A 54,871-nucleotide genomic window follows, 5' to 3' on the forward strand; every position below is an offset into this window, starting at 1 on the left:
GTCCCTCTTCTGAACCCCGGAGACGAACCCCATGAAGACCGCGACTGCCGTCCTCGCCGCCCTCGCCCTCCTCGCCCTGGCGGGCACCGCCCCGGCCCACGAGGATCATCATCACGACGACGGGCACGACCACGCCCACGGCACGCCGGGCCACGCCCACCCGGCAAAGCCGGCCGGCGCGGTTAAGGCCGGGGCCAAGGCCGGGACTGGGGTCTCGCCCTCCACCAAGGCGTTCCAGGACGCCGCCATGCGGATGCACGGCGACATGGAGATCCGCTATTCCGGCGACGTCGACCGCGACTTCGCCGCCGGCATGATTCCGCATCATGCCGGCGCCATCGCCATGGCCCGGGTCGCCCTGCAATACTCCAAGGATCCGGAAGTGCGCGCGCTGGCCGAGAGCATCGTCAAGGCCCAGGACACCGAGATCGCGCAGATGCAGGCGATCCTGAAGCGCAAGGAGACCGAGAGCAAAGACGCTCAGGGGAAACCGGCCGAGGGGGCGGCCCCGCGCTGACAGCGCCTCCCTTGACCACGCCCCCCTTAACCACGCCCCCTTGACCACGCCCGCCTGACCACACCCCCTGGTCGGGAACCCCGGCGGTTCTATCTGGATCGGTTCCAGACAGGCCACGGCGGAGACAGCCCGGCATGAGCTTTCCCATCACGCTGACCGTGAACGGCACGGCCCGCAGCATCGTCCTGGAGGATGCGCGGGTCACCCTCCTCGATCTGCTGCGCGAGCGCCTCGACCTCACCGGGGCCAAGAAGGGCTGCGACCGGGGCCAGTGCGGGGCCTGCACCATCCTGATCGACGGGGTGCGGGTGAATTCCTGCCTGGCGCTGGCCGTCAGCCACGACGGCGCGGCGATCACCACCATCGAGGGATTGGCGCAGAACGAGGCCCTGCATCCCGTCCAGGCCGCCTTCCTGGAGCATGACGGCTTCCAGTGCGGCTTCTGCACGCCGGGCCAGATCCTCAGCGCGGTCGGCCTGATCCAGGAGGGCCAGACCGGGGGCGACCCCGAGCGGGTGCGCGAGGGCATGAGCGGGAATCTCTGCCGCTGCGGCGCCTATGCGGGCATCACGCAAGCCGTGCTGACGGCCCACGCGCAGATGACCGGGCCGGACGTCCTGCCCGGCCGCCAGATCGCGGAGGATGCGGCGTGAAGGCCTTCGACTATCTCCGCCCGTCCAGCGTCGCCGAGGCGGTCGCGGCCGCCGGCCGGCCCGGTGCCGCCTACCTCGCCGCCGGCACCAACCTCGTCGACCTGATGAAGGGCGGCGTCACCCGCCCCGACACCCTCGTGGACATCACCCGGCTGCCCGGCCTCGACCGGATCGAGCGCCGCGCCGACGGCACGACACGGATCGGCGCCCTGGTGCGCAACGCCACCCTGGCGCACGATCCGGTCATCGCCCGGCGCTACCCGGCGCTCACCGAAGCCCTGCTCTCGGGGGCCTCGGGCCAGCTCCGCAACGCCGCCACCACCGCCGGCAACGTGCTGCAGCGGACCCGCTGCGCGTATTTCACCGACACCGCCAGCGCCTGCAACAAGCGCGACCCCGGCACCGGCTGCGACGCGCAGGGCGGCGTCACCCGTGCCCACGCGGTGCTCGGCTGGAGCCAGCACTGCATCGCCACCCACCCGTCGGATTTCTGCGTGCCGCTGGCCGCCCTCGACGCCGTCGTGGAGATCGAGGGGCCGGCCGGTCCCCGCAGCGTGCCCCTGGACGCGTTCCACCGCCTGCCGGGCGACCACCCGGAGCGCGAGACGGTGCTGGAGCCCGGCGACCTCGTCGTCGCCGTCACCCTGCCGGCAGAGGCCGAAACCTTCGCCGGCCACAGCCGCTACCTCAAGGTCCGCGAGCGCACCTCCTATGCCTTCGCGGTGGTATCGGCGGCCGTCGGCCTGCGCCTCGACGGGGACCGGATCGCGGAAGGCCGCATCGCCCTCGGCAGCGTCGCCCTGAAGCCCTGGCGCGCCCGCGAGGCGGAACACCTGCTCGCCGGCGCGGCGCCCACGCCCGAGATTTTCGCCAGGGCGGCCGAGGCCGCTCTGGCCGACGCCAAACCCTCGGGCGACAACGCCTACAAGATCGAGCTTGCCCGCCGCATCGTCGTGCGCGCCCTCACCCTGGCCGTTGCCGGCACCCCGGACCGCGTGCCCGCGCTCCCGGCCAGTCCCTTCGCCACCCCTTCGGCCGGAGTCTCCGCCCATGCCTGAGCGTCAGCGCCACGGCGCCTCCATCGGCCAGCCGCTCACCCGGCGCGACGGCCCCGACAAGGTCACGGGTGCGGCCCGCTACAGCGCGGATTTCAAGCCCGAGGGCTTGGCCCACGCGGTGATGGCGGTGAGTTCGATCGCGCGCGGGCGGGTCACGCATCGCGACATCGCGGCGGCGCAGGCCCATCCCGGCGTGATCGCCGTGATGACGCCGGAGAACGCGCCGGCGCTCGCCAAGTCGCCGGACCAGAAGGACAATCCGTTCACCTTCCGCCTCGACCTGCTGCAGAACGACGGCGTGCGCTACGCCAACCAGCCCATCGCGGTGGTGATCGCCGAGACGCTGGAAGCGGCCACCGAGGGTGCCGCCCTGCTGGCGCCCCGCTACGAGGCGGAGCCGGTCAGCGTCGCCCTCGGAGCCGGCGAGATCTTCAGCCCCGACACCATCGGGGCCGGCTCGGCCACCGACGAGGGGTCCGGCGATCTGGCCGCCGGCCTGGCGGCGGCGGAGACGCGGATCGCGGCCACCTACGACACGGCGGCGCAGTATCACAACGCCCTCGAACCCCATTCCTGCGTGGCGGAATGGGACGGCGACCGCCTGACCCTCCACACCCCGACCCAGGCCCTCTGGATCGCCAAGGGCCGGATCGCCGACCTGTTCGGCATCCCGCCGGAGAACATCCACGTGGTCTGCCACTATCTCGGCGGCGGCTTCGGCTCGAAGGGCTTCATCGCCGCGCCGCAGATCCTCGGGATCATGGCGGCCAAGATGGTGGGACGCCCGGTCAAGCTGGTGACGCGGCGCGAGCAGATGTTCGGCCCGGTCGGCCACCGCGCCGCCACCCGCCAGACCCTGAGGCTCGGCGCATCGCGGGACGGGACGCTCACGGCCCTCGACCACCACACCCTGACCCTGACGAGCCGGCACGACGACTTCGTCGAGCCCTCCGGCATCCTCTCGCGCCACCTCTACGCGGCGGGCGCGATCGCGACCACGCACGCGGTCTCCCGGGCCGATATCGGCACCCCAATCTTCATGCGGGCTCCCGGCGAAGCCTCGGGCAGCGTCGCGGTGGAGAGCGCGCTGGACGAGCTGGCGCTCGAACTCGACCTCGATCCCCTGGAAATCCGCCTGCGCAACTACGCCGAGGTCGAGCCGATCACCCATCGGCCGTTCTCCTCGAAGGCGCTGCGCGAATGCTACGCCCAAGGCGCGGCACGCTTCGGCTGGGCCGCCCGCCCGCGCCAGCCGCGCCAGATGCGCGACGCCGACGGGCTGCTGGTGGGCTGGGGGCTCGGCACCGCCACCTACCCGGCCGGGATGATGCAGGGCGAGGCCCGGGCCACGATCCGGGCCGACGGCACGGCCCTGATCGAGACCGCCGCCCAGGACATGGGCCAGGGCGCCTGGACGGTGCTGGCGCAGATCGGCGCCGACGGTCTCGGACTGCCCATCGCCCAGGTCGAGCTGCGCATCGGCGACTCGAACCTGCCGAACGGCGGGCTGGCGGGCGGCTCCACCGGCACCGCCACCGGCGGCACGGCGGTCCACAACGCCGCGCAGGCGGCGATCGCCGAACTCGCGGACCTGGCCGTCAACGACCCGGCCTCGCCCCTCTACGGCGCCGGCAATGCCGGCGTCACCACCCGCGACGGACGCCTCGCCCGCAACGACGACCCCGCCCGCTCGGAAGCCTTCTCCGAAATCCTGGGCCGAGCCGGCAAGGCCTCGGTCGAGGCCAAGGGCGCGGGCGCGGGCGACCCCGCCTCACGAAAAGCCTACGCGATGCACGCGCACGGGGCGGTCTACGCGGAGGTGAAGGTCGATCCGGACTTGGGCCAGATCCGGGTGACGCGCCTCGTCGGCGCCTTCGCGGCCGGGCGCATCGTCAACCCGCACCTCGTACGCAGCCAGTATTACGGCGGCATGATCTGGGGCGTGTCCCTGGCCCTGCACGAGCACGCGGTGCTCGATCCGCGCTCGGGCCGGGTGATGAACGGGAACCTGGCCGAGTACCACATCCCGGTGAATGCCGACGTGCCTGCGATGGAGGCGATCCTGGTGGAGGAACACGATCCGCACGTGAACCCGCTGGGCATCAAGGGGGTCGGCGAGATCGGCATCACCGGCACCGCCGGCGCCATCGCCAACGCGGTCTGGCACGCCACCGGCGTGCGGGTGCGCGACATCCCGATCACCCTGGACAAGCTGCTGGGGTGAGGCCGGGCGACCGGTCCCTCCGGGTCGCCGGCGCCGCCTCGCGAATCAGGCCTATTCGCGAATCAGCTTGCCCGAATACACCACCGGCCCGGTCGGGAGGCCGGTGGGGGAGCCCCCCTCCGGCTCGACCGAGACCGCGAAGGTGCCGCCCGCCAGGGCGTCGGCCTTGGCCGGCAGAATCAGGCCCTTCGCGTCCGATCCGACGAGCCCGAGGGTCTTCGGCGGTTCTCCCGCGCCGACATACCAGAGTTCGAGGCTGTGCCCCGCGGGCGCCTGCGCGCCGACCGGGCGTACGCGGGCGGTCCCGGCCCGGGTGTCGATGCTGACGAGGAGCGCGGGGGCCTCGCCGCCGCTGTTGACCACGGCGATGTAGCGCCCGTCCCCATCGCCCGGGCGCGGCTCGCCCACGGCGATGAACAGGGCCAGCCCGGCCGCCAGGGCGGCCGCCGTGCCGGCGGCGAGGCGCCAGCGCCACACCGCGCCCTGCAGGGCGCCGATGCGGTCGTCGTTTGCGGCGGCGGCGCGGTGTCCCGGCCCATCGCCGGCCACGGCCCGGGCGATCGCCGGCCACACCTCCGGCCCCGGCGGAACCTCGGGCGCCGCGAGGGCGAGGGGCGCCAGGCGACGCTCCCAAGCCTCCCGCGCCGCCCGGGCGGTCGGGTCGACCGCGAGTTCGAGGTCCACCGCGGCCCGTTCGGCCGGCGGCAGGGTGCCGAGCACGTACTCGGCGAGGCGCAGGTCGCGCTCGTCCGGATCGGGGGTCATGCGACACCGTCCAGGCAGCCGCGCAGGGTCGCGAGACCGCGATGCAGCCAAGTCTTGATGGTGCTCACGGGCCGGTCGTAGCGCAGGGCGAGGTCCTCGCGGGACTGGCCCTCGCAATAGGCCAGCACGATGCAGTCGCGGTGCATCGCCTCGAGCCGGCCGAGACAGGCCCGCAGGGCATCGCGTCCCAGGATCGTGCCCTCGCTGTCGTGGGGATCGACCAGACGCTCCACCCAATCCTCCCCGTCCTCGGTGACCGGCCCCTGGACCTCCTGGCGCCGCCGCACCCCGTCGATGGCGCGGTTGCGCGCGATGGAGCACAGCCAGGCCAGGGGTCGCCCGGCCGCCGGGCTGTAGGAGGCGGCCTTCTGCCAGACCCGCAGATACACCTCCTGCAGCACGTCCTCGGCCATGCCGCGATCGGTCTGGATACGCAGGATCACCCCCAAAAGTTTCGGCGCCGTCCGATCATAGAGGGTCCGCAGGGCGGTTGCGTCGCGCCGGGCGATATCGGCGATCAGGTCCGCGAGGGCGACGTCGGTGCGCGAGGGATCGTCCGCGACGGCACCATCACGCAGGGGGCTGGCACGCAACGGCTGGGCATCCTCTTCCCGGGCGCGGGTTGTCCCCTGCACGACGGCGCGGCCTCGGATCGATTCGGTGCGATCCGCACAATCGCGCCCGCATCAGTTAATCGAGGTCGGCGCCGCGCGCCACCGGACGCCGTCGCCGACCGCGCGATCGATGGGGATATTCGGTCCGGCCGGGTGAAACGGCCTCGCCGTCAGCGGCGCTCGTAGAGCAGACGCGCCCGGATCGTGCCGTCGAGCGCCCGGATCTCCTCCAGCAGGCTCTCTGCGTCGGCATCGGTCACGTCGGTCTCCACCACCACGTAACCGACCTCGCCGTCGGTCTGGTAGAACTGCGCCGCGATGTTGACCCCGCGCCGGGCGAAGGTGTCGTTGAGGCGCCCCAGCATGCCCGGGATGTTGCGCTGGACGTGGATCAGGCGCGTGCCGGTGGGGCGGGCGGGCAGCTGCACCTGCGGGAAGTTCACGGTGCCCACCGTCGAGCCGATATCGGAATAATCGACGAGCTTGCGCGCGACTTCCGAGCCGATGCGCTCCTGCGCCTCCTCCGTCGAGCCGCCGATATGCGGCGTCAGGATCACGTTGGGCAGGCCCTGGAGCGGGCTGACGAAGCGCTCCTGGTTGGAGCCCGGCTCCACCGGGAACACGTCGACGGCGGCCCCCCGCAGGTGGCCGTCGCGCAGGGCACCGGCCAGGGCGTCGAGATCCACCACGGTGCCGCGGGCGTTGTTGATCAGGAAGGCGCCGGGCTTCATCGCCCGGATCTCGGCCTCGCCGATCATGTTGTGGGTCTCGGGCGTCTCCGGCACGTGGAGGGAGACCACGTCGCTCTGGGCCAGCAGGGTCTCCAGGCTGTCGGTGGGCTCGGTGTTGCCGTGGCGCAGCTTGTCGGTCTGGTCGTAGAACACCACCCGCATGCCCATCGCCTCGGCCAGGGTCGAGAGCTGCGAGCCGATATTGCCGTAGCCGACGATGCCCAGCGTCTTGCCGCGCACCTCCTGCGAGCCCGTGGCCGACTTGTCCCACGCGCCCGCATGGGCGCCCACCGAGCGCGGCACGATCCGGCGCAGCAGCATCACGATCTCGCCGATGACGAGCTCGGCCACCGAGCGGGTGTTGGAGTAGGGCGCGTTGAAGACCGGGATGCCGCGGTGGCGCGCGGCCTCGAGATCGACCTGGTTGGTGCCCACCGAGAAGCAGCCCACCGCCAGCAGGCGCTCGCCATGGGCCAGGGCCGCCGCGTCGAGCTGCGTGCGCGAGCGGATGCCGAGGATGTGGGTGCCCTTCAGGGCCTCGTGCAGGGCCTCGCGGTCCAGGGCCTTGGCCACCCGCACGACGTTGGTGTAGCCGGCGGCGGCGAAGAGCTCGGCGGCGCTGTCGTTGATGCCTTCGAGCAGCAGGACGCGGATCTTGTCCTTCGGGAAGGAGAGTCGTTCGGCCATGGTCGTGTTCTTCTCGGATCTCGCGCCCGTGTCGGGCGGATGGGACGCCGGACCCGTCGGGCCGCGCGACGCGGTCGGGCCCGTGGCGCCAGCGCCCGAATGGGCCGTGTGAGAGGCCAGTTCGCCGGGACGGTCAAGGCCCGGCCTTGAGCATCGGCGGCGATTGTCAGGCCGCCCCCTTGACCCGGGCCGCCGCCGTCGGGATGCCGGGGCGACCCGTTTTCGCAGATGCGGCCCGGGCCCCCGCAGGAGGAGGCCGCCGAGGAGCCCGCCGAGGAGCCTGCTGATGAGCCCGACCACCCTGCCCGCCGATCTCCTCGGCCGGCTGGATTCCTGCCTCGGCCGGGGCGGTCTGCTCACCGCCGCGGACGATCTCGCGCCCTACGCGGTCGATTGGCGGGGCCTGTTCCCGGGCCGGCCGGCGGCGGTGGCGCGCCCCGCCACCACCGCCGAGGTCTCGGCCGTGATGGCGGCCTGCCACGCGGCCGGCGTCGCGGTGGTGCCCCAGGGGGGACATACCGGCCTTGCGGGCGGCGCAACCCCGGACGCCTCCGGCGGCCAGGTGGTGCTCTCGCTCGCCCGCATGAGCGCGATCCGCCGGGTCGATCCCCTCGGCCTCACCCTGGAGGCGGAGGCCGGCTGCATCCTCAAGGTGGCGCAGGACGCGGCGGAGGCGCAGGGCCGGCTCCTGCCCGTCAGCCTCGCGGCGGAGGGCTCGGCCATGCTGGGCGGCATCATCGCCACCAATGCGGGCGGCATCAACGTCGTGCGCTACGGCATGACCCGCAACCTCGTCCTCGGGCTCGAGGTGGTGCTGGCCGACGGGACCGTGGTCGACGGACTGCGCGCCCTGCGCAAGGACAATGCGGGCTACGACTGGAAGCAGCTCTTCATCGGCAGCGAGGGCACGCTGGGCATCGTCACGGCCGCGATCCTGCGCCTCGTGCCGCGCCCGCGCCACACCGCCACGGCGCTCCTGGCGGTGCCGGACCCGGCCGCCGCCCTGCGCCTCCTGCGCGCGGCCCAGGACGCGCTGGGCGACACCATCCAGGCCTTCGAGCTGATCGCGGGCGAGTCCCTGGCGCTGGTGGCCGAGCATGCCGGCCTGGCGAGCCCCATCGCCGCCGCGGACTGGACCGTGCTGATGGAAGCGGGTTCGAGCCTGCCCGGCCTGCGCGAGGCGGTGGAGACGCTGCTGGGCGAGGCCCTGGAGCGGGGCGACGCCACCGACGGCGTGCTGGCCGAATCCGGCCCGCAGGCAGCCGGCCTCTGGGCCCTGCGCGAGCACATCACCGAGGCCGAGGCCCGGGCCGGCAAGAGCGTCAAGCACGACGTCTCGGTGCCGATCCCGGCGATCCCGGACTTCCTGGCGGCGGCGGGCGCGGCGCTGCGTGCGGGCGCGCCCGGCACCCGGCCGAACATCTTCGGCCACATGGGCGACGGCAACATCCACTACAACGTGCTCATCGGCCCCGAGCACGGCCCGGAGGCCATCAACCGCATCGTCCACGACGCGGTTGCGCGATTCGGGGGCAGCATCTCCGCCGAGCACGGCATCGGGCAGTACCGGGTCGACGAACTCGTCCGCCACCGGCGCCCGGAGGAGATGGCGCTGGCCCGCCGGATCAAGCAGGCCCTCGACCCGCAGGGGCTGCTGAATCCCGGAAAGGTGCTGCGCGCCGCGCATTGAGCGGTTGCAACGTCGCTCCAGACTGTCGAAATTCGAGCCGGCGACCTATCTCCGGTCTCATCGACACGACACGACGGCAGGAAAGACGCTCCCATGGCCTCGCCCGGAGACTGGAAGATTCCCGCATCCGCCCAGCCCAAGGCCGCCGATTACGGCTACGACCTCGAGCAGGCGCTCACCGCCATCGTGGCGCTCTCGACGCGGGTGCCGCCGGAGGCCTTCACCGCCGAGACCCTCGGCACCGAGCGAGCCGGCAACGGCGTCGTCATCGGCGAGGACGGCCTCGTCCTCACCATCGGGTACCTGGTGACGGAGGCCGAGTCCGTCTGGCTCACCACCCATGACGGGCGCTCCGTGCCCGGCCACGTGGTCGGCTTCGACGCGGTGACCGGCTTCGGCCTCGTCCAGGCGCTGGGGGACCTCAGGATCAAGCCGCTGAAGCTCGGGCGCTCCGCACCCGTCAAGATCGGCGACCGAGCGGTGATGGCCGGGGTCGGCGGACGCGCGCGCAGCCTCGCGGTCGAGGTCGTCGCCCGCCAGGAATTCGCCGGCTACTGGGAATACGTCCTCGACGAGGCCCTGTTCACCGCGCCCTCGCACCCGCACTGGGGCGGCGCCGCGCTGATCGGGCCGGACGGGTCCCTCCTCGGCATCGGCTCGCTGCAATTGCAGCAGGGCAGCACGGCCGGGCCGAAGACCATCAACATGATCGTGCCGATCGACCTGCTGCCGCCGATCCTCGACGACCTCACCACCCGCGGGCGGGTCGACCGGCCGGTGCGCCCCTGGCTCGGCCTCTACGCCAGCGACGGCGAGGAGGCCGTGGTGGTGATGGGGCTCGCCGACGATGGCCCGGCCGAGGCGGCGGACCTGCGCCCGGGCGACGTCATCGTGGCGGTGGCGGGCGAGCCGGTGGCCGACCTCGCGGGCTTCTTCCGTCAGGTCTGGGCGCTCGGCGAGGCCGGGGTGCGGGTGCCCCTGACGATCCAGCGCGACGGCAAGCCGCTCAAGCTCTCGGTGACCTCCTCCGACCGCGAGCGCTTTTTGGCCTCCCCCCAGCTCCATTGATCCGAGGGTCGGGCGGGTCTATCCCGTGGCGATGACGGACAGCGCGGACTCCTTGCCCATCCATATCGTCGGCGGCGGCCTCGCCGGATCGGAGGCCGCCTGGCAGATCGCCGAGAGCGGCCACGACGTGGTGCTCCACGAGATGCGCCCGGTGCGGGGGACCGAGGCCCATCACGGCTCCGACTTCGCCGAACTGGTGTGCTCGAACTCGTTCCGCTCGGACGATGCCAACGGCAACGCGGTCGGGCTCCTGCACCAGGAGATGCGGACCCTCGGTTCGCTGATCCTGCGCGCGGCCGACGCGCATCAGGTCCCGGCCGGCGGGGCGCTCGCCGTCGACCGCGAGGGGTTCGCCAGGGCCGTCACCGCCGCGATCGAGGCGCATCCGCGCATCACCATCGTGCGCGAGGAGGTCGAGGGCCTGCCGCCCGAATCCTGGGGCCGCACCATCATCGCCACCGGTCCCCTCACCGCCCCGTCGCTGGCGCAGGGCATCCGCGAACTGACCGGCGCCGAGTCGCTGGCCTTCTTCGACGCGATCGCCCCCATCGTGCACCGCGACTCGATCGACATGGGCAAGGCCTGGTTCCAGTCGCGCTACGACAAGGTCGGGCCCGGCGGCACCGGCGCCGACTACATCAACTGCCCGATGAACCGCGAGCAGTACGACCGGTTCATCCAGGCGCTCGTCGAGGGTGAAAAAATCGGGTTCAAGGAGTGGGAGGCCTCGACCCCCTACTTCGACGGCTGCCTGCCGATCGAGGTCATGGCCGAGCGCGGCTCCGAGACCCTGCGCCACGGCCCGATGAAGCCGGTCGGCCTCACCAACCCGCACGACCCCACCGTGAAGGCCTGCGCCATCGTCCAGCTGCGCCAGGACAACGCGCTCGGCACGCTCTACAACATGGTCGGCTTCCAGACGAAGCTGACCTATTCCGAGCAGGTCCGGGTGTTCCGCACGATTCCCGGCCTCGAGAACGCCGAGTTCGCGCGGCTCGGCGGCCTCCACCGCAACACCTATCTCGACAGCCCCCGCCTCCTCGACGCGACCCTGCGGCTGAGAGCGCGGCCGAGCTTGCGCTTCGCCGGCCAGATCACCGGCTGCGAGGGCTATGTCGAGAGCGCCGCCATCGGGCTGATGGCCGGCCGCTTCGCGGTCGCCGAGGCGCAGGGCCACACCCTCGAACCGCTGCCCGCCACCACGGCACTCGGCGCCCTGATCGGCCACATCACCGGCGGCCACATCGCGGCCGAGGACGTCGGCACCCCGCGCTCGTTCCAGCCGATGAACGTGAATTTCGGCCTGTTCCCACCCCTCGATCACGCCCCGAAGGGCGAAGGCGGCAAGCGCCTGAAGGGGCCGGAGAAGGCGGTGGCCAAGAAGAAGGCGCTGACCGACCGGGCCCGCGCCGACCTGGCGGCCTGGATGGGACAGGGCGCGGCGCGGATCGCGGCCGAGTAGGGTCCCGCTGCGGCGTCCCGAACACGCCGGCCGCATTGAAACCTTTGGAAACCCTTGTGACCCCGCCGGCCCTAGCGCTCGCGAAAAAACATGCCCACCCTGGGATGAACGGCCCAGGGCCGGGCGTATCAGGCAAGGACCTCCGATGGCGAGCCATCCGGATCACGACCAGGGCGGCTCCCGGGCCTCTACCGTCCTGCGGGTGACGAGCGGCAACTTCCTGGAGATGTTCGACTTCTTCGCCTTCGGGTTCTACGCCACCTACATCGCCAAGGCGTTCTTCCCGAGCGAGAGCGACGTCGCCGCGCTGATGCTGACCTTCATGACCTTCGGGGCCGGCTTCCTCATGCGGCCCCTCGGAGCCGTGCTGCTCGGGGCCTATGTCGACCGGGTCGGCCGCCGCAAGGGCCTGATCGTCACCCTGTCGATCATGGCCGCGGGCACCATTCTGATCGCCCTGGTGCCCGATTACGCCAGCATCGGCCTCGCGGCGCCGGTCCTGGTGCTGATCGGCCGCCTGCTCCAGGGCTTCTCCGCCGGTGTCGAACTCGGCGGCGTCTCGGTCTACCTCGCCGAACTGGCGCCGCCCGGCCGCCAGGGCTTCTACGTCGCCTGGCAATCGGGCAGCCAGCAGGTGGCGATCATGGCGGCGGCCACCATCGGCTACGCCCTCAACCGCCTGTTGATGCCGGCCGAGATGGGCGCCTGGGGCTGGCGCATCCCTTTCCTGATCGGCTGCCTCCTGGTGCCGTTCCTGTTCTACATCCGGCGCTCGCTGCAGGAGACCTCCGCCTTCCGCGCCCGCAAGGTCCACCCGCCGGTGGGCGCGGTGCTGCGGACCCTGGCCCGCAACTGGCGGATCGTCGGGCTCGGGATGCTGATGGTGGCCATGACCACGATCGCGTTCTACGCGATCACGGTCTACACGCCGACTTTCGGCAAGAACGTCCTCCGGCTCTCCGACACCGACAGCCTGATCGTCACCTTCTGCGTCGCGGTCTCGAACCTGTTCTGGCTCCCCGTGATGGGGGCGCTCTCCGACCGGATCGGGCGGCGTCCGATCCTGCTGCTGTTCTCGGGGCTGACCCTCGTCACCGCCTACCCGGCGCTGGCCTGGCTCGTGGCGCATCCGAGCTTCGAGACCATGCTGGCGGTGCTGCTGTGGCTGTCCTTCCTCTATGGCGGCTACAACGGCGCCATGGTGGTGGCGCTCACCGAAATCGTGCCGCCGGAGGTGCGCACGGCCGGGTTCTCCCTGGCCTATTCCCTGGCGACCGCGCTGTTCGGCGGGATGACGCCGCTGATCGCCACCTGGCTCATCGCGGAGACGGGCAACAAGGCGGCGCCCGGCCTGTGGCTCGCCCTCGGCGGCGCCTGCGGACTCCTCGCCACGCTCATCATCTATCGCCGGAGGGCGTCGGATCTGCCGGCCCCGGTCACGTCCGCTCCGTTCGTTTCCGCCCCCGTCACGCCGGCGCGAACGTGAAGATCCGGCGTCCGGGCAATTCGCCCGCATCGCCGGTGTCGCGGAATCCGACCTTGCGCAGGAGACCGGCCGAGGCCGCGTTTTCGGGACGGCACTGGGCGATGATGAAGCGATGGGGGAAGCGCTCCCGCAGCAGGCCCACGGCGGCGGTGACCGCCTCGGTGCCGAGCCCCTGCCCCCGGGCCGCGCCGCCGACCCAGTAGCCGACCTCGGCGGCATGGTCGCCGCGCAGGTGCAGGCCGATCACCGCCGCGAGGGCGCCGTCCGACCGCAGCCGTGCCCCGAGGAAGCAATCCTTGGTCACCTTGGCCGGGCCGATCAGCCGGCGCGCGTCCTGGAGGGTGAAGGGCGTCGGCAGGAAATCGACCACGCCGGTGATGGCCGGGTCGTCGGTCAGCGCCCGCACTGCCTCGGCATCGGACGGCACCAGCGGCGCGAGCCGCAGCCGGGCCGTCTCGACGGGCTTGAGGTTCGCGAGGCTGTAGCGCGAGGCGAGCTTGCGGAAGAACATGCCCCGGATTTGCGCCCGCGCGGCCCGGGACACAAGCGGCATCGCGCGCCGCCGGGTACCCTCACCGAAAAACCTGCCCCGGATCGCCTCCGGGGCAGGCACCGGCATGGAAAAAACCCGCCCGGACATTTCCGGGGCGGGCACCGGCATGAAAAAAACCCGCCCCGGACATTTCCGGGGCGGGCTCTGTCGTCAGGGTGTCGGGCGGGTGACGCCTAGGGGTGGATCACCATCGCGCTGAAGGGATGCACGTAGGCCTGCAGCATCACCAGGCAGCCGACGAGGCAGGCCAGCACGATCGAGTGCCAGAACACGAAGCGCAGGATCTTGCCCTCCTGGCCGAAATAGCCGGTGGCGGTGGAGGCGACGACGATCGACTGGGCGTCGATCATCTTGCCCATCACGCCGCCCGACGAGTTCGCCGAGGCCATGAGGATGCCCGACAGGCCGAGCTGCTCCGAGGTGATCTTCTGCAGGCCGCCGAAGAGCACGTTCGAGGCCGTGTCCGAACCGGTCAGGGCGACGCCGAGCCAGCCGAGCAGCGTGCCGAAGAACGGGTAGAGGATGCCGGTGCCCGCGAAGGCGAGACCCAGGGTGGCGTCGACGCCGGCGTAGCGGGTGAGCACGCCGAGGGCCAGCATCGCCGCGATGGTGATGAGCGAGTAGCGCAGGACCCAGATCGTCTCGAGGTAGGCCGTCACCAGGCGCCAGGGCGAGAAGCGCATGATCAGGCCGGAGATGATCGCGGCGAAGAGCACGCCGGTGCCGGTGTAGGACATGTAGGTGAAGGAGAAGACGGCCGCTTCCGGGTGCGCCTTGGCCACCACCGGCGGCACCTTCATGATGACGTTGTGCAGGCCCGGGACCTCGTACTTCCAGGTGAAGAGCGGGTTGACGATGCCCTTGAACCAGCCGGTGCCCCAGATCGCCACGATCACCGAGAGGATGATCCACGGAACCCAGGCCATCATGATCTCGCGGGAGGTCGCGGTGCGGCCGCCCAGATCGACCTTCGGCAGGTCGCCGGGCACGGCGGCGCCGAGGGAGACCGGACGGCCCCCGTTGACGTAGCCGATCGACGGGTCGTTGCCGCGCAGCGCCGGGGAGGTCCAGATCTCCTTCGGCTGCCAGACCTTGAGGAAGGCCACCAGGGCGGCCATCGAGATGAGGGAGGCGCCGATGTCGACGATCCAGGGGTTCACGTAGTTCGAGATCAGGAACTGGGCCGCCGCGAACGAACCGCCGCAGACCAGGATCGGCGGCCAGATCTTGATCATGCCGCGGAAGCCCGCGAACACCCAGATCAGCCAGAACGGCACGATGATCGAGAAGAACGGCAGCTGCCGGCCGATCATGGCGCCGAGGATGTAGGGATCGTAGCCCGTCACCGAGGCGAGGCCCTGGATGGGCGCGCCGAGGGCGCCGTAGGCCACCGGCGCCGTGTTGGCGATGAGCGAGAGGCCCGACGCCGCCAGCGGCGAGAAGCCGAGGCCGATCAGGATCGCGCCCGTCACCGCCACCGGGGTGCCGAAGCCGCCCGCGCCCTCGAAGAAGGCGCCGAAGGCGAAGGCCACCAGCAGGAGCTGGATGCGCCGGTCCGTGGTGATGCCCGCCACCGATTGCTGCAGGGTCGCGAACCAGCCCTTCTCCACCGTCAGGCGATAGAGGAAGATGACGTTCAGGATGATCCAGCCGATGGGGAACAGGCCGAGCGCCACGCCGTAGGCGGAGGCGCGGGTGGCCAGATCCGCCGGCATGCCGAACAGGAAGACGGCGACACAGAAGGCCAGCACGAGGGAGAGCACGGCGGCGATATGTGCCTGCACCTTGCCGCTCGCGATCATGCCGAGGAGGGCGATGACCGGCAGCGAGGCCGCCAGGGTCGAGAGCCAGGGACTTCCGAACGGATCGTAGACCTGATTCCAGGTGGTCACTGTGTTCACGGGCGCCGTACTCCTCCAGGGCAGCCCGATCTCCCGCCGGGCCTTGCTTCGTTGCTAGCAGAGCAGTTCGGCGGGCTCAACGCGGTTAATCATGTATTCAGAGGGTGTTGCATGCGGATATCAGCGCGCGGCGCGACGGGGCTGACAAATGTTGCCCCGATTTAGGACACCGAGCCGCACATCATCGTGGTGCCCGAGGGGAACATGCCCCTCCGACGACCCGTTCCCGGTCGAGACCCCGAGCGACCGGAACCGGAGATTTAATCTATGTTTATGCGCGTCGACAAGCTACAGGCCGAGCTTCCCGCCCCGAAGCGGAAAGATCCCAACGCGGCTGCGGCCCTACAGGAACTCCTCGGCGGCAAGTATGGTGAGATGTCGACTCTGGGAAATTACATGTTCCAGAGTTTCAATTTCCGCAGCAAATCCAAGCTACGCCCGTTTTATAGCTTGGTTGCCGCCATCACGGCCGAAGAACTCGGCCACGTGGAGCTCGTCAGCAACGGCGTGGCGATGCTCAACAACGGCCCCGACAACGACGGCGACGCCAAGGACGGCGGCGACATCTCGAAGGCGCCCTTCGAAGACATGAAGGATATCCGGCTCGCGGCCGCCTTCCTGTCGAACGGCGGCGGCGTGACCCCGGTCAACAGCAACGGCGCCTCCTGGAACAACGACTTCATCACCACCACGGGCAACGTCGTGGTCGACCTGCTGCACAACTTCCATCTCGAATGCGGCGCCCGCCTGCACAAGCTGCGGGTCTACGAGACCCTGAAGGACCCGACGGGCCGCGAAGTGTGCGGCTACCTTCTGGTGCGCGGCTCGGTCCACGCCCATGCCTACGCCCTGGCGCTGAAGAAGATCACCGGCGTCGAGATCGAGAAGTTCCTGCCGACCCCGAACATCAACCTCGACAAGATCCCCGAGTGCCAGAAGTACCTGCAGGAGGGGTCGCATCGCCGGCTCTACACCTTCAGCCCCGGCGACTACACCGAGATGGCCGGCATCTGGGGCAATGGCGAGATGGCGCTCCCGGGTGATCCGCCGGGCGAGCTCAGCGTCGTCGAGGGCATGCCCGAAGGCGGCAAGATCCACCAGCTCACCGGCGTCCCCTCAGCCTTCACCCCGGACTACGCGCCCGAGGAGATGTTCGAGATCGCCGAGAAGCTGACGAAGAAGGCCCGCTGACGCGGACCTTTCTTCGAAGCCATCCTGGGGCGGTCCCTTCGGGGGCCGCCCTTTGTCATGCGCCGGCCGGACAGGAGCCGGCCGGGGCTCAGCCGCGCCGGGAGGCGCGCCAGAGCGCCCACAGGCGGCGCCAGCGCGGGATCTCGATCACGGTGTTGAGGGGATCGTAGCCCGGCCGCTCCATGGCGGCGAGATAGGGCTCGACCAGGGCCACCGGCAGGAAGGCGGGACGCGCCGCCGGCGCGATGGTGGCGCGGGCCGCCTCGTAGGCCTTGAGATGGCTGCGCGCCAGGGCCCGCAGGTCGGCGGCGGCGCGCAGGAGCCCGGGGCCGCCGCGTCCGGTGACGATGTCCTCGCGGGTGACGCCGTAGGTCTTGAGGATGTCGGCCGGCAGGTAGACCTGGCCGGAGCGGGCGTGCCACGGCAGGGCCCGCAGCAGGCCGGTGACCCCGTAGGCCACGCCGGCATGACCGGCGGCGGCGGCCCCGCCGGGCTCGACCCCGTCGCACAGGACGAGGGCGCCGAGCCGGATCAGGGATGAGACGGTCTCGCCGCAATAGCCCTCGAGATCGTTCACCCGGGGCATCGGGTCCTCGTAGAGGTCGAAGACCCGGGCATCGATCAGATCGACGAAGGGCTGGCGCCCGAGCTTGCGCCGCACGATCGCATCGTCGAGGGCCGCGGCGACCGGGTTGGCCTTCACGTCGCCACGCGCCTCGCCCTGGAGGGCATCGCGCCACCATTGCAGGCGGATCTCGCCGGCCATCGGGTTGGAGGCGGCCTCGCGGACCCGCGCGACGGTGAGGCTGAAGGCGATGAGGGCGAAGAGATGGGGCCGGGCGCTCGCCGGCGCGAAGAGGGTGGCGAAGTAGCGGTCGGGGTCGCCCTCCCGCACCAGGGCCTCGCAATGCTGGAACGCGAAGGCGAGGTTGCCCTCCGCCGTGGCGGCGCGGGTGTCGGACTCGGTCATGTCCCGGCCCCCCTCACGCGACCGCGATCAGGGCGGCGGCGACCTTGCGGTTCTCCGCCATGAGGATGTTGTAGGTGCGCGCCGCCGCGCCGGTCTGCATCACGTCGAGTCCGATGCCACCCTCCTTGAGCCAGCGCCGGAGCGCATCAGGGAAAGGCGCGATGTCGAGCCCGGTTCCGACGAGGAGCAGGTCCACCGCTCCCGCCTCGGCGAGAATCGGCCGCAGGGCATTGCGGTCGATGCCGCGGGGCTCGGTCACGTCCCAGGCCCGAATGCCCGAGGGCGTGACCAGGATCGAGCCGCGATGCGACATCTCGGCGAAGCGGAAGCCGCCATTGCCGTAGGCGTCGATCAGGTGGCGCCCGGGAACGAAGCCGTCGTGCAGGCTGCCGGAGGACGCCATGGCCGCTCCCTACTCCGCCGCCTGGGGCAGGCGCCCGCCGGTGGGGCCGTTCCCGCCGGTCGGACGGGCCTGCGCCTTCACGCCCGAGAGCATCAGGCCGAGATAGATCAGCACCGGCGTCGAGACGAAGATCGCCGAGTAGGTGCAGATCACCACGCCCGCCAGCATCACGATGGCGAAGCCCTTGATCGCCTCGCCGCCGAACAGCACCAGGGCCAGCAGCGACAGGAAGGCCGAGGTCGCGGTCATCACCGTGCGGGACATGGTGGAGTTGATCGAGAGGTTGAGGAGTTCCACCGTCGGAATGGTCTTGTAGCGCCGCATCAGCTCGCGGGTCCGGTCGAACACCACCACGGTCTCGTTGAGCGAGTAGCCCACGATGGTGAGGATCGCGGCGATCGAGGTCATGTTGAACTCGATGCGGGTGATGACGAAGACGCCGAGCGTCAGCACGATGTCGTGCAGCGTGCCCACGATGGCGCCCAGAGCCAGCTCCCGCTCGAAACGGAACCAGAGGTAGAACAGCACGGCCAGCACCGAGAGCACGACGCCGATGGTGCCGGACTGCACGAGCTCGCCCGAGACGCGCGGCCCCACGGTCTCGGTGCGGCGGAACTCGTAATCGGCGTCGAAGGCGGCATGCGCCTTCTGCATCACGGCGGTCTGGCCCTGCTCGCCCGGCTGGAGCGGGAAGCGCACCAGCACCGTGCCCTCGCCGCCGAGTTCCTGCACCTCGGTCTCGCCGAAGCCGAAGCCGTTCGCCGTATGGCGGACGGTGCCGACATCGGCCGTCTTCGACTTCGCCTGCAGCTCCACCAGGGTGCCGCCCTTGAAGTCGATGCCGAAATTCAGCCCCACCGTCAGGAACAGCACCACCGTCGCCACCGACATGAAGGCCGAGAGCGGGAAGGTGAAGCGCCGGAAGCGCATGAAGTCGACGTGCGACTCGTCGGGCCAGAGGCGGAGCAGGCGCATGATCGGTCTTTCGGCGATGAGGTCGAACGGAGGCCCGATGATCGCACACGCTGCCCCGGGCTCGGCGTCATTCCGGGGCGCCGAAGGCGAACCCGGAATCCAGAACCACGGATGGCGCCGGTCCTGCCGCGTCGGTGCGTCTGGATCCCGGACTCCGCTTCGCGGCTCCAGGATGACGCGGTGACGTGACGACCGTGCGGATCACGCGAAAACCGGATCGACCTCCCTTTGCAAGCAGTGAACGGACGGACAGCGAAGTTCAGAACGGCCAGACTTTTAGAACGGCAGAGCCTTTGGAACGGCAGGGCGTCTAGAACGAAAGAACCTCTAGAACGGAAGGGCTTTGGGCCGGGCCATGTTGTACCACAGGGCGATCATCATGCGGGTCAGGGTCACGGCGGTGATGACCGTGGTGAGGATGCCGAGGATGAACACCACGGCGAAGCCCTTCACCGGGCCGGAGCCGAGGAAGAACAGGATCAGGGCGGCGATCGCCATGGTCGAGTTCGAATCGATGATGGTGGCGAAGGCCTTGTCGAAGCCGGCCTGGAGCGCCGACACGATGGAGCGCCCGGCCCGCACCTCCTCGCGCACGCGCTCGTAGATCAGCACGTTGGAATCCACCGCCGTGCCGATGGTGAGCACGATGCCGGCGATGCCCGGCAGGGTCATGGTCGCCTCCAGCACCGACATCAGGCCGAGGATGAGGCCCACATGGACGATGAGGGCGATGTTGGCGAAGAAGCCGAACACCCCGTAGGTGGCGAACATGAAGACGACCACGAGGGCGCCCGCCACCAGGGTCGCCAGCTTGCCGGCCTGGATCGAGTCGCGGCCGAGGCCGGGGCCGACCACGCGGCGCTCGACCACGGTGAACTTGGCCGGCAGGGCGCCGGCCCGCAGCAGCACCGACAGGTCGTTGGCCTGCTGCACCGTGAAGTTTCCGGTGATCTGGCCGGAGCCGCCGGTGATCGGCGTGTTGATGCGGGGGGCCGAGACCACCTCGTTGTCGAGCACGATCGCCATGCGGCGGCCGACATTCTCGGAGGTCGCCTGGCCGAAGCGCTGGGCGCCTTTCAGGTTGAACTTGAAGCTGACCATCGGCTCCTGGGTCTGATGGTCGAAGGCCGGCTGCGCGTCGATGAGGTCGCCGCCATCGGCCATGATCCGGCGCTCGACCGGGACCCGGGCCCCCTTCTCGTCGCGGGATGGCAGCAGATCGACGTCACCCGAGGGCGAATCGGCCAGCATGCGGAATTCGAGCTTGGCGGTGGAGCCGAGGAGCTTCTCCAGGCGCTCCGGGTTCTGCTCGCCCGGCACCTGGATCAGGATGCGGTCGGCCCCCTGCTGCTGGATCGACGGCTCGGTGGTGCCGGTGGAATCGAGGCGGCGGCGGATGACCTCGATGCCCTGGCTCACGGCGCGGCGGGTGCGCTCGGTGATGCCGGCCTCGGTGAGGGTCATGCGGATCAGGCCATCGGGCTGCTCGGCGATGTCGAGGGTGCGCCCGGCGCCCTGGCCCACGAGGGGGTTGGCGATCGGCTGGGCGAGTTCGCGCAGCTTGGGCAGCAGCTTGGCGCGGGCGGCCGCGTCGGTGACGCGAACCTGGACGCCGCGCGGCAGGAGCTGGATGCCGCCCTCGGCCCGCACGCTCTCCTGCTGGAGGATGCGGCGGACATCGTCGCGCAGGGCCTTGGCCTGCGAGGCGACGAGTTCGTTCTGGTCGACCTCCAGCAGCAGCTGCGAGCCGCCCTGGAGGTCGAGGCCCAGCACGATGGCGCGCTGGGGCACGATCCAGCTCGGGAACCAGCCCGGCAGCGAGGCCATGAAGCCCTTGCGCTGCTCGGGCGAGAAGAAGCTCGGCACGGCGAGGCTGAGGCCGATCAGGATGACGGCCAGCGTCGTGACGATCTTGGTTCTCGAGAAGCGCAGCATCCGCCGGTACCGTCCTGTGTCCGTGGGTTCAGTGGCGATGCGGGCCGAGGGCGGCGCGCATCGCGGGTCTTGAGCCGTCAGGCGGCCTTGACCGGCGCGCCCTTGACGCGGACTTCGGAGATCATCGCGCGCACGACCTTGACGCGGACGTTGGGGGCGATCTCGACCTCGATCTCCGAGGCCTCGTCGGCGACCTTGGTGACGCGGCCGACGATGCCGCCGGTGGTCACAACGGTGTCGTCGCGGCGCACGTTCTTAACCATGTTCTGATGCTCCTTCACGCGGCGCTGCTGCGGGCGGAGGATCAGGAAGTACATGATGACGAAGATGAGGACGAACGGCACCACCTGCAAGGCGATGTCCGCTCCGCCAGCGGCCGAAACGGCCCCTTGCGCGAAGGCGGGGGTGATCAAGCGGGTGACTCCTCAAGGATAGGGCCGGGTCCGCCAGACCCTCGTCGAGGGGGCGTCCGGGCTTGTCAAAAAGCGCGCGGACTATAGCCAGGGACTAAGTGAAAGCAACGCCGCCCGGGTGAGGCGAATGGGTCGAGCCCCCGAAAGGGGCCGTCCGCCGCGCGATTTATCGGGTTCATGCCGATGGCCCGGCGCCGTAAAGGACCGGATCTTCCGCGATCTCCGCCCGCTTCCAGCCCGTTCGAGGAGCCCCCCATGACCGCCACACCTCCCGCCGCCACGCCTCCCGCCGATGCCGCGACCCTCGCCGCGGTCCTGCCCGTCCTCGAGCGGATCGCCGCCGCTCTGGAGCGCGCCGCCCCCGTTCCCCCTGCCCCCGTCGACCTGACGGCGGCGGATGCCTTCCTGTGGGGGCCCGAGCGCCGGCTGATCCCGGTGCCGCGGGTCAACCGGGTGGCGATCGGACTCCTGACCGGCATCGACCGGGCCCGCGACACCCTGGTGGAGAACACGAGGCTGTTCGCCGCCGGCCTGCCGGCCAACAACGCGCTGCTGTGGGGGGCGCGCGGCATGGGCAAGTCGTCGCTGGTCAAGGCGGCGCATGCGGCCATCAACGCGGCCCGCGCCGACGGCGCCCTGCCCCTGAAGCTCGTCGAGATCCACCGCGAGGACATCGAGGCGCTGCCCGACCTGATGGCGACGCTCCGGGCCGACGCCCATCGCTGGATCGTCTTCTGCGACGACCTCTCCTTCGACGGCGACGACACCTCGTACAAGTCCCTGAAGACGGCGCTGGACGGCGGTATCGAGGGACGCCCCGAGAACGTGCTGTTCTACGCCACTTCGAACCGGCGCCACCTGCTGGCCCGGGACATGGTGGAGAACGAGCGCTCCACGGCGATCAACCCCGGCGAGGCGGTGGAGGAGAAGGTCTCGCTGTCCGACCGCTTCGGCCTCTGGCTCGGCTTCCACAAGTGCAGCCAGGACGAGTACCTGGCGATGATCCGCGCCTACGTGGCGCGCCACGGCCTCAAGGCCGAGCCCGACCGGGTGCGGGCCGAGGCCCTCGAATGGGCCACCACCCGCGGCTCGCGCTCGGGCCGCACCGCGTTCCAGTTCATCCAGGATCTCGCCGGGCGCCTGGGGCAGCGGCTGGAGGGGTGAGGCCCAGTCTCATCGTCACGCTCGCGCTGCGCCCGCTCAGAGACCGGATCATCGCGCCGCGCGGCCGCAAGTCAGGGCGATTGCAGAGGCTGATCGGCTCATCGGAAACCCACGCGTAGCACCGCGTCATCCCGGGGCCGCGCAGCGGAGTCCGGGATCCAGAAACACTGGTTTTGCAAGGTCTTGCACTGTCGGCGGCTCTGGCTTGCACGCCGCTGGCGCGCGCCTTCAGCTCCGGACTCACCTGCGGCGCTCCAGAATGCCGGCGCGCCACTGGGCGCAGGCTCCGTCCGGTCTGCCGCGGATCGCAGATCGAACCTCCGACCGAGCCACACCGTCTTTATCAAGCCGCGTCCATCACGCAGCCATCCGTCCCGTCACGGCACGCGGTGACACAAAAAAGGGGCAGGGAACGCTGTCCCCTGCCCCCTGGGGCGCGGCCCCCATTTCAGGCCGCGCCGAACGTCGGATAACCAATCAATCCTTGAGGTCGGCCGGCACCTTGCCGCCGTTCTCTTCCAGCTTCTTGATGACCTGCTTGTGCAGCCAGACGTTCATCGTGGCCGAGTCTTCCTTGTCGCCGGTGTAGTGCAGCTCGTCGGCGAGCTGCTTGCGGGCGGTGAGGCTCGAATCGAGGTCGAGGAGCTTCATCAGGTCGACGATCGAGGTGCGCCAGTTCAGGCTCTGCGAATTCTTCGCCGCCATGCCGTTGAGCACCTGCTCGACGTCGACGGGGCCGCCGGCCGGGGCGCCGGTGCTGGTCGGGGTCGAGGCGGGGGCATCCGAGCCGCCGGCGGAGGGCTGCGCGTTCGCTTCCGACGGCTTGGCCTGGGCATCTCCGCCGCCGAAGGGATGGAGGATCTTGCTGACGATGCTGCCGAGGAGGCTCATAACAGGTGTTCCCTCAATCTCACGTCGGCGGCCGGTGCCGCGACGGGGTGACAACGGGGTGAGTCCGGACGCGTTCCCGTAACGGCACAGATCACCGGGCGACGCGGGCGAATCCCAGGGGCTGCCGACCTTGCCGGGCAGCCCGCTTCCCTTCGATGGTGGGAGATTCATCTTCTCTCCCGGGTATTCCACGGAGATGAAAACGCTAAACATCCGGGCTGGAACGTCGAGACCGGAGCGGATTCTTGCGCTGCGGCCCCGTGCATGCCACTGCGCGGCATCCTCCTTGCCGGCCCCACGCCGCCGCACGCCGTCCCGCCGCGTGCGCGCCCGGGTTCGGCCCGTCCCCGACCGGAACCCCCCGATGCGCCCCACCCGCCGTACCGTGACCCTCGCCGCGACTTTTGCCGCGTCCCTCGCCGCCGGAGCGGGCCTGCTCGCCGCCGGCCCGGCGGCGGCGCAGACCGCCACGCCCGTGCCGGTCCGCATCGGCGTCATCCCGGTGATCGGCGCGGCGCCGGTCTTCGTGGCCAACGGCGAGGGCTGGCTCAAGGAGGCGGGCCTCGCCCCCACCTTCACCACCTTCGAATCCGGCCCGAACATGATCCAGGCCCTGGCCTCCGGCACCATCGACGTCTACGTCGCCGGCGTGGCGCCGCTGGCCGTCGCCCGCACCAAGGGCATCGACGTGCGGGTGGTGGCCGCCACCGCCATCGAGGAGATGGTGTTCGTGGCCGGCCCGAAGCTCGCCCCCTACTTCGCGAATGGCGCCGACAAGGCCGAGGCCTTCGCGCAGTTCCGGGCCAAGGAGGGCAAACCCGCCCGCCTCGCCACGCAGCCGCCGGGCTCGGTGCCCAACACCACCCTGCAGCACTGGCTCTGGCAGGTGGCGAAGGCCGACAAGGCCAATGCCGAGGTGGTGCCGATGGGCATCGACGCGACCCAGCAGGCCATGCTGGCCGGGGCCGTCGACGGCGCCTCGATCCGCGAGCCGGCGCTGACCATCGTGCAGATGCGCAACCCCGCCATCAAGCTGATCGCCACCGGCGGCGAGATGTTCCCGGACCAGCCGGGCACGGTGGTGGGCGTGTTCGGCGCCTTCGCCGACAAGAACCCGGCCGCGGTGGAGGGCCTGGTGAAGGCCGTGATGCGCGCCACCGAACTCCTGACGCGCGATCCGGCCCGCGCGGCCAAGCCGGTGGAAGCGGCGCTCGGCAAGGGCATCACCGACATCGCTACCATCACCAAGGCGCTGACCTCGCCGGCCGCGAAGTTCACCGCCGACCCGCGCCAGATCATCGCCGCGACCAAGGCGATGCAGGCCTACCAGGTCTCGATCGGCACCCTCGACAAGGACGTGCCCCTCGAGGGCCTGTTCGAGCCGAAATACTACGAGGCCGCCACAAAGCGCTGACGCATCCCGTCAGCCCCGGTCCCGGGCGCGCTGCGCCTGGGTGAGCCCGCCATAGCCCCAGGCTTCCGCCGGCACCGCGTCGACCACCACGTAGGTGGCGAGGGGCAGGCCCGCCCCGAGAGTCCCGGCGAGCAGCCGATGCGCCGCCGCGATGAAATCCGCGATCGGCGCCGGGCCGTTGCTGCCGGCCGTGATCGTGGCCACGAGATGGGCCGCGACGGCCACGGGCACGGCCCCGACGCTCCAGGCGCCCGGCGCCGTGCCCTCCACCACGACCGCCGTGAGGTCGGCGCGCTTGCCCAGAACCTCGGCCATCAGGGTCGTGACGCCGGCTTGGAGCGCGGCCACGGCCTCGTCGCGTGGAGGTGGGCCGGCCAGGGTGATGCGGACGAACGGCATGGAAGTCTCCCGGGGCTGTCGCTGCACGGCGGGTCCGTGTTGACGCCCGCAGGCTTAGGCGCGCAGAACACGCGCGAAAATCGCGAAGATCCGAACGGATCGTTTGGGAAACCCGAATGGTCGCGCCGACCGCCCTCGACCTCGATGCCCTGCGCAGCTTCGTCACCGGGATCGATCTCGGCAGCTTCGCCAAGGCCGCCGACCGCCTCGCCCGCTCGCCCTCGGCGGTCAGCCTGCAGCTCCGCAAGCTGGAGACTCAGGTCGGCCGGCCGCTGACCCGGAAATCCGGCCGGGGCCTCGCCCTGACCGAGGCCGGCGAAGCCCTCCTGGGTCCGGCCCGGCATCTCCTCGCCCTCAACGACGAGACCCTGGCCCGGCTGCGCGAACCGGCGCTGGCCGGCAGCGTCCGCCTCGGCCTGCCGCAGGATTTCGCCGAGACCTGGCTGCCGGACCTCCTCGGTCCGTTCGCGCGCCAGCATCCTGCGGTGCGGGTCGACGTGCTGGTGGACGGCAACACCGCCCTGCTGGCGGGATTCCAGGCCGGGCGTCTCGACCTTCTGCTGGCCTGGGACGCCGTCGCCGCGGATTCCGGGGCTTCGACGGCGGCGCTCTGGCCGGGTCCGGCCCCCCTCGCCCGGCGCGATCTGCCGATGGCCTGGATCGGCCCGCGCGACGGCTTCGTGCGCGATCCCGGCACGCCCCTGCCCCTGGTCGCCTTCGCGGCGCCGTGCCTGTTTCGCCAGGCGGGTCTGCGGGCCCTCGACGGGGCCGCGATCCCGTGGCGGGTCGCCTTCACCTCGCCGAGCCTGAGCGGCCTCTGGGCCGCGGTGGGGGCCGGTCTCGGCATCGCCCTGCGGGTGCCGCACGGCCTGCCGCCGGGATTGCGGGCCCTGGAACCGGACGCGGCGAACCTGCCGGCGCTGCCCCGGATCGGTCTCGCCCTGCGGGTCTCGACCGCGCGCCGCTCCCCGGCGCTGGACCGCTTGGCAGAGCTGCTGCGCGCCGCGATGGTTCCAAACCTGTTCGGCTAAGCGTCTGTTCGGCCGAGAGGCTGGTCGCCCGAGGGCCTATTCGGCGGCGAACAGGCCCGGCAGGCCGGATTCCTCGGCCGGCGGCGATGCGGCCGGGGCGCCGAATTTGGTCTCGACCGGGGCCTTCGGGTCGCCCGGCGCGGTCTCGCAGGCCAGGGCCGGCAGGGCGACGATGCGGTTGCCGCGGTAATCCATGCGGCACACGATGGTGCCGCGGGTCTCCACATAGGCGAGCAGGCGCCGGGCCCGGCCGGGCGAACGGCTGCCGATCGCCCGGGCCAGGGCCTCGTCGCCGGGGCAGGGCTCGCCGGCCAGCGCCGCGCGGGCCAGCAACAGGAACAGGCCCTGGACCTCGTCCGGCAGGGCGGCCGCGGCGGCCTGCGCCTCCTCCCAGCGCGCGTCCACCGCGCCCGGGGCGTCGTCGTCCGCATCGAACCCAGCGCGGGCGACGCCGAGGCGGCGGCGGAAGGCGGCCAGGCTCATGGCCTCGCCGTCGAGGCCGCGCATACGGCAGCGCACGAGGAAATCCTGGTAGATGACCGCCACCGGCTGGCCGCCGGCATCCGGGTCGGCGGCGATGCCGCGCAGGACCGCGTCGAGCCCGGCGCGGATCTCCTCCTCGCTCATCGGCGCGGGCGCCTCTACCGGCTCCGGGCGGTAGGCGCTGAGTTCGCGCATCAGGTCGGCCGGCGTGGCGCGGGGGGTCGGCGGCGTGCGCGGGGCCGGCGCCCAGCCCTGCGCCGGCTCGTCGGGCGAACGGGTGAGGATCAGGGCGCGCAGGTCCGCATCGGCCGGGGCGGGCAGCGGCACCAGCTTGGGCGAGCCGGAGCGCGCCGAGGTCGTCACCGGACCGATGCGTAGCGCCAGGGGCCGCCGGCTCAGGGCCGGCCCCAGAGCCACGAACTCGCCGCGGGACAGATCGCGAAACCGCTCGGCGCCGCGCCGGTCGAGGCCGAGGAGGTCGGCGGCGCGGGCCATGTCGATGTCGAGGAAGGTGCGGCCCATCAGGAAGTTGGTGGCCTCGGCCGCCACGTTCTTGGCGAGCTTGGCGAGGCGCTGGGTCGCGATGATGCCGGCCAAGCCCCGCTTGCGGCCCCGGCACATCAGGTTGGTCATGGCGCCGAGCGACGCCTTGCGGGCCTCGTCCGAGACGTCGCCGGCCGCGGCGGGCGCGAAGATCTGGGCTTCGTCGACCACGATCAGGGCGGGGTGCCAGTGGGTGCGCTCGGCCTCGAACAACCCGCCCAGGAAGGCGGCCGCCGCGCGCATCTGCGCCTCCATGTCGAGGCTCTCGAGGGTGAGCACCACCGAGACCCGGTGCGCCCGCACCCGCGCGGCGATGGCCTGGAGGTCGGCCTCCCCGTGGGCGCCGTCCACCACCACGTGGCCGTAGGCCTCCGCCAGGGTGACGAAGTCGCCCTCGGGATCGATCACCACCTGCTGCACCGCGCCGGCGCTCTGCTCCAGCAGGCGCCGCAGCAGGTGCGACTTGCCCGAGCCGGAATTGCCCTGGACCAGGAGACGCGTCGCCAGGAGTTCCTCGAGGTCGAGGCGCGCGGGCTCTGCCCCCGGCCCCATGCTCAGACCCATCTCGATGCCGACCGTCATGCCTGCTCCGGCTCCCGCGCGGGGGCTGTTCCGCCGCGCCTCCTGGCTCTTGCACGAAGGTCTTAACACGCGGGCCGGCCGGCCGGTCCGTCACGCGAGGCCGGCATCCACAGGCCAGGGGCCGCACCCCGGGCGGGGGCTGAGCCGGCGAATCTTTTCTTGTTCCGTTTTCGTTCCAAAGGCACCGAAAAGGTATTATCTTTAATCCTAGGATATAGAACCTGTGCTCTTTGTCCTAGGTATCTTGACCTATATCACCTGCGCGAGGGCGTCGATGGCATTCCGTATGGAACAAACATGGAACGATCGCCGGCACGGAGACCTGCCGTCACGGAGACCTGCCGGGAGGGAGACCTGCCGGCACGACGATCGACAATCGTCACAAGTTCGGCAGGCTTGAGGAAGAGTCGCAGGCCTTCAAAGCCACCCGCGGCAAAGGCAGCCCTTGCCGCTCCGCCGGCCTGTTCCAGTTAATCCCGTCATGAACCCAGTCCTCGTCGTCGCCCTCGTCTGCGCCTCCACCGTCCAGGCCCCGGATTGCTCGCGGGAAACGGCGCTCGACATCATCACGGGCCCCGCCCACACGCTGCAGGAATGCCTGATGCAGGGACCCGTGCTCGCCGCCAATGCGGGGCACGGCAACGACCAGGGCACCTACGTGAAGACGCGGTGCGAACCGCGGCGCTGACGCCGTGCGGAAGGGCGGGACACGCCAGGAATACCGGACACGCCAGGAATACCGGACACGCCAGGGATACCGGACACAGCATGGATGACATCGATCCCGAACGCGCGGTGATGATCCGCCTGCGCGCCCGCCTCGCGGTGGTGGAGCGCGCGGCCTGGTTCGGCCTGGTCCAGGCGATGCGGACGCAGCCCGCGGAGACCGAAGCCTATCTCACGGCCGAGCGGGCCAAGTGCGCCGAAGGCTTCGGTCAGCGCGGCTGGGCCGCCGACCTGACGGAGGCCGAGCGCCGCATGCTCGGCGCCGAGGTCGATGCCGGCCTCGCCGGCCTCATCGCGGATGCCAAGGCCGAACTCGGCCAAACCTGATGCCCAAGGCCGAACTCGGCCCCACCTGATGCCCAAGGCGGGGCTCGGCCAGACCTGGTGCCCAAGGCCGGATTCGGCCCGATCCAATGCCAAGACCGGGTCTGAACCGGTCACCCCCCGAACCGGTCGCGCCAGGCCGGCGGTCCGGCGAATCCCGGCGGGGTCGTGGCGCGATGGACGCCGATCGCCACGGCGCGCGCCAAGGTCCGGGCGGCCGCGTCGCCGATGCGGGCGAGGTCGATGACGGGGTCGGCGAGCGCCACCCGCCCGGTGGAGACCGCGAAGACGACGTCGCCGTCGAGCGGCGTGTGGATGGGGCGGATCGCCCGGGCGAGACCGTCCTGGGCCATCACGGCGAGGCGGCGGGCCTGGGCCTTGGTGAGGGTCGCGTCGGTGGCCACCACCGCGAGCGTCGTGCTGGCCCCGGCCGACCCCTTGCGCGGGGGCCAGGTGAACGCATCGGCCGGCATCGCGGCGGGACACCCGAGGCCCCCGAACTCGGCGCCGATCTCGTCGGCGCCGGCCCAGAAATGCGGCCCCTCCCCCAGCGTCACCCGGCCGAAGGCGTTCACCGCCACCAGCGCCCCGACCCGGACGGGCCAATCAGCAGGATCGAGGCCCGTGGGATCGAGGCCGGCGACCTCGGCCGAGGCGGAGCCGATCCCGCCCTTCAGGTTGGCGGTGGCCGCCCCGGTCCCGGCCCCGACCGAACCGAGGGCGAAATCCCGCGTCGCCGCTACCGCCGCCGCATGGCCGAGATCGCGATAGGGCGCGTACCGGCCCCAGGCCTTGTCGCCGCCATTGAGGAGATCGAACAGGATCGCGGCCGGCACGATCGGCACCCGGGCCGGGCCGATCGCGAAGCCCCGCCCGGTCTCGGCGAGGTGGGCGACGACGCCGGCCGCCGCGTCGAGGCCGAAGGCCGAGCCGCCGGACAGCACCAGGGCGTCGATGCGCGCCACGGTGCGCTCGGGATCGAGAAGGTCGGTCTCGCGGGTGCCGGGACCGCCGCCGCGCACGTCGATTCCGGCCACCACGGGCGCGTCGAACAGGAGCGCGGTGACGCCGCTGGCGAGCCGCAGATCGGTGGCGTGGCCGACCCGGAGGCCGGCGATGTCGGTGATGCGGTTGGTCAGCATGGCGCCTCCCCGCGGGTCGCTCGGCGCGGGCTCCGATCGGAGAGCCCGCAGGATTCAGGACCGCGCGTCGCCGGGCTCTACCTGGGCCGACGCCGCCGGTGCGGACCTGAGATAGGCGAACATGTGCGGCACGTAATCGGCCTTGCCGATTGCGATCCCGTGGTTCCGCAGGATGGCGTAAGCCGTGATGACGTGGAAGTAGAATTGCGGCAGCGCCCAGTCGCGCGCGTAGGTTTCGCCCGTCATGTCGAAGGTCGGGCCGCCCGGAAGCTCGATCGCGATCGGCGCCGTTGCCCCCGCGTCGAGCGCGTCGTCGGCCAGATCGTCCAGATGGGACAAGGCCTCGCCGATCCGGCCCCGCGCCTGGGCGAAGGATCCGGGAACGTCGCCGGCCTGACGCCCCTCGGCCGCCACCGCATCGAGCGACGAAGGAATGGGCTGCCCGCGCAGGCGGAAGGTCGCTTCCTGCGCCAGGAAGGCGGCGAATCGCAACTGGGCCGCCAGCGGCAGCATATCGGTGGCGAGGCGCGCCGACAGCAGGCTTTCGGCCCGGGTCGGCGCCTGCCGTTCGACCGTGTCCAGCAGCCCGGCGAGGGTCGCCAGCATGTTTCGATAGGTCGGCACGAGAAGCGCGGTCAGCGACATGGCGGTCTCCGGAATCGGCCGTGCGTCAATCCTATGCGAAACCACAGGGCGGATCGAGCGGTGACACGACGGCGTCCGGGGTCCGCTCACCCGGACGGTCCTCAGGCGCTCCGCGCCTGCCGGGCGGCACGGGTGGCATCGGCCGCGTAGATCGCCAGCGCCAGCCAGATCAGCCCGAACAGCACCATGCGGTGCGGCTCCAGCCGCTCGCCGTACACGAGGGTGCTGAGGACGAGGAGGCAGGAGGGGGCGAGGTACTGCATCAGCCCGAGGGTCGCCAGGGTGAGCCGCTCGGCGGCGGCCGCGAACCAGATCAGCGGCAGGGCCGTGGTGGCTCCCGTGAGCAGGATGAGCCCGGCCCGCACGGGGTCGCCCTGGATCACCGGCGGCGCGAAGACCGCGAGATAGACCAGCGCCACCGGCAGGAGCAGCAGCGTCTCGGCGGCGAAGCCCACCATGGGGTCGACGCCGACGACCTTGCGGGCGAGCCCGTAGAGCGAGAAGCTGCCGGCCAGCGCCAGGGAGACCCAGGGCAGGCTGCCCGCCAGGACGACGGCCAGCAGCACGGCGCCGGCGGCCAGCGCCACGGCCGCGGCCTGGACCGGGCGCAGGCGCTCGCCGAGCACCACGGCGCCCAGAGCCACGCTCACCAGCGGGTTGATGAAGTAGCCGAGGCTGGCATCGAGCATGTGCCCGGATTGCACGGCCCGGAGATAGAGGAGCCAGTTCACGCCGATCAGCCCGGCCGACAGGACCAGGAGCCCGTGCCGGCGCACCAGGGGGAAGGGAGAGCGGATGCGGCGGCGGAGCGCCACCAGCAGGCCGGCGACGAGGAGGCTCGACCAGACGATGCGGTGGGCCAGGATGCTCGGGGCCGGCACGGCGTCGAGCAGGCGGAAATGCACCGGGACCACCAGGCCCCAGCTCAGATAGGCGCCGAGCGCGTAGATCAGACCCAAAGGCCGCCTCCCCTCGCGGGCCCGTCGGCCCGCCACGGCCCGGAAGGGGACCGGGTGGGGCTTATAGCAAGCCCGTCAGCCCGCTTCGCACGGCCGCGCCGGTGCGGGACGGCGCAGGGTGCGCGAGCGCACTCAGCGGCTACGCGCCAGCGTGACGGTGGGGTCGCCGCGCATGAGGGCGTTCAGGCGCTCGGTGTCGAAGCCCTCGGCGGCCTTCCTGGCCGGCTTCGCGGGCGCCACGGCGGCGACCTTGGCCACGGGCTTGGCCGGGGGCCGGCCCGCCGCCTCGCGGGCGGCCGTCTCGCGTGTGGTGGTCTCGCGGGCGGTGGAGGCCCGGGGCACCGGCGGACGGGTCACCGTCGCGCGGGCGACCGGGTCGCGCCCGAGGATGTCGCGGATCGAGGGGCCGGTCTCCACCGGCAGCGATCCCGTCATGCTTGGCTCGGGCAGGCTGAGGCGGGTGAGCGCCGCCACCGGGGCGGTGGCGCGGACGGGCGCCGGATGGTCGAGCCGGTCGACGCAGGCGAAGGCGATGACCAGGGCGCTGCCGCCGAAGATGCTGCCGACGACGATGTTCCGCAGGATACGCAAGCGACGAGCTTCCCGAATACGCGAGTGCGAGACAGGATTTAGCGGGTCTGCGTTAACGAACCGGAGCACACGTCTTCGCGAAAACTTCCTGCGCCGGCACAACTCCCGTGCCGCGCTGGCGCGGCCTTCCAACCAAAACGGTTTCGCGCTGGCGCGGCCTTCCAGCCAAAAAGGTCGCGCGCAGGCGCGCCCCTGACCGCCCCTCAGAGAAGACGCGCGAGAAAATCCCGAGTGCGGGGATGCTCGGGCCGGTCGAAGAACGCGTCCGGCGGCGCGACCTCGACGATCTGGCCCTCGTCCATGAACACCACCCGGTCGGCGACGCGGCGGGCGAAACCCATCTCGTGGGTGACGCAGAGCAGGGTCATGCCGCGGGCCGCCAGGTCCGTCAGGGTGTCGAGCACCTCCTGCACCATCTCGGGATCGAGGGCCGAGGTCGGCTCGTCGAACAGCATCACCGCCGGGTCGAGGCAGAGGGCGCGGGCGATGGCGACCCGCTGCTGCTGCCCGCCGGAGAGCTGGCCGGGATGGCGCGGCGCCAGATCCGCGATGGCGAGACGCTCGAGTTCCGCGCGCGCCCGGGCCTCGGCCGCCCGGCGCCCGATCCCGCGCCCGTGGATCGGCGCCAGGGTGCAGTTCTCCAACACGGTGAGGTGCGCGAACAGGTTGAAGTGCTGGAACACCATGCCGACGGCGCGCCGCACCGCCGGAATGCGGGCCGGGGTGAGATCCTGGCCGGCGACCCGGAGGGTGCCGCCCTGATAGGATTCGAGGCCGTTGACGCAGCGGATCAGGGTCGACTTGCCCGAGCCCGAGGGGCCGCAGATGACGATTTTTTCCGATTCGGCGACCGTGAGGGAGACGTCGCGCAGCACGTGGGTGGCGCCGAACCACTTGTTCACGCCGTGGAACTCGAGTGCGGGCGGGGCTGGATCGGCGGGCGTCATGCCCGGCCCCGCTCGCCGGCGGCCAGCCGCCGCTCGATGAAGGCGGCATAGCGCGCCATCGAAAAGCAGACCGCGAGGTAGAACAGGGCCGCGAAGGCGTAGGCCGTGGCGGGAATGGTCGGGGCCGACCAGCGCGGATCGGCGCGCGCCGCCTCCAGCACCCGGATGAAGTCGGCGATGCCCACGATCGAGACCAGGGTGGTGTCCTTGAACAGGCCGATCAGCGTGTTGACGATGCCGGGCACCACCACCTTGAGGGCCTGGGGCAGGATGACGAGGCGCAGGGTCTGCGCCCGCGTCAGTCCCAGCGCCAGGGCCGCCCGCCCCTGTCCCTCGGGTATCGCCTGCAGGCCGCCGCGCACCACCTCGGCCATGTAGGCGGAGGCGAACAGCGCGATGCCGATGAGCGGGCGGACCAGCCGGTCCACGGTGAGGTCGCCGGGCAGGAACAGCGGCAGCATCACGTTGGCCATGAACAGCACGGTGATCAGCGGCACCCCGCGCCAGAACTCGATGAAGCCGATGCAGGCATAGCGCAGCACCGGCAGCGCGGAGCGCCGCCCCAGCGCCAACAGGATGCCGAGCGGCAGCGCGGCGACGATGCCGACCAGCGAGACCACCAGGGTCACCAGCATGCCGCCCCACAGACTGGTGGCGATCGGGGCGAGGCTGAGGAATTCGGCGCCCGAGAGCAGCCAGAACGACAGGATCGGGCCGACCAGGAAGACGAAGACGGCCCCGAGGCCGCGCTTGGGCGCATCGAGCCACAGCATCCAGACCGCACTGAGCGCCACGAGCCCGAAGAACAGGTCCGGGCGCCAGCGCTCCGCCGCCGGGTAGGAGCCGTAGACGAGGTAGTTGATCTTGTTGCCGATGAAGGCCCAGCAGGCGCCGACCGGGTGCCCGGCGATTTCCGGCCGGCAGGCCTCGCCCGACGTCCCGCTCCAGACCGCGTCGGTGACGAGGAAGCGGATCACGGGCGGCAGCAGGAGCGCCAGCCCGGCCAGGATCACCAGCGTGGTCAGCGTGTTGCCCCACCCTTCGAACAGGTTCTGCCGCAGCCAGCCGAGGGGGCCGCCGGTCCGGCGCGGCGGCGGAGCCGGGGGCAGCAGGGTCTCGCGGATCACCGTCATCGCGTCACCGGTTTCATCGGCTCACCGGTTTCCATCGGCTCACCGGTTTCATCGCGTCACCGGGGCCGCACGGCGGTTATAGGCGTTCATCAGGGCGGCGAGGCCGAGGCTCAGGGTCAGGTAGACCGCCATGGTGATGGTCACGACCTCCACCGCCTGGTTGGTCTGATTGAGCACCGTGCCCATGAAGACGTGGACGAGGTCGGGATAGCCGATCAGCACCGCCAGCGACGAGTTCTTCGTGATGTTGAGATACTGGCTGGTGAGCGGCGGCACGATCACCCGCATGGCCTGCGGGATGGTGACGAGCGCCAGGGCCTTGGCCCGGCTCAGGCCGAGGGCCGCCGCCGCCTCCCCCTGTCCGCGATCCACGCTGTTGAGGCCGGCGCGCACGATCTCGGCGATGAAGGCCGCCGTGTAGGTGGAGAGCCCGAGGAGCAGGGCGGCGAATTCCGGCAGCACCCCGAGCCCGCCGTCCGGCCCGTAGGGACCGGGCGCCGGCCACGCGACCGGCACGGGATGACCGGAGAGGCCGAGACCGATCCAGGCCAGGGCCGGCAGGCCGAGCACCAGGGCGAGGCCCGGCCCCGCGACCGGACCGGCTTCGGCCCCGGCCGCGACGCGCCGGTTGGCGCGCCGGGTCCAGGCGACCGCCGCGCCGATCCCCGCCACGAAGGTCAGGGGCACCAGCCAGGCAACCCCGGAAAACTCAGGTCGTGGCAGGACCAGCCCGCGCTGGCTCAGATACGCCCCGCCCCAGGCCGCCGGGTCGCGCGCTTCGGGCAGGGCCACCCGCACGGCCACGTACCAGACGAGGAGCTGCAGCAGCAGCGGCAGGTTGCGCAGGGTCTCGACGTAGATCGCCGCGAGCGTCCGCGCGAGCCAGTTCGGCGAGAGCCGGGCGATGCCGACGGCAAAGCCGATGAGCGTGGCGAGCCCGATGGCGAGGCCCGAGACCAGCAGGGTGTTGAGGAGCCCGACCACGAACGCGTCGCGATAGGTCGAGGTCGCGGCGGCGTAGGAGATCAGCCGCTGGCTGATGTCGAACCCCGCCGGGCGCCCGAGGAAGCCGAACCCGGCGGCGATGCCCTGGCGCGCGAGCTTTTCGGACGCGTTGGTGGCCGCCGCATAGGCCAGCGCCGCCAGTGCGAGCACGACGAGAGCCTGGAGCGCGAGGGCGCGGGGGGCCTTACGCATGTGCCGACCTGCGGAGCGCAAAACCCTCCCTCTGCGGGGGAGGGTGGTCGCGGAGCGACCGGGAGAGGGGCTGTGACATGTCCGGTGAGGTCGCCCCCTCTCCCGCCTGCTCCGCAGGCACCCTCTCCCGCAGAGGGAAGAGGGCTTGCGCCCATGGGTCCCGTCTTGCCCCCGCCCTCACCGGATCGGCGGCCCGTAATGCAGGCCCCCGTTGGTCCACAGCGCGTTCAGCCCGCGCGGGATCTTCAGGGGCGTCGCGTCGCCGAGGTTGCGGGCGAAGACGTCGCCGTAATTGCCCACGTGACGGACGATCCGGTAGGCCCAGTCGGTGGTCAGCCCAAGGCCCTGCCCGTAGGTGCCCTCGACACCGAGGATGCGCTTCACGTCCGGACTCAGGGTCTCCGTCCGGAGCGCCTCGACGTTGGCCTGGCCGATACCCGCCTCCTCCGCGTCGATCATGGCGTAGTGGGTCCAGGCCACGAGGTCGCGCCAGGCATCGTCGCCCTGGCGCACGCCCGGCGCGAAGGGCTCCTTCGAGATCGCCTCCGCGAGGATGACATGCTCCTCCGGATGCGCGGTCTTCAGGCGCTCGCCGTAGAGGGAGGACTTGTCGGTGGAATAGGCGTCGCAGCGGCCGGATTCGTAGGCGCCGAGCGTCTGCTCGCTGTTGGCGAAGGTGACCACCTGGTAGGTCAGCCCGCGGGTGCGGAACCAGTCGGCGGTGTTCAGCTCCGTGGTGGTGCCCTGCTGCAGGCAGATCGTGGCCCGGTCGAGCTGCTTGACGGCCGTGATGTTGAGGGATTTTCGGACCAGGAATCCCTGGCCGTCGAAGAAGGTGATCACCGGAAAGTTCATCGCGGCGGTGTCGCGCGACAGGGTCCAGGTGGTGTTGCGGGCGAGCACGTCGATCTCGCCCGATTGCAGGGCGGTGAAGCGCGCGGCCGAGGATTGCGGGATGAAGCGCACCTGGTCCGGATCGTCGAAGATCGCGGCGGCGAGCGCCCGGCAGAAATCCACGTCGAGCCCGTGCCAGCGCCCCTGCCCGTCCGGCATGCTGAACCCCGCCACCCCGCCGCTGACCCCGCAGACGAGGTGCCCGCGCGCCTTGACCTGGGCCAGGGTATCGCCTTGCGCGAGCGCCGCAGTCCGGGTCAGCACCGGAGACGCGGCGAGCAGGGCGACGAGAAGCGGGATCGACAGGGATCGCATGCGCGCATTGCAGGGCATCGCGCGCCGGGGTCAAGCCGGGGACCACGGCGTCGGGTCCGAGACCACGGCGTCGGGTCCGAGACCACGGCGTCGGGTCCAAGACCACGGCGTCGGGTCCAAGACCAAAGGATCGGGCCGCGTGGCTTGTCCGGCCGGCGCGCGCCGGATATCCTTCGCCCATGTCCGTCGAAGTCTTCTATCTCCTGCGAAAGGACGAGCCTGGGGTCGATCTCAGGGAACTCGATGACGTCGTGCTGCTGGCCGACGCGCGGACGGATGACGGAACCCTGATCCAGGCCGGCACGGAGGGCACCGTGGTGGCCGTCTGGCAGGACGGAGCAGCCTACGAGGTCGAGTTCGCCGAGCCCGAAGGCGCCCTCGCGACGGTTCGGGCCACCGGAATCAAGCGGATCGGGCGCCGGGCGGCTTGAGCGGGCCGGCGGCCTCTCCGACGCGGTTCACGATCCGCAACAACAAGCTCGTCGACTACCTGTTGGACCTCTCCCATCCACGGGGCGGCTCGAAGGCACGCTTCTTCCTGACCTTCGGCTTCAGCCTGGACAGACCGATGGAACTGGCCGACGCCCTGGCCGACCACGTCCTCAGGACGGAGGGACGCCCGCAGAATCTGACGGAAAACGGCCCGACCAAGCTCGTCTTCGAAGGGCGGCTTCGCGCGCCGAACGGCCGGGAGCCCTGGGTGCGCTCGGTCTGGCAAGTCGAGGCCGATGGCGTCGCCAGGCTCGTGACGGTCGTTCCCCTGAGGCGCACGGACGAGGAGGCCTGATCCGCCCGCCCGGCTTGACGCCGGCGCGTGCGGCGGGCTTCGGTCGCCGCACGCTCACCCCTCGCCCGCCGGTACCGATGTCGAACACCCCTCCCCGCGACCCCGCCCGCTTCGGGGCGAGCACCCGCCTCGTCCATGCGGGGCGCGATCCCTCCGCCCAGCACGGCTTCGTCAACACGCCGATCTACCGCGGCTCGACAGTGCTGTTCCCGACCTACGACGACCTCCAGCACCGGCGCGGGCGCTACGATTACGGCACCTCGGGCACGCCGACGACGGATTCGCTGACCCAGGCCTGGAGCGAGCTGGCCGGGGCCGCCGGCACGGTGCTGACCCCCTCGGGCCTCGCCGCCCTCACGGTGGCGCTGATGGCGGTGGTCTCGGCCGGCGACCATCTCCTCATCAGCGATTCCGCCTACCGCCCGACCCGCATCTTTTGCGACGGCGTCCTGAAACGCTTCGGGGTGGCGGTGGAATACTACGATCCCCTGATCGGCGCCGGCATCGCCGACCTGATGCGCGACACCACCAAGGCGGTGCTGGTCGAGGCCCCGGGCTCGCAGAGCTTCGAGATGCAGGACGTGCCGGCCATCGCCGAGATCGTGCACGCGCGCGGGGCGGCCGTGATCATGGACAACACCTGGGCGACGCCGCTGCTGTTCCCGCCCCATGCGCGCGGCGTCGACATCGCGGTCGAGGCCGGGACCAAGTACCTCTCCGGCGGCTCGGACCTGCTCCTCGGCCTGACCTCGGCCAACGCCCAATACTGGCCGGCCCTGCACCGGACCTTCGAGCATTTCGCCATGTGCCCCGGCCCGGAGGACGTGTTCCTGGCCCTGCGCGGCCTGCGCACCATGGCGCTGCGCCTGCGCGAGCACGGCGCCCAGGGGCTCGCCATGGCGCAGTGGCTCCAGGCCCGGCCGGAGGTGGCCCGCGTGCTCCATCCCGCGCTCCCCGACGATCCCGGCCACGCCCTCTGGAAGCGCGACTTCGCCGGCGCCTCGGGCCTGTTCGGCGTCATCCTGAAGCCCGCCCCGGAGCGGGCCGTGGCGGCCCTGCTCGACGGCCTCGAACTGTTCGGGATGGGCTTCTCCTGGGGCGGCTTCGAGAGCCTGGTCATCCCGTTCGACTGCAAGACCTATCGGACCGCCACCCGGTGGAACCCCGGCGGCCCGGGCCTGCGCTTCCACATCGGCCTGGAAGACCTTGCGGACCTGCAGGCGGATCTCGACGCGGGGTTTGCGCGGTTGCGCGCCGCGCTGTGAATTTTTGCTCGACGAGCGCTGCCGGACCGGTGAACCCGCAATTCCACCGGGCCGTCGCGAATTTTCTCCGGTCGGGCGCCGGCGGCCCCACCGCCAGACCACCAAAAAACATTGACAATATTCCTATTCCGTGGTTCAGTGCGGGCACTCACCTCCCACACGGGAGGCCCTCCGGCGGACCGGGTCGGGGGGCTCGGGGGAGGAGACGGCGCCCCGCGTCGATGGCCCGGTTTCGCCATCGCCCCGGGCTGCATCGGCGACGCAAGGCGTCTCGGACGGGTAGGCCGCAAGGCTGGACCCGGTCCCCTGGGACGCAACGAGAGATCGGACGGTCCGCCCACTACGAGGCGGGCTCGGAGCCTCGGGCTCTGATCAGACGGCCGCCGGACGCCGCCGCCCGCCAGGGCGTCGGAGCCCGGAGGGGGGCTGCCATGAGCCGGGTCGCCGATGCCGAGAAGACGCCGTGACGAAAAGGGTCGGCCCCGCGAGGGGCCGGGCCGAGGGACGCCGGGGGACCGGCCTATGATTCCAACAACGTGGTTTCGCGGCGTCCCGCGTCTCCCGTTTCGTGTCCTGGCCATCCCCCGCGCCGGAACCGGCGGCGGGGCCGTTCCCGCACGCCCGTTCAGGCGTGGCGGATTTTCACGGCGCCAGCCAGCATCCACGCCAGTTCCCGGCCCGCTCCCAGGCCGCCCGGCGGTGGCCGCGCCGGTCGAGGTAGAGGAACTCGAGGCGGGCCACCCGCACCACCACGGCGCAGAAGTTCGGACGGCCGAGGGTCAGCGCCGTCTCGGCATCCGGCAGGGTGTAGGCGTCGCCGCGGGGCAGCACCGCCCCGGGGGCGGGATCGGCGCCGTAGCAGATCCGGCTCATGGCCATCGCGCCGGCCCAGGCCGCTTCGGCCAGGGCATCGTCGCTGTGGAGCGTCGCCGGGCCGGAGGCGCGGATCTGGATCTTGGCGGCGGAATCGTAGCCGTGCAGGGCCGCATGCCCGGAGGCCGCGATCTCGGACGCCTTGTCGGAGCGGCGGTCGCAGTGGAAGCGCAGGGCTCCGGCCGCCGGATCGGCCTCCCGCAGCACCACGGTGCGGACCTGCGGATGGCCCTGCGCATCGACGGTGGCCAGCGCCGGCATGTGGAAGGCGTTGCGGCGCAAGGCGGGCCCCTCCTCCAAGAGGCGCCAGACCTCCGCCCGTGCCGCGTCCAGGTCGTCGTGGAAGGGCGGCAGCGGGTCCATGGTCACAGCGCCGCCCGGGCGGCGCGGCGCTCGCGCAGGATCAGGAAGACGTTGCGGAGATAGATGAAGGTCGAGAGGGCCTGGCCGAAGATGATCACCGGCTCGCGCCGCACCAGGCCGTAGACCAGGGTCATCAGGCCGCCCGCGATGGAGAGGAACCAGAAGGCCAGCGGCATCACGCTTCGGCCGGCCCGCTCGGAGGCGAGCCACTGCACCACGAAGCGGGCGCCGAACACCGCCTGGGCCAGGATGCCGAAGACCAGCCAGGCATCGAATCGGGTGACGAAGACGTCGTAGACGTAGCCGCGCAGGTCCTCGGCGAGCTGGATCAGCATGGCTCAGGCTCCCGTCACGTCCGTGACCCGGGGCGTCACGCGCTTGCGCCGGATCAGCCACCACACCCCGGCGAGATCGAGGAGGCCGACCCAGAGCCGGTCGAACAGGCCGTATTTCGAGGTGCCGGTGAAGCGCGGCCGGTCGACCACGTCGCGATGGACCACGCTGAAGCCCTCGCGGGCGACGAGGGCCGGCATGAAGCGGTGCTGCCCGTCGAAGAAGGGCAGCGTGCGGTAGACGTCGCGGCGCACGAGCTTGTAGCCGCAGCCGGTGTCGCGGGTGGAATCCCGGAGGATGCGGACCCGGACCCCGTTGGCGATGCGCGACTGGATCGTCTTCAGCCGTCCGTCCTTGCGCCCGATGCGCTGGCCCTGGGCGAGGCCGACCCCCGCACCGCCCGCCTCGATGGCGTCGAGCAGGGGCGCGAGGAAGGCCGGGTCGTTCTGGCCGTCGCCGTCCATCAGGGCGCAGACCGGGGCGCGGGCCACGGCGATTCCACTGCGGATGCCGGCGGCCTTGCCGGCGGTGCGGTCGTGGGCGAGCACCCGCAGCCAGGGCCGCCCGGCCCGGGCCGCCTTCAGGGCCTCGGCGGTGCCGTCGGTGGAGCCGTCGTCGACGTAGATCACCTCGAAGGGCGCCAGCGGGGCGCAGGCGGTCTCGAGTTCGGCGACGAGGCTCGCGATGTTGCCGGCCTCGTTCTTCACCGGGATGATCACGGAGAGGCGCATGGGTGTTCGATCCAAGGATGTCTCGGGCGTCGTGTCTAGGGCGTCACGGCGTAGGCCGAAAGATCGACCCGGCGCCCGCCATTGATGTTGAAGCCCGAGACCGTGCCGACCCGGTTCGGCACCAGCCCGGCGGCCCGGGCGGCGTCATCGAACGCGGCCGCGAACCGGCCCTCGACGTAGACGAGGCGGCAGGCTCCGGCATCCGGCGCACCCTGGGTATCCGGTGCACCCTCGCCCTTCAGGAAGGCCGCGGCCTCGGTGCCGGTCCCCAGCATGGCGAGGTCGGTGCCGATCAGGAAGACGAAGCTCGGTTCGCGGTAGCCGAGGCTGGCGACGCGGGGATGCGGACAGGGCAGGCGATCGCGGATCGCGGCGAGGCGCGGCGAGACCTTGAGGGCGGCCATCACCGGCTGGGTCAGGCCGAACACGGCGGGCGAGAGCAGCATCGAGGCCAGGATGCCGAGGACCAGCGCGCGCTCGGGCAGGCCCCGGGAGAAGGCGTGCCAGGCCAGGGCCGCCACCGCGCTGGCGCCGAGCAGCAGCGGCAGCCCGGCCCAGGGCAGGGTCCGGTCGTAGGTGAAGGCGAAGGCCGAGAGCCCGAGGGTGAGTCCGACGGGAATCAGCACCACGAGCCCGGCGGTGAGGCGCGCGCCCCGACGCTCGGGGTGCAGCGCGCCGGCGGCGAGCGCCCGCACGGTGAGGATGGCGATGGCCGGCATCAGCGGCAGCACGTAGTGGGGCAGCTTGGTCGGCACGATCTCGAACAGGATCCAGGTCGGCACGATCCAGGCGAGCAGGAAGGCGATGGCGGGCTCGCGCCGGTAGCCCCAGGCAAACGGCGCGCTGAGCGCCGCGAAGGCCGCCCCCGGCCAGAACGTGCCGAAGAACGCCACGAGGTAGGCGCCGGGCGGGGCGAAGTGCTTCTCCGAGCCGCCCTGGACCTTGCTCAGCATGTCGTGGCCCACCGCCTCCCCGTAGAAGGCGCCGCCGCTCTTCCAGGTGATGGCGGCGAACCAGGGCGCCACGATCAGCAGGGTGAGGGGCAGGCCGAGGCCGGGCCGCAGGGCGCCGAGCCAGCGGCCGGAGCCCGACCGGACGGAGAGGACCAGGGCCGGCAGGCCGCAGAACAGCGGCACCATCGGCCCCTTGATCAGGATGCCGAGGGCGAGGCCGAGCCAGAAGGTCAGCACCGTGGCGGTGTCGAGGGGGCCGGACGCGCGGTCGCGCCGGAGCCAGGCGCGAGCGAGACCGCCGAAGCTCGCCACCGCGCAGGCACAGAGGAGCGCATCGGTCTTGGCGAGGCGCGCCTCGGCCGAGAGCACGACGCAGGCCCCGAACAGGGCCGCGGCGAGAAAGGCCCCCCGCCGGGGCAGGAAGATCAGGGCCGACCAGTAGGTGAGGAGCACCGCCCCGATGGCGCCGAGCAGCGACGGGATGCGGTAGAGGCCGATGGTGGTGCGGGCGTCCGGCACGCCGAGCGCCTCGGCGGCGCCGACGACGGCCGCCTGCGCCCAGTAGATGCCCACCGGCTTCTTGTGCCGGGCCTCCGCCTGGAAGCGGATGTCGACGAGGTCGCCGGTCTCGAGCATCTGCTTCGACGCCTGGGCGAAGCGCGGCTCGTCGCGGTCCATGGGCTGGAGCGAGGCGAGGCCCGGCAGGAAGCAGACGAGGCAGAGGGCGATCAGGAGGGCGCAGGCCCAGGCATGGCTCCGGGTCGCAGCGGCCAGGAGGGTGTCCGGGAACGCGACGGCGTGGCCGCGGGCCGGGGGAGGCACGGTGGCGCGCTCGGTCATGCGGAAGGATGGGCCGTCAGGGGGGACATACGCGGCTCCGGACCGGCGCTCGGCCCGTGGTTCCGGTCGATGCCGCGACGGCCGGCGGTGTCGATGATGCGGCCGGGAATGTCAAATCTCAGGCGCCTCGGGCCGGCCGTCCGGCATCCCCTCCCCATCGTCGCGGAACCGCTGCCGGTAGGAGGCGGGCGCCACCGCCACGTGGCGCAGGAAGCTGCGCCGCAATGTCTCCTCCGAGCCGAAGCCGCAGCGCTCCGCGACCCGCTTCAGCGGGAGCGCGGTCTCGGCCAGGAGCCGCCGGGCCGCCTCGACGCGCTGGCGCTCAAGGGCGCGGGCGGGGGTCAGCCCCGTGGCCGCGCGATAATGGCGGGCAAAGCCGCGCGGGCTCATGCCGGCCGCCTCGGCCAGGCGCGGGACGGTCAGGTCCTCGGACAGGTGGTCGGCGATCCAGGCGTGGAGCCCCTCGAAGCGCGTGCCGCCGGATTGCAGCGCCAGGACGGTGCTGAACTGGGACTGGCCGCCCGGACGCTTGAGGAAGACCACGAGGTGCCGGGCGACCGCCAAAGCCGCATCCCGGCCGAGATCCGCCTCCACCAGGGCGAGCGCCAGGTCGATGCCCGCCGTCACCCCGGCGGAGGTCCAGACCGCGCCGTCCCGGATGAAGATGGGGTCGGGCTCGACCCGGGCCTCCGGGTGGCGCCGCGCCAGTTCGGCGCAGCGGGTCCAGTGGGTCACGGCCCGACGCCCGTCGAGGAGGCCGGCCGCCCCGAGCAGGAAGGCGCCGGTGCAGACCGAGGCCACCCGCCGGGCCCGAGGCACCCGGGCGGCGACCCAGGCGGGCAGGTCCCCCGCGACCGCCCCGGCGACGCCGCGCCCGCCCGCCACCACGAGGGTGTCGACGGGCTGGTCCGCGGACGGAAGCGGCTCCATCGCGAGGCCGAGACCGGCCGAGCTGCGGAGCTGGCCGCCGCCCGCCGCGACCACGTGCAGGGCGTAGGGCGCGGGGCCAGGGCCTGCGAGGTCGTTCGCCGTGGCGAAGACCTGGAGCGGCCCCGCCACGTCGAGGAGCTGGACATCCCGGAAGGCCAGGATCTCGACGCGGCGGGGACCATCCGCGCTGCGCCCTGGCAGAAAACGAGGGGTTTTGGTCATTTCGGCCGGAGCCTGGCCGAGTAGGGTCGTCCTGTCCAGACACCCGGAGTTCTGCCGCGATGCCCCTCGAAATCGGCCTCCTCACCTTCCCGAACGTCCAGCAGCTCGACCTCACCGCGCCCTACGAGGTGTTCGTCGGGATTCCGGACGCCCGGGTTCGCCTCGTGGCCACCGGCCCGGGGCCGGTCACCAGCTCCACCGGTCTCGTGCTCACCCCGACGCACACGGTCGACGATTGCCCCCAGCTCGACGTGCTCTGCATCCCGGGCGGGATCGGGGTGAATGCGCTGATGCAGGATGCTTCGGTCCTCGCCTTCGTGCGGGCGCAGGCGGCGCGCGCCCGCTACGTCACGTCCGTCTGCACCGGCGCCCTGGTGCTCGGGGCAGCCGGGCTGCTGCGGGGCCGGCGCGCCACCACCCACTGGGCCAGCCTCGACCTCCTGGCGGCCTTCGGGGCGATCCCGGTGGCCGAGCGGGTGGTGCGCGACGGCAACCTCCTCACCGGGGGCGGAGTGACCGCCGGCATCGACTTCGCCCTGACACTGGCGGCCGAGATCGCCGGCCGACCGGAGGCGGAAGCGATCCAGCTCGGCCTCGAATACGCGCCGGCGCCGCCTTTGGCGTCGGGCACGCCCGCCACCGCCAGTCCCGCCGTCCTCGCGGCGACACGCGCCCGCCTCGCCGCCGGCCGGGCCGAGCGCGAGCGCATCGTAGCGGCGATCAGCGGAGCGCCCGACATCGTCGCGTGGCCGAAACCCAAGCCTTGAGGGCAGACGGAGACGGCCTTCGTGGTTCTTAAACGTATTCTGCGCGCCTATCAGGCGGCACCGGCGGCCCTAGAGTGCGGGTCTTTGCCGGCCTTCGAGCGCGGGAGTGGACCATGACGACGGGCATTGCCACCGACGCGGGTGCGCAGGCGCGGGCGGATCTCCCCGATGCCCTGCGCATCGGGGCGATGGGCGTGATCCTGCTGATCGTGCTGATCGGGGCCGATCCGTTCCTCGACGGGACGGCGGCCGAGAACGCGGCCTCGCGGGCCGGCGGCAACATCGTCAACCAAGTGCTGTATCTGGCGATGGGCGGACTCGCCGTGGCCGTGCTGGCCTGGCGCGGGCGGGAGGCCCTGCGGCCACTGGCCACCCTGCCGATCCTGGCGACGCTGGGCTGGATCGGCGTCTCCACCGCCCTCTCCATCGAGCCCGCCGTCTCGGCACGGCGCCTGATCTCCCTCGTCATCATGTTCGGCGGGGTGGTGAGCGTGCTGGTGCTCGCCCGCGACGCGCGCCAGTTCGCCCAGGCCCTCGGCGGCAGCGTGCTCCTGGTGCTGGCGCTCTGCTACCTTGGCCTCGTGGTGGTGCCCGAGCGCGCGATGCACACCGCCCTCGACCTGATCGAGCCCGAACACGCGGGGAGCTGGCGCGGCGTCTTCGCGCACAAGAACGGCGCCGGCGCGGCCATGAGCCTGTTCATCATCGTCGGGTTGTTCTGGGCCGCGATGGGCCAGCGCATCCTCGGCACCACCGTGGTGGTGCTGGCGGGCGTGTTTCTCGTCTTTACCAACGCCAAGACCTCGATGGTCATGACCCCGGCGGTGCTCGGTCTGACCTGGGCCTGCACCCGCTCCGCCTCGGGCGCCTGGCGCCGGCTGGTGCTCCTCGGGCCCCTGGCGCTGCTGCTGGTGCTCACGGTGGGCTCGGTGATGGTGCCGGGCGTCGGAGCGCTGGTCGCGAGCCTCGCCGCCGACCCGACCTATACCGGCCGCACCGAGATCTGGAGCTTCGCCCTCGACAACATCGCCAAGAAGCCGCTGACCGGCTTCGGCTACGGGGCCTTCTGGGAAAGCGTGTTCTACGGCGGCGGCGGCGATGCAACGACCTGGGTCAACCGCGCCACCGACGCCCATGACGGCTACCTCAACACCGCCCTGGAGAGCGGCCTGCCCGGCCTCGCCCTCACGGTGTGGTGGATGATTCTGGCGCCGGTCTCGGATCTTCAGGCCCAGCGCCAGGACGGCGCAGGGTCCGCCCTCGACCCGCTGCGGCTGCTGTTCCTGCGGATCTGGCTGTTCGGCCTGATGGTGGGGGTGTTCGAATCGGTGTTCTACCAGGCCACCAACGCGCTGTTCTTCCTGCTCGCCCTCTCGGTCCTCGGCCTGCGCTTCGGGGCCGCCGGACGGGTGGTCGGGAGCCGGCCGCGGTGAGCGGCCCGCGCCCGTCTCAGGCCCATCCGCCGGTGACGCCGCTGCCGGCACTCACCGCCCTGCGCTTCGTGGCCGCCGCCTTCGTGCTGGCCTTCCACTATGCGGGCGCGTTCTTCGCCGACGCCGCGGTGCCGGCCCCGATCCGCCTCGGATATTCCGGCGTGACCTTCTTCTTCCTGCTCTCGGGCTTCATCCTGGCCTACACCTACAGCGCCGTAGACCTCCGCGACCGGGCCGCCCGCGTTCGCTTCCGTTGGGCGCGGGTGGCCCGGGTCATGCCGGTCTACCTGCTGGCCCTCGTACTGGCCCTGCCCTGGTTCGTCAGCTGGGTCGCCAAGTCGGCCCCGCCGCTGCAGGGGCTGATGGCCGCGAGCGCGGTCCTGGCACCGCTCGGTCTCCACGCCTGGGTGCCGGGCGCGGCCTGCGCCCTCGACTGCCCGAGCTGGTCGGTCTCGGTGGAGCTGTTCTTCTACGCGCTGTTTCCCGCCCTGCTGCCCCTGGTGCTCGGCGCGCCGGGCCGCATCGCGCGCCTGACCCTCGGCGCCTGGATCGTCCTGACCGGCGGAGCCGGCCTCGCCTTCGCGCATTACGCCCCCGGCGTGTCGCTGATCGGGCCCGAGGCGGGGGGACCGGGACCGGTGCTGCTGGCCCAGGCGATCAAGTACAATCCCCTGCTGCGCCTGCCGGAATTCGTCGCCGGGCTCCTCCTCTACGTGGCCTGGACCCGCCGGCGCATCCCGACGGCCGCCCTCCTCGGGAGCGCGGCGGTGGCCGCCTTTGGCCTCGTTGCAGCGGCACCCATCCTGCCCGAGGTGCTGCTGCACAACGGGCTGACCGCCCTGGCCTGGGCGCCCCTGATCCTGGCCGGCGCGCAGATCCGCTCCGGCCCCCTGGTGGCGCCCGCCTTCGTGTTCCTGGGCCGGATCTCCTTCGCCCTCTACCTCATCCACGTCCCGGCCTATGCCCTGGTGAACAGCCTCGACCGGATCGCCCTCGGGGGCCGGCTTGCCGCCGCGCCCTGGCTCGGGGCGGGGCTCGCCACCGCGCTCAGCTTCGCGCTCAGCCTCGCCCTGCATCTCGGCCTCGAGGAGCCCGCCCGCCGGCGCATCCTGCGCTGGGCCGCGCGGCCCGGCACCGCCAGCCCCGTTGCGGCCCGGTGAACCGCGCCCCGTCAGCGAGCGTTCAGCAACCTTCCGGCAGGATGAAGCTCTTCCGGCGTCAGGAGGGTCTGTAGCTTCGCGATAGTCCCGCGGCCTTCGAGAAGCCGGAAGATCAAGAACAGCAAAGGTCACACCAGCAGAAGGTCATGGCGTCATGTCCGTGAAATCGCTGACTCACCCGATTCTCGCTCGTACAATGCTTGCCCGCACGATGCTCGCTGCGGCGCTCGGGCTCGGCGGGACCGTTGGCCTCGCCCCGGTCGCCCAGGCCGCGCCCATCGCCCCTGCCTCTGCCGGGACGCTGGCGGGCGCCGCCGTCGAGACCGTCGCCTATGGCTGCGGCCCCGGCTTCATCCCGAACCGGTTCGGCTATTGCCGGCCGATGTACCGCCCCTACGGCTATTATCGTCCGCGTCCGTTCTACAGCCCCCGGCCGTTCTACAGCCCCCGGCCGTTCTACGGACCGCGCTACGGATATTATCGCCCGCGTCCGCCGTTCGGGCCTTACTTCTAGGATCGGTTCGAGGGGGCCGGGCCGCCCGGCCCCCGCACCCCGGCCCACGCGCTTGCCGGTCCCTTCGCTTCGGCCCCCGGCTGTGGCACGGGGAGGGGACGTCTCCGCCCCTTCGCAACCGGGAGTCCCATGCGCGCCCTCCTCCTGCTCGTCCTGCTGGCGGACGCCTTTCCGGGTCCCGCCGCGGCCCAGACGGTGCTGCCGACGATCGACGCGGCCAACACCCGCTACGCGGACCTCGACCGGATCAAAGCCGCCAATGTCGGCCGGCTTCAGGTCGCCTGGACCTACTCCACCGGCATCCTGCGCGGCCACGAGGGTGCGCCCCTGGTGGTCGACGGGGTGATGTACGTCCACACCCCCTTTCCCAACACCGTCACGGCCCTGGACCTCGACCACGAGGGCCGCATTCTCTGGCGCTACGAACCGAAGCAGGACCCGGCGGTCTCGGCCCTGCTGTGCTGCGACACGGTCCACCGGGGCCTCGCCTACGCGGACGGCGCCCTCGTCCTGCAGCAGGCCGACACCACCCTGGTCTCCCTCGATGCGAAGACCGGCCGGGTGAACTGGTCGGTGAAGAACGGCGACCCGGCCCGGGGCGAGACCAACACCGCCGCCGTGCTGCCGGTGAAGGGCAAGATCCTGGTCGGCCTCTCGGGCGGCGAGTTCGGGGTCCAGTGCCACGTCACCGCTTACGATGCGAAGACCGGGGACCGGCTCTGGCGCGCCACCGCCACGGGCACCGACGAACAGATGCGGGTCGACCCCGAACGGACCACGTCGCTCGGCAAGCCCATCGGCCGCGATTCCTCCCTGAAGACCTGGGAAGGCGACCAGTGGAAGACCGGCGGCGGCTGCGCCTGGGGCTGGTTCGCCTACGATGCCGCCCTCGACCTCGTCTATTACGGCACCGGCAATCCCTCGACCTGGAACCCGGCGCAGCGCCCCGGCGACAACCGCTGGGCGACGTCGATCGTGGCGCGGAATCCCGATACGGGCATCGCCCGCTGGCTCTACCAGATGACGCCCCACGACCAGTGGGACTATGACGGCGTCAACGAGATGATCCTGACCGACCAAGCATTCGGCGGCGCCACCCGCCCGCTCCTCACCCATTTCGATCGCAACGGCTTCGGCTACACCCTGGACCGCGCCACCGGCGAACTCCTGGTGGCGCAGAAATTCGACCCCGCGGTGAACTGGGCGACGCAGATCGACCTCGACGCGACCTCGCCAAGCTACGGGCGCCCGGTGCTCGATCCGCGCCATGCCCCCGAGGCCACCGGCGAGGACGAGACCACCACGGGCATCTGCCCCGGTGCCATCGGGGCCAAGAACCAGCAGCCGGCGGCCTACTCGCCCCGGACGCGGCTGTTCTACGTGCCGACCAACCACATCTGCATGGATTACGAGCCGTTCCGGGTCTCCTACACCCCCGGCCTGCCCTATGTGGGTGCCACCGTGAGTCTGCACCCGGCCCCCGACGATCCCCGCACCGGCACCCTCACCGCCTGGGACGGGGTCGCTGGGGCGATCCGCTGGACCATTCCCGAGCCGTTCTCGGTCTGGTCGGGCGTGCTCGCCACCGCCGGGGATGTCGTGTTCTACGGAACCCTCGAGGGCTATCTCAAGGCCGTCGACGCGCGGGACGGCCGCGAACTCTACCGCTTCAAGACGCCGTCCGGCATCGTCGGCAACGTCACCACCTACCTGCACAAGGGCCGGCAATACGTCGCCGTGCTCTCCGGAATCGGCGGCTGGGCCGGCATCGGACTGGCGGCCGGCCTCACCGATCCGAATGACGGCGCCGGCGCGGTCGGCGGCTACGCCGCGCTGTCGCGCTACACGGCGCTCGGCGGGCAGCTCACCGTGTTCGCCCTGCCGGAGTGATTTTTTAGGGGTGTGATGGGATCGCAGAGGCGGTGCGCCGAACCGGAACCTCGCTTCCAGTCCCCGTCATGCCGAATCCGCGCAGCCAAGCCCAGGATCCGGATGACGCAAGGTGCCGGATGTTCACGCCTCCGCCGGCCCAGGATCGAACGCGTCCGGCGCAGCCGGCCGACGGCGTTCCCGCTGATCCAAGGAGCCGGCCGATCGGCACGGAGCCTCGTTCGAAGGCCGCGAAGGCGGCCCCCCCTCGCCCCGTCACCCTGCCCCATGCCGGGGCGCGGCTCAGCCCAGATCCTCGTCCTCTTCGGCCGGGGCATAGACCGCCTCGCCGAGGCGCTTCAGCGGGCCGCCCGGGCCTGCGCGCTTCCACAGACGGGTGTTGAGGGCCGCCACCGGGTCGTGGCCCGGAATCTCGAAGCCGAGGCCGGTGAGGCCCTGCCAGATCTCGCCGGCATGGAGAGGCCGGCCGGCCTCGTGCAGCAGGTTGACGGCCGCCGCGACGAGCGCGCGTCCGTGCCGGCGCGCCGCCACGAGATCGTCGCCGGCGCGTGCGGGCTCGACCGGCCCGGGACCCGAGATCGAGCCCGGCGCCACGTCGTCTCCTGCAGCGAAGTCGTCTCCTGCAACGAAGTCGTCTTCTGCAACGAAGGCCTGCCCTGGCATGGAGGCCGGTTCCGCCGCGGCGGACGAGTGGCCCGGAGCAGCCCAGGCGCCGAGTGGAGGCGCCTGCGGTGCAGCGGCGGGCGCCGGGCCGATCGGCCGCAGGCGCCGGCCGAGTTCGAGGTAGAGCTGGTGGTCGGCGATGGCGCGGTCGAGTTCGTCGCGGCGGCGGCGCAGATCCCCTAGGGCGGCTTCCGCTTCGGCTTCGGACAGAAACATCGGATCCCCTTGGAATATTCCGTGTGTTGCCGCGGCAACTCCGTATTCCAGATCCTATTCCCTATGGCAGGCTGCGTCGCAAGTCCTCTCCTGCCGTATATTCCTTCTGTAAAGAGGGAATACGGACTTAGCCCGTCGCTGCGGCTCTGCTTGCTGGCTTGGCGCCGCGCGGCAGCTTCGTCCCGCGCGGCGGGATCAGAAGGGCGCTCGGGTCGGCGGGCTGGAGCAGCATGCCGGTATCGTCGAGGCGGATCGGCAGCTTCGGAAACACCTCCTGCAGATGGGCGAGATCCGCCTTGAAGGCCTGCCGGAAGCTGCGGATGCTGGCGTTGTCGGCGCCGAACTGCCTGTGCAGGTTGTCCCAGGTGAGGCGTAAGGGGCGCTGCAGGGCGCGCAGGCGGTAGCCGACCCAGAACAGCAGGTCGAGCTTGCGCGCCGAGCCCGAGAAGGCCCGGGCCGCGCGGATGTCCACCGGCAGGGCGTGCTGGATCAGGTTGTCGTAGAAATCCTGGTGGAACTGCACGCTCTTCTGCCAGACAACTCCGTCGGCCCCCTGGGGCAGCCAGAGGTCGAGCTGGCGGAAGGGCGGCACGTTGAGGGTGCTGGCGCTGCCCGCCCCGTCCCAGAGGCCGATCTGCAGGGTGCAGGCGGCCAGCCGCGCGAGCTGCTCCTTGAACTGCCGGATGGTGCCACGTTCGCCGCCGGTGACGGCGAATCCCATCTCCTTCATGAAGCCCGACAGGCTGTCGGCCACCGCGATGGTCGGGCTGCGTTGGCGCACCGCCTCGGTGCAGAGGTGCAGCAGCACGAGGCGGGCCTTGGGGCCGTAGGGCAGGCCCTGGAACTCCATCTCGCCGGTGGCCGGGTTCTTGAGGCGCCCCGCCAGCAGGCTCAAGGAATTCCGTCCGTACTCGCGGAAGAACTCGCGGGCGTCACCGGGGTCGCGATAGGGCAGGCCGCATAGGGCCAGCACCGAGTGGATGTGCTGCAGGTTCTCCGGGCCGGTTGGCTCAGTCTCGATCACCTCCCGGATGGCATCGCGGCGGCGCTGGTCGCGGCCCATGGCCTGGCGTCGCCCGGCCACGGCTCCGCGCGCGGCAACCTCCGCATCCCGGGCCCGCTGCCGGTGCAGGATGGTCTCCGCGATCGTGGCGAATAGGAAGCTGCCGCGCGCCGCCTCGACCTCGGCGAGGAGGTCGGCGTCGCGGATGCCCGCCAATGTGTCCTCGATCCCCAACAGACCCCGCCCCGATCGATCCTGGCCCATGATCCCGACAGTGAGTCCCGGACCGCGATGCGCCGACCATGCCCGATTCCCCGCGGCGGAGTCTCGGCGGCAAGCGCCGCAAGTGGGAATCATCCCGGCTATCCACCGGCCGGAACGGGAAAAATTGCCGTCGATCCGCAGGCCGCATCCGGCGCGCAGACGCTGACGCAGAGTTCGATACGGGACTGGATTCGGCACAATCCCCAGAGTTCACCGGCGGGAGGACTTATCCACGCCGAACCCGATACGGGTTCACGCAGACTCGGATACGCGCGACCCGAATTCTACCGCCGAATCCGATACGGCGGCACGCAGAGTTCGATACGACCCTGCGCAGAGTTCGATACGCGAACCACCCATAAGTCCTCAGTCCGGCAGGGTTTTTCGGCCCTCCATATAACTCTCAGAAATGACTCTCTGAGAATCTCTTACTGATACCTTTCCTAAGGGTCGAGACGCCCGTTCGGAAGAACGAACACGCGCCCGGCCAAGGCTTTTTCAAGGGAATTTGGGGAAGACAACACCGCTTCTCCCGCCACCATCCCCAGCCTCACCGGTTGGCCCGCAATCCGCTACAGGGATCGGACCGACACCGATGGGCGGAGAAGACGTGGTGAAGATCGAGGATCTGCTGGCCCTGATGGCGACCTTGCGCGACCCGGAGGTCGGCTGTGCCTGGGACGTGGCCCAGGATTTTGCCAGCATCGCCCCCTACACCGTGGAGGAGGCCTACGAGGTCGTCGACGCCATCGCGCGGGGCGACACGGACGACCTGCGCGACGAGCTCGGCGACCTGCTGCTCCAGGTGGTCTTCCACGCCCGCATTGCCGAGGAGACCGGGCTGTTCGCCTTCCCGGACGTGGTTCGGGCGGTGGTGGAGAAGATGGTCCGGCGCCACCCGCACGTATTCGCGCCGGACGGAACTCTGCTGCCGAAGGGCTCGCCCCGGCGCGACCCAGGGGCGGTGGCGCGGCAATGGGAGGCGATCAAGGCCGAAGAGCGCCGGGCCAAGCCTCCGCAGGAGACGGGCCCGCTCGCCGGCATTCCGCTGCCCCTCCCCGCCCTGACCCGCGCCCACAAGCTCTCCGCCAAGGCGGCGACCTACGGCTTCGACTGGAGCGATCCGGCCCAGGTGGTGCTGAAAGTGCGCGAGGAGATCGACGAGGTCGCCGACGCCATGGTCCACGGCACCCGGGCGGCGGTGGCGGAGGAACTCGGTGACCTGCTGTTCTCGGTCGCGAACCTCGCCCGCCACCTCGGAATCGATCCGGAATATTCCTTACGAGAAGGGAATATGAAATTCGCGCGCCGCTTCACCGCCATGGCGGCGATCCTGGAGGCTCAAGGCTCGGGCCTCTCCGACTGCGATCTCGACGCGATGGAGGCGGCCTGGCGGGCGGTCAAGATGTCGGAGGTCAAGATGTCGGAGACGGGCTGACCGAGGATTGGCGGAACGGCCAGTCGATGACTCTGCCGGCATAGAGCGCCCACCAGACGAAGACCGGCTGAAACGCCAGCCGGGGGCCGTGATACCACCAGCTGTCGGGCAGGCCCGGCACGACGATGCCCTCCAGCGCATGCTTGAGGTTGGCCGGGAAGACGCAGACGGCGTAGAGGGCCAGCCCGATCGCGGCCCAGCGCCGGGTCGGCGGATAGGCGAGGCCGAGCACCCCGGCGAGTTCGCACAGGCCGGTGACGATCACGGTGAGCCGAGGCTCCGGCACCCAAGCCGGCATGATCGGCAGGAACGCGTCGGGGGCGGCGAGGTGGACCACGCCGATGAAGCCATAGGCCGCCATCAGCGGCAGGCGCCACCACAGCCGGGACACCGTCACGGGGTGAAGTCCCCGCGCAGGTCGTCGACCAGGGCCGTCACCAGCGGGTGACCCGCGCTGGCGAAGGCGGTGGCGTCGATGGCCGTCACGGGGGCGAGACCGCGCAGGGAATTGGTGAGGAACACCGCCTCGGCGGCGTGCAGGGCGTCGAGGTCGAAACTCCGTTCGGCGGTGGGCAGGCCGAGGCGTTGGGCCCGCGACAGAATCTCGGCCCTCAGGATGCCGGGCAGGACGCCGTCCGAGAGAGGCGGGGTGACGAGAGTGGCGTCGAGCACCGCGAACAGGTTGGCGGTGCCCGCGCAGGCGACGCGCCCTTGCGTGTTGCGGAACAGGGCCTCGTCGAAGCCCGCCGCCCGCGCCGCGCCCGCCGCCAGCACCGCGTCGAGATAGCCGAGCGTCTTCAGGCTCGCGGCCGGCGAGGTCTCGTTGCGGCGGATGCCCGTCGCGTGGAGGGTCAGCGGCGCGAAGGCGAGGGCGTCTCCCACCGGGGCGGCGCTCGCCCACAGCACCGGCCGGGGTTCGGCCGGGGGGCCGAGCCCACGCGGGCCGGAGCCGCGGGTCACGGTGGTGCGGATCGCCGCCAGGGGGTGGACCCGCCCCATTTCCGCCGCGAGCGAAATCATCGCTGCCGCGATGTGCGCGGGCGCCACGGGAAAGCCCAGCATCGCCGTCGCGGCGGCGAGGCGGGCCACGTGCGCGGCCTCGAACAGGATGCGGCCGCTCCGGGCCAGCGCCGTGTCGAACACCCCGTCTCCGAGGGTCAGGCCCCGGTCGGCGAGGTCGAAGGACACCGGCCCCTCGGTGAGTCGTCCGTCAAACCACAGCATCGGTCGCAGCCGGCAGATCCCGGGTCGCGCGCCAATCCCGGGCGAGGCGCAGGAAATTGGCGAAGACGGCATGGCCGTTCTCGGTCAGCACCGATTCCGGATGGAACTGCACGCCCCAGGTCGGGTGGGTCCGGTGCGACAGGGCCATCACCTCCCCTTCGGTCGAGACCGCGTCGATGCTGAGCCGGTCGGCCATGCCGGGCTCCGGCGCCACGATCAGCGAGTGGTAGCGCCCGACCTGCATCGGGTCGGGCAGTCCGGTGAACAGACCGGCCCCGTCGTGGCGGATCGGCGTGGCCTGCCCGTGCAGGGGGCGCCCGGCGCGC

General features: G+C 71.4%; 54 protein-coding genes (1 of these 54 cut by a window edge). 23 read left to right on the top strand and 31 right to left on the bottom strand.

The annotated features are described in order from the left end of the window. Positions 1 to 31: 31 nt before the first annotated feature. The 4 genes from J7U37_RS16010 (at position 32) to J7U37_RS16025 (ending at position 4,452) form a co-directional block, all read left to right on the top strand. Positions 32 to 517, top strand: a complete 486-nt coding sequence (locus J7U37_RS16010; protein ID WP_247636364.1) for a DUF305 domain-containing protein — start codon at positions 32 to 34, stop codon at positions 515 to 517. 134 nt (positions 518 to 651) lie between these two features. Continuing rightward, positions 652 to 1,170: a (2Fe-2S)-binding protein gene (locus J7U37_RS16015; protein WP_056184915.1), complete on the top strand. Its 519-nt coding sequence runs from the start codon at positions 652 to 654 to the stop codon at positions 1,168 to 1,170. Next, entirely contained in the window at positions 1,167 to 2,228 is a 1,062-nt protein-coding gene (locus J7U37_RS16020; protein ID WP_247636365.1) for a xanthine dehydrogenase family protein subunit M, read from the top strand. Before J7U37_RS16015 ends, J7U37_RS16020 begins: the two co-directional genes overlap by 4 nt. Beyond that, positions 2,221 to 4,452 (top strand): xanthine dehydrogenase family protein molybdopterin-binding subunit, encoded by a 2,232-nt coding sequence (locus J7U37_RS16025; protein WP_247636366.1) that lies wholly within the window; start codon positions 2,221 to 2,223, stop codon positions 4,450 to 4,452. The genes J7U37_RS16020 and J7U37_RS16025 overlap by 8 nt, the downstream gene beginning before the upstream one ends. Before the next feature lie 51 nt (positions 4,453 to 4,503). Here the strand turns inward: J7U37_RS16025 and J7U37_RS16030 are convergent, their stop codons facing one another. The 3 genes from J7U37_RS16030 to serA form a co-directional block, all read right to left on the bottom strand. Continuing rightward, positions 4,504 to 5,217 (bottom strand): anti-sigma factor, encoded by a 714-nt coding sequence (locus J7U37_RS16030; RefSeq protein WP_056184926.1) that lies wholly within the window; start codon positions 5,215 to 5,217, stop codon positions 4,504 to 4,506. Then, the gene (locus tag J7U37_RS16035; protein ID WP_056487508.1) at positions 5,214 to 5,795 is read right to left on the bottom strand and encodes a sigma-70 family RNA polymerase sigma factor; all 582 of its coding nucleotides are present in this window, start codon (positions 5,793 to 5,795) and stop codon (positions 5,214 to 5,216) included. The genes J7U37_RS16030 and J7U37_RS16035 overlap by 4 nt, the downstream gene beginning before the upstream one ends. A gap of 206 nt (positions 5,796 to 6,001) precedes the next feature. Beyond that, entirely contained in the window at positions 6,002 to 7,249 is a 1,248-nt protein-coding gene (serA, locus tag J7U37_RS16040; RefSeq protein ID WP_056184929.1) for a phosphoglycerate dehydrogenase, read from the bottom strand. Positions 7,250 to 7,535: 286 nt separating this feature from the next. Here serA and J7U37_RS16045 point away from each other — a divergent pair, with 286 nt between their 5' ends. From J7U37_RS16045 to J7U37_RS16060, 4 genes are all read left to right on the top strand, one after another. Next, on the top strand, positions 7,536 to 8,939 hold the full coding sequence (locus J7U37_RS16045) for an FAD-binding oxidoreductase (protein WP_247636367.1): 1,404 nt from the start codon (positions 7,536 to 7,538) through the stop codon (positions 8,937 to 8,939). A gap of 93 nt (positions 8,940 to 9,032) precedes the next feature. Further along, the gene (locus J7U37_RS16050; protein WP_247636368.1) at positions 9,033 to 10,007 is read left to right on the top strand and encodes a S1C family serine protease; all 975 of its coding nucleotides are present in this window, start codon (positions 9,033 to 9,035) and stop codon (positions 10,005 to 10,007) included. A gap of 31 nt (positions 10,008 to 10,038) precedes the next feature. Continuing rightward, on the top strand, positions 10,039 to 11,469 hold the full coding sequence (trmFO, locus tag J7U37_RS16055) for a methylenetetrahydrofolate--tRNA-(uracil(54)-C(5))-methyltransferase (FADH(2)-oxidizing) TrmFO (RefSeq protein ID WP_247636369.1): 1,431 nt from the start codon (positions 10,039 to 10,041) through the stop codon (positions 11,467 to 11,469). Positions 11,470 to 11,614: 145 nt separating this feature from the next. Continuing rightward, positions 11,615 to 12,955 (top strand): MFS transporter, encoded by a 1,341-nt coding sequence (locus tag J7U37_RS16060; RefSeq protein ID WP_247636370.1) that lies wholly within the window; start codon positions 11,615 to 11,617, stop codon positions 12,953 to 12,955. Here J7U37_RS16060 and J7U37_RS16065 read toward each other — a convergent pair. Beyond that, complete coding sequence (locus J7U37_RS16065) at positions 12,936 to 13,466, bottom strand: GNAT family N-acetyltransferase (RefSeq protein WP_056181316.1); 531 nt, start codon at positions 13,464 to 13,466, stop codon at positions 12,936 to 12,938. The two genes, J7U37_RS16060 and J7U37_RS16065, sit on opposite strands and share 20 nt — an antisense overlap. 215 nt (positions 13,467 to 13,681) lie before the next feature. Next, complete coding sequence (locus J7U37_RS16070; protein ID WP_056181313.1) at positions 13,682 to 15,400, bottom strand: L-lactate permease; 1,719 nt, start codon at positions 15,398 to 15,400, stop codon at positions 13,682 to 13,684. A 276-nt stretch (positions 15,401 to 15,676) separates the two neighbouring features. Between J7U37_RS16070 and J7U37_RS16075 the strand changes: the two genes are divergently transcribed. Continuing rightward, a complete protein-coding gene (locus J7U37_RS16075) occupies positions 15,677 to 16,600 on the top strand; it encodes a manganese catalase family protein (protein ID WP_056181259.1) in 924 nt (307 codons plus the stop codon). Between the two features lie 88 nt (positions 16,601 to 16,688). Here J7U37_RS16075 and J7U37_RS16080 read toward each other — a convergent pair whose 3' ends face one another. The 5 genes from J7U37_RS16080 to yajC all read right to left on the bottom strand — a co-directional run bounded on the left by J7U37_RS16080 (position 16,689) and on the right by yajC (position 21,296). Then, complete coding sequence (locus J7U37_RS16080) at positions 16,689 to 17,570, bottom strand: phytoene/squalene synthase family protein (RefSeq protein WP_056181256.1); 882 nt, start codon at positions 17,568 to 17,570, stop codon at positions 16,689 to 16,691. A 13-nt stretch (positions 17,571 to 17,583) separates the two neighbouring features. Next, positions 17,584 to 17,973, bottom strand: a complete 390-nt coding sequence (locus J7U37_RS16085; protein ID WP_056181253.1) for an MTH938/NDUFAF3 family protein — start codon at positions 17,971 to 17,973, stop codon at positions 17,584 to 17,586. Positions 17,974 to 17,982: 9 nt separating this feature from the next. Beyond that, a complete protein-coding gene (gene secF, locus J7U37_RS16090) occupies positions 17,983 to 18,948 on the bottom strand; it encodes a protein translocase subunit SecF (protein WP_056487175.1) in 966 nt (321 codons plus the stop codon). 327 nt (positions 18,949 to 19,275) lie between these two features. Next, a complete protein-coding gene (gene secD, locus J7U37_RS16095) occupies positions 19,276 to 20,883 on the bottom strand; it encodes a protein translocase subunit SecD (RefSeq protein WP_056181249.1) in 1,608 nt (535 codons plus the stop codon). A 77-nt stretch (positions 20,884 to 20,960) separates the two neighbouring features. Further along, positions 20,961 to 21,296 (bottom strand): preprotein translocase subunit YajC, encoded by a 336-nt coding sequence (gene yajC, locus J7U37_RS16100; protein WP_056181245.1) that lies wholly within the window; start codon positions 21,294 to 21,296, stop codon positions 20,961 to 20,963. Between the two features lie 255 nt (positions 21,297 to 21,551). Here yajC and J7U37_RS16105 point away from each other — a divergent pair, with 255 nt between their 5' ends. After that, a complete protein-coding gene (locus tag J7U37_RS16105) occupies positions 21,552 to 22,460 on the top strand; it encodes an ATP-binding protein (RefSeq protein WP_247636371.1) in 909 nt (302 codons plus the stop codon). A 477-nt stretch (positions 22,461 to 22,937) separates the two neighbouring features. Here the strand turns inward: J7U37_RS16105 and J7U37_RS16110 are convergent, their stop codons facing one another. Next, positions 22,938 to 23,351: a DUF3597 domain-containing protein gene (locus tag J7U37_RS16110; protein ID WP_055949101.1), complete on the bottom strand. Its 414-nt coding sequence runs from the start codon at positions 23,349 to 23,351 to the stop codon at positions 22,938 to 22,940. Positions 23,352 to 23,715: 364 nt separating this feature from the next. Between J7U37_RS16110 and J7U37_RS16115 the strand changes: the two genes are divergently transcribed. After that, a complete protein-coding gene (locus J7U37_RS16115) occupies positions 23,716 to 24,765 on the top strand; it encodes an ABC transporter substrate-binding protein (protein WP_247636372.1) in 1,050 nt (349 codons plus the stop codon). A gap of 9 nt (positions 24,766 to 24,774) precedes the next feature. On the opposite strand, the gene J7U37_RS16120 is transcribed toward J7U37_RS16115, so the two are convergent. Beyond that, positions 24,775 to 25,164: a tautomerase family protein gene (locus tag J7U37_RS16120; protein ID WP_247636373.1), complete on the bottom strand. Its 390-nt coding sequence runs from the start codon at positions 25,162 to 25,164 to the stop codon at positions 24,775 to 24,777. Positions 25,165 to 25,280: 116 nt separating this feature from the next. On the opposite strand from J7U37_RS16120, the gene J7U37_RS16125 reads away from it, so the two are divergent. After that, positions 25,281 to 26,195 (top strand): LysR substrate-binding domain-containing protein, encoded by a 915-nt coding sequence (locus J7U37_RS16125; protein WP_247636374.1) that lies wholly within the window; start codon positions 25,281 to 25,283, stop codon positions 26,193 to 26,195. Between the two features lie 36 nt (positions 26,196 to 26,231). On the opposite strand, the gene J7U37_RS16130 is transcribed toward J7U37_RS16125, so the two are convergent. Then, the gene (locus tag J7U37_RS16130) at positions 26,232 to 27,803 is read right to left on the bottom strand and encodes an ATP-binding protein (protein ID WP_247636375.1); all 1,572 of its coding nucleotides are present in this window, start codon (positions 27,801 to 27,803) and stop codon (positions 26,232 to 26,234) included. Between the two features lie 481 nt (positions 27,804 to 28,284). Here J7U37_RS16130 and J7U37_RS16135 point away from each other — a divergent pair, with 481 nt between their 5' ends. Together J7U37_RS16135 and J7U37_RS16140 are read left to right on the top strand one after the other, a co-directional pair. Further along, the gene (locus tag J7U37_RS16135) at positions 28,285 to 28,491 is read left to right on the top strand and encodes a hypothetical protein (RefSeq protein WP_056181226.1); all 207 of its coding nucleotides are present in this window, start codon (positions 28,285 to 28,287) and stop codon (positions 28,489 to 28,491) included. Positions 28,492 to 28,571: 80 nt separating this feature from the next. After that, positions 28,572 to 28,856, top strand: a complete 285-nt coding sequence (locus J7U37_RS16140; RefSeq protein ID WP_056181223.1) for a hypothetical protein — start codon at positions 28,572 to 28,574, stop codon at positions 28,854 to 28,856. A gap of 110 nt (positions 28,857 to 28,966) precedes the next feature. On the opposite strand, the gene J7U37_RS16145 is transcribed toward J7U37_RS16140, so the two are convergent. From J7U37_RS16145 to J7U37_RS16180, 8 genes are all read right to left on the bottom strand, one after another. Then, a complete protein-coding gene (locus J7U37_RS16145; RefSeq protein WP_247636376.1) occupies positions 28,967 to 29,995 on the bottom strand; it encodes a P1 family peptidase in 1,029 nt (342 codons plus the stop codon). 54 nt (positions 29,996 to 30,049) lie between these two features. Further along, positions 30,050 to 30,640, bottom strand: coding sequence for a DUF1993 domain-containing protein (locus J7U37_RS16150; RefSeq protein WP_056487196.1), 591 nt, complete (start codon positions 30,638 to 30,640; stop codon positions 30,050 to 30,052). Positions 30,641 to 30,741: 101 nt separating this feature from the next. Continuing rightward, entirely contained in the window at positions 30,742 to 31,599 is an 858-nt protein-coding gene (rarD, locus tag J7U37_RS16155; protein ID WP_056181209.1) for an EamA family transporter RarD, read from the bottom strand. A gap of 132 nt (positions 31,600 to 31,731) precedes the next feature. Beyond that, positions 31,732 to 32,190 carry a hypothetical protein gene (locus tag J7U37_RS16160; protein WP_247636377.1) on the bottom strand — a complete coding sequence of 153 codons (459 nt, stop codon included), beginning with the start codon at positions 32,188 to 32,190 and terminating at the stop codon, positions 31,732 to 31,734. 203 nt (positions 32,191 to 32,393) lie between these two features. Beyond that, positions 32,394 to 33,137: an amino acid ABC transporter ATP-binding protein gene (locus J7U37_RS16165; RefSeq protein ID WP_247636378.1), complete on the bottom strand. Its 744-nt coding sequence runs from the start codon at positions 33,135 to 33,137 to the stop codon at positions 32,394 to 32,396. Further along, positions 33,134 to 34,270 carry an amino acid ABC transporter permease gene (locus J7U37_RS16170; RefSeq protein ID WP_247636379.1) on the bottom strand — a complete coding sequence of 379 codons (1,137 nt, stop codon included), beginning with the start codon at positions 34,268 to 34,270 and terminating at the stop codon, positions 33,134 to 33,136. Before J7U37_RS16170 ends, J7U37_RS16165 begins: the two co-directional genes overlap by 4 nt. 48 nt (positions 34,271 to 34,318) lie before the next feature. Beyond that, the gene (locus tag J7U37_RS16175) at positions 34,319 to 35,467 is read right to left on the bottom strand and encodes an ABC transporter permease subunit (protein ID WP_056487206.1); all 1,149 of its coding nucleotides are present in this window, start codon (positions 35,465 to 35,467) and stop codon (positions 34,319 to 34,321) included. Between the two features lie 177 nt (positions 35,468 to 35,644). Further along, positions 35,645 to 36,676 (bottom strand): amino acid ABC transporter substrate-binding protein, encoded by a 1,032-nt coding sequence (locus J7U37_RS16180; protein ID WP_247636380.1) that lies wholly within the window; start codon positions 36,674 to 36,676, stop codon positions 35,645 to 35,647. A 179-nt stretch (positions 36,677 to 36,855) separates the two neighbouring features. Between J7U37_RS16180 and J7U37_RS16185 the strand changes: the two genes are divergently transcribed. From J7U37_RS16185 to metC, 3 genes are all read left to right on the top strand, one after another. Then, positions 36,856 to 37,107 carry a DUF4926 domain-containing protein gene (locus J7U37_RS16185; RefSeq protein WP_247636381.1) on the top strand — a complete coding sequence of 84 codons (252 nt, stop codon included), beginning with the start codon at positions 36,856 to 36,858 and terminating at the stop codon, positions 37,105 to 37,107. Next, the gene (locus J7U37_RS16190) at positions 37,104 to 37,463 is read left to right on the top strand and encodes a DUF6883 domain-containing protein (protein WP_247636382.1); all 360 of its coding nucleotides are present in this window, start codon (positions 37,104 to 37,106) and stop codon (positions 37,461 to 37,463) included. Before J7U37_RS16185 ends, J7U37_RS16190 begins: the two co-directional genes overlap by 4 nt. A 77-nt stretch (positions 37,464 to 37,540) precedes the next feature. After that, positions 37,541 to 38,728, top strand: a complete 1,188-nt coding sequence (metC, locus tag J7U37_RS16195) for a cystathionine beta-lyase (protein ID WP_247636383.1) — start codon at positions 37,541 to 37,543, stop codon at positions 38,726 to 38,728. 642 nt (positions 38,729 to 39,370) lie between these two features. Here metC and J7U37_RS16200 read toward each other — a convergent pair. The 5 genes from J7U37_RS16200 to J7U37_RS16220 all read right to left on the bottom strand — a co-directional run bounded on the left by J7U37_RS16200 (position 39,371) and on the right by J7U37_RS16220 (position 43,973). Continuing rightward, a complete protein-coding gene (locus J7U37_RS16200) occupies positions 39,371 to 39,964 on the bottom strand; it encodes a pyridoxamine 5'-phosphate oxidase family protein (RefSeq protein ID WP_056181190.1) in 594 nt (197 codons plus the stop codon). Positions 39,965 to 39,966: 2 nt separating this feature from the next. Further along, positions 39,967 to 40,299 (bottom strand): lipid-A-disaccharide synthase N-terminal domain-containing protein, encoded by a 333-nt coding sequence (locus J7U37_RS16205; protein WP_056181186.1) that lies wholly within the window; start codon positions 40,297 to 40,299, stop codon positions 39,967 to 39,969. A gap of 3 nt (positions 40,300 to 40,302) precedes the next feature. Further along, entirely contained in the window at positions 40,303 to 41,028 is a 726-nt protein-coding gene (locus J7U37_RS16210) for a glycosyltransferase family 2 protein (RefSeq protein ID WP_056181183.1), read from the bottom strand. A 35-nt stretch (positions 41,029 to 41,063) separates the two neighbouring features. Continuing rightward, positions 41,064 to 42,821: a glycosyltransferase family 39 protein gene (locus J7U37_RS16215; protein ID WP_247636384.1), complete on the bottom strand. Its 1,758-nt coding sequence runs from the start codon at positions 42,819 to 42,821 to the stop codon at positions 41,064 to 41,066. 111 nt (positions 42,822 to 42,932) lie between these two features. Continuing rightward, a complete protein-coding gene (locus tag J7U37_RS16220) occupies positions 42,933 to 43,973 on the bottom strand; it encodes a GlxA family transcriptional regulator (protein ID WP_247636385.1) in 1,041 nt (346 codons plus the stop codon). A gap of 59 nt (positions 43,974 to 44,032) precedes the next feature. Between J7U37_RS16220 and J7U37_RS16225 the strand changes: the two genes are divergently transcribed. The 5 genes from J7U37_RS16225 (at position 44,033) to J7U37_RS16245 (ending at position 49,737) form a co-directional block, all read left to right on the top strand. Next, positions 44,033 to 44,740 carry a DJ-1/PfpI family protein gene (locus J7U37_RS16225; protein ID WP_247636386.1) on the top strand — a complete coding sequence of 236 codons (708 nt, stop codon included), beginning with the start codon at positions 44,033 to 44,035 and terminating at the stop codon, positions 44,738 to 44,740. Positions 44,741 to 44,853: 113 nt separating this feature from the next. Next, on the top strand, positions 44,854 to 46,173 hold the full coding sequence (locus tag J7U37_RS16230) for an O-antigen ligase (RefSeq protein ID WP_247636387.1): 1,320 nt from the start codon (positions 44,854 to 44,856) through the stop codon (positions 46,171 to 46,173). Next, positions 46,170 to 47,333, top strand: coding sequence for an acyltransferase (locus tag J7U37_RS16235; RefSeq protein ID WP_247636388.1), 1,164 nt, complete (start codon positions 46,170 to 46,172; stop codon positions 47,331 to 47,333). The genes J7U37_RS16230 and J7U37_RS16235 overlap by 4 nt, the downstream gene beginning before the upstream one ends. A gap of 196 nt (positions 47,334 to 47,529) precedes the next feature. Beyond that, the gene (locus tag J7U37_RS16240; protein WP_247636400.1) at positions 47,530 to 47,847 is read left to right on the top strand and encodes a hypothetical protein; all 318 of its coding nucleotides are present in this window, start codon (positions 47,530 to 47,532) and stop codon (positions 47,845 to 47,847) included. A gap of 129 nt (positions 47,848 to 47,976) precedes the next feature. Then, complete coding sequence (locus J7U37_RS16245; RefSeq protein WP_247636389.1) at positions 47,977 to 49,737, top strand: methanol/ethanol family PQQ-dependent dehydrogenase; 1,761 nt, start codon at positions 47,977 to 47,979, stop codon at positions 49,735 to 49,737. Positions 49,738 to 50,019: 282 nt separating this feature from the next. On the opposite strand, the gene J7U37_RS16250 is transcribed toward J7U37_RS16245, so the two are convergent. Together J7U37_RS16250 and J7U37_RS16255 are read right to left on the bottom strand one after the other, a co-directional pair. Continuing rightward, on the bottom strand, positions 50,020 to 50,616 hold the full coding sequence (locus J7U37_RS16250) for a winged helix-turn-helix domain-containing protein (protein WP_247636390.1): 597 nt from the start codon (positions 50,614 to 50,616) through the stop codon (positions 50,020 to 50,022). 127 nt (positions 50,617 to 50,743) lie between these two features. Further along, a complete protein-coding gene (locus tag J7U37_RS16255; RefSeq protein WP_244477056.1) occupies positions 50,744 to 51,883 on the bottom strand; it encodes a replication protein RepA in 1,140 nt (379 codons plus the stop codon). Between the two features lie 595 nt (positions 51,884 to 52,478). On the opposite strand from J7U37_RS16255, the gene mazG reads away from it, so the two are divergent. Continuing rightward, positions 52,479 to 53,321, top strand: a complete 843-nt coding sequence (gene mazG, locus J7U37_RS16260; RefSeq protein ID WP_247636391.1) for a nucleoside triphosphate pyrophosphohydrolase — start codon at positions 52,479 to 52,481, stop codon at positions 53,319 to 53,321. Here mazG and J7U37_RS16265 read toward each other — a convergent pair. The 3 genes in view from J7U37_RS16265 to J7U37_RS16275 are tightly spaced (at most 32 nt apart) and all read right to left on the bottom strand, a layout consistent with a single transcriptional unit that may run on beyond the window. Beyond that, the gene (locus tag J7U37_RS16265) at positions 53,299 to 53,682 is read right to left on the bottom strand and encodes a DoxX family protein (RefSeq protein ID WP_056487530.1); all 384 of its coding nucleotides are present in this window, start codon (positions 53,680 to 53,682) and stop codon (positions 53,299 to 53,301) included. The two genes, mazG and J7U37_RS16265, sit on opposite strands and share 23 nt — an antisense overlap. Before the next feature lie 32 nt (positions 53,683 to 53,714). Further along, the gene (locus J7U37_RS16270; RefSeq protein ID WP_247636392.1) at positions 53,715 to 54,545 is read right to left on the bottom strand and encodes an aminotransferase class IV; all 831 of its coding nucleotides are present in this window, start codon (positions 54,543 to 54,545) and stop codon (positions 53,715 to 53,717) included. Then, a protein-coding gene (locus J7U37_RS16275) for an aminodeoxychorismate/anthranilate synthase component II (RefSeq protein WP_056181150.1) crosses the window boundary here: on the bottom strand, positions 54,532 to 54,871 show its 3' portion. The gene runs 281 nt beyond the window's last position; the window shows 340 of its 621 coding nt (coding positions 282-621); its start codon lies off the right edge, out of view; it ends in the stop codon at positions 54,532 to 54,534. The genes J7U37_RS16270 and J7U37_RS16275 overlap by 14 nt, the downstream gene beginning before the upstream one ends.

Source organism: Methylobacterium sp. 37f, from assembly GCF_023093475.1.
Classification (GTDB): domain Bacteria; phylum Pseudomonadota; class Alphaproteobacteria; order Rhizobiales; family Beijerinckiaceae; genus Methylobacterium.

What these genes read in the sequence shown, in the direction of transcription:
- J7U37_RS16010 (WP_247636364.1), top strand. Translation starts at nt 32, where the DNA reads ATGAAGACCGCGACTGCCGTCCTCGCCGCCCTCGCCCTCCTCGCCCTG.
- J7U37_RS16015 (WP_056184915.1), top strand. Translation starts at nt 652, where the DNA reads ATGAGCTTTCCCATCACGCTGACCGTGAACGGCACGGCCCGCAGCATC.
- J7U37_RS16025 (WP_247636366.1), top strand. Translation starts at nt 2,221, where the DNA reads ATGCCTGAGCGTCAGCGCCACGGCGCCTCCATCGGCCAGCCGCTCACC.
- J7U37_RS16030 (WP_056184926.1), bottom strand. Translation starts at nt 5,217, where the DNA reads ATGACCCCCGATCCGGACGAGCGCGACCTGCGCCTCGCCGAGTACGTG.
- serA (WP_056184929.1), bottom strand. Translation starts at nt 7,249, where the DNA reads ATGGCCGAACGACTCTCCTTCCCGAAGGACAAGATCCGCGTCCTGCTG.
- J7U37_RS16045 (WP_247636367.1), top strand. Translation starts at nt 7,536, where the DNA reads ATGAGCCCGACCACCCTGCCCGCCGATCTCCTCGGCCGGCTGGATTCC.
- J7U37_RS16050 (WP_247636368.1), top strand. Translation starts at nt 9,033, where the DNA reads ATGGCCTCGCCCGGAGACTGGAAGATTCCCGCATCCGCCCAGCCCAAG.
- trmFO (WP_247636369.1), top strand. Translation starts at nt 10,039, where the DNA reads ATGACGGACAGCGCGGACTCCTTGCCCATCCATATCGTCGGCGGCGGC.
- J7U37_RS16060 (WP_247636370.1), top strand. Translation starts at nt 11,615, where the DNA reads ATGGCGAGCCATCCGGATCACGACCAGGGCGGCTCCCGGGCCTCTACC.
- J7U37_RS16065 (WP_056181316.1), bottom strand. Translation starts at nt 13,466, where the DNA reads ATGTTCTTCCGCAAGCTCGCCTCGCGCTACAGCCTCGCGAACCTCAAG.
- J7U37_RS16075 (WP_056181259.1), top strand. Translation starts at nt 15,677, where the DNA reads ATGTTTATGCGCGTCGACAAGCTACAGGCCGAGCTTCCCGCCCCGAAG.
- J7U37_RS16080 (WP_056181256.1), bottom strand. Translation starts at nt 17,570, where the DNA reads ATGACCGAGTCCGACACCCGCGCCGCCACGGCGGAGGGCAACCTCGCC.
- J7U37_RS16085 (WP_056181253.1), bottom strand. Translation starts at nt 17,973, where the DNA reads ATGGCGTCCTCCGGCAGCCTGCACGACGGCTTCGTTCCCGGGCGCCAC.
- secF (WP_056487175.1), bottom strand. Translation starts at nt 18,948, where the DNA reads ATGCGCCTGCTCCGCCTCTGGCCCGACGAGTCGCACGTCGACTTCATG.
- secD (WP_056181249.1), bottom strand. Translation starts at nt 20,883, where the DNA reads ATGCTGCGCTTCTCGAGAACCAAGATCGTCACGACGCTGGCCGTCATC.
- J7U37_RS16105 (WP_247636371.1), top strand. Translation starts at nt 21,552, where the DNA reads ATGACCGCCACACCTCCCGCCGCCACGCCTCCCGCCGATGCCGCGACC.
- J7U37_RS16110 (WP_055949101.1), bottom strand. Translation starts at nt 23,351, where the DNA reads ATGAGCCTCCTCGGCAGCATCGTCAGCAAGATCCTCCATCCCTTCGGC.
- J7U37_RS16115 (WP_247636372.1), top strand. Translation starts at nt 23,716, where the DNA reads ATGCGCCCCACCCGCCGTACCGTGACCCTCGCCGCGACTTTTGCCGCG.
- J7U37_RS16120 (WP_247636373.1), bottom strand. Translation starts at nt 25,164, where the DNA reads ATGCCGTTCGTCCGCATCACCCTGGCCGGCCCACCTCCACGCGACGAG.
- J7U37_RS16125 (WP_247636374.1), top strand. Translation starts at nt 25,281, where the DNA reads ATGGTCGCGCCGACCGCCCTCGACCTCGATGCCCTGCGCAGCTTCGTC.
- J7U37_RS16130 (WP_247636375.1), bottom strand. Translation starts at nt 27,803, where the DNA reads ATGACGGTCGGCATCGAGATGGGTCTGAGCATGGGGCCGGGGGCAGAG.
- J7U37_RS16135 (WP_056181226.1), top strand. Translation starts at nt 28,285, where the DNA reads ATGAACCCAGTCCTCGTCGTCGCCCTCGTCTGCGCCTCCACCGTCCAG.
- J7U37_RS16140 (WP_056181223.1), top strand. Translation starts at nt 28,572, where the DNA reads ATGGATGACATCGATCCCGAACGCGCGGTGATGATCCGCCTGCGCGCC.
- J7U37_RS16145 (WP_247636376.1), bottom strand. Translation starts at nt 29,995, where the DNA reads ATGCTGACCAACCGCATCACCGACATCGCCGGCCTCCGGGTCGGCCAC.
- J7U37_RS16150 (WP_056487196.1), bottom strand. Translation starts at nt 30,640, where the DNA reads ATGTCGCTGACCGCGCTTCTCGTGCCGACCTATCGAAACATGCTGGCG.
- J7U37_RS16165 (WP_247636378.1), bottom strand. Translation starts at nt 33,137, where the DNA reads ATGACGCCCGCCGATCCAGCCCCGCCCGCACTCGAGTTCCACGGCGTG.
- J7U37_RS16170 (WP_247636379.1), bottom strand. Translation starts at nt 34,270, where the DNA reads ATGACGGTGATCCGCGAGACCCTGCTGCCCCCGGCTCCGCCGCCGCGC.
- J7U37_RS16175 (WP_056487206.1), bottom strand. Translation starts at nt 35,467, where the DNA reads ATGCGTAAGGCCCCCCGCGCCCTCGCGCTCCAGGCTCTCGTCGTGCTC.
- J7U37_RS16180 (WP_247636380.1), bottom strand. Translation starts at nt 36,676, where the DNA reads ATGCGATCCCTGTCGATCCCGCTTCTCGTCGCCCTGCTCGCCGCGTCT.
- J7U37_RS16185 (WP_247636381.1), top strand. Translation starts at nt 36,856, where the DNA reads ATGTCCGTCGAAGTCTTCTATCTCCTGCGAAAGGACGAGCCTGGGGTC.
- metC (WP_247636383.1), top strand. Translation starts at nt 37,541, where the DNA reads ATGTCGAACACCCCTCCCCGCGACCCCGCCCGCTTCGGGGCGAGCACC.
- J7U37_RS16200 (WP_056181190.1), bottom strand. Translation starts at nt 39,964, where the DNA reads ATGGACCCGCTGCCGCCCTTCCACGACGACCTGGACGCGGCACGGGCG.
- J7U37_RS16205 (WP_056181186.1), bottom strand. Translation starts at nt 40,299, where the DNA reads ATGCTGATCCAGCTCGCCGAGGACCTGCGCGGCTACGTCTACGACGTC.
- J7U37_RS16210 (WP_056181183.1), bottom strand. Translation starts at nt 41,028, where the DNA reads ATGCGCCTCTCCGTGATCATCCCGGTGAAGAACGAGGCCGGCAACATC.
- J7U37_RS16215 (WP_247636384.1), bottom strand. Translation starts at nt 42,821, where the DNA reads ATGACCGAGCGCGCCACCGTGCCTCCCCCGGCCCGCGGCCACGCCGTC.
- J7U37_RS16220 (WP_247636385.1), bottom strand. Translation starts at nt 43,973, where the DNA reads ATGACCAAAACCCCTCGTTTTCTGCCAGGGCGCAGCGCGGATGGTCCC.
- J7U37_RS16225 (WP_247636386.1), top strand. Translation starts at nt 44,033, where the DNA reads ATGCCCCTCGAAATCGGCCTCCTCACCTTCCCGAACGTCCAGCAGCTC.
- J7U37_RS16230 (WP_247636387.1), top strand. Translation starts at nt 44,854, where the DNA reads ATGACGACGGGCATTGCCACCGACGCGGGTGCGCAGGCGCGGGCGGAT.
- J7U37_RS16240 (WP_247636400.1), top strand. Translation starts at nt 47,530, where the DNA reads ATGCTTGCCCGCACGATGCTCGCTGCGGCGCTCGGGCTCGGCGGGACC.
- J7U37_RS16245 (WP_247636389.1), top strand. Translation starts at nt 47,977, where the DNA reads ATGCGCGCCCTCCTCCTGCTCGTCCTGCTGGCGGACGCCTTTCCGGGT.
- J7U37_RS16250 (WP_247636390.1), bottom strand. Translation starts at nt 50,616, where the DNA reads ATGTTTCTGTCCGAAGCCGAAGCGGAAGCCGCCCTAGGGGATCTGCGC.
- J7U37_RS16255 (WP_244477056.1), bottom strand. Translation starts at nt 51,883, where the DNA reads ATGGGCCAGGATCGATCGGGGCGGGGTCTGTTGGGGATCGAGGACACA.
- mazG (WP_247636391.1), top strand. Translation starts at nt 52,479, where the DNA reads ATGGGCGGAGAAGACGTGGTGAAGATCGAGGATCTGCTGGCCCTGATG.
- J7U37_RS16265 (WP_056487530.1), bottom strand. Translation starts at nt 53,682, where the DNA reads ATGGCGGCCTATGGCTTCATCGGCGTGGTCCACCTCGCCGCCCCCGAC.
- J7U37_RS16270 (WP_247636392.1), bottom strand. Translation starts at nt 54,545, where the DNA reads ATGCTGTGGTTTGACGGACGACTCACCGAGGGGCCGGTGTCCTTCGAC.